The sequence below is a fragment of the Thiolinea disciformis DSM 14473 genome, assembly GCF_000371925.1.
Lineage (GTDB): Bacteria > Pseudomonadota > Gammaproteobacteria > Thiotrichales > Thiotrichaceae > Thiolinea > Thiolinea disciformis.
Map to the genome: position 1 here is coordinate 1 of NZ_AQVE01000024.1, position 57,671 is coordinate 57,671.

Consider the following 57,671-nt stretch of genomic DNA (forward strand, 5'->3'; position numbering starts at 1 on the left):
ACCATTGATCGCCATCTCAACAATTTTTTCGGGAATACCGTCGCGGTTGCCCACATTATGATAGTAAAGTTGAAAACTACGTTGGCAATCACGGCAGCGGTAACGCGGTTCACCACTACGCGCATAGCCGTGTTTGTAAATCGATGCACTTTGACAGTAGCGGCAGTCGACTGGTACGGTGGCCATACACACCTCTTCCTCAGATCAAATGCCTTTAACGATAAAGCTCCATCAAAGCGTTTTCAACTCCCTTAAATCACGACCTTTCATTGTTATTACTAATATCGGCTGAATATCCCGCAGGACACTGCACGCCATCCTGTTCACTAGCAAATATTAAGTTGCTCGCCAATAAAACAGGCAAGGATAATAAAAGCACAGGAAAATAGTTTTTCATAACCAAGCTCCAAATAGCCCATTAAATATCAGGATTGATCAAAGGCTTATAAGAAACTTTAGTACAAGTAGAGAGCATTGTTAATCGTACTTAAGTATGATGGCATTACTGATAGATTATTTTATTATTTAAACACTGAAACACCTAAGCCACTTAAAAATACAATTTCCATTTTTAAGCATGAAACTATATTTTTAGCATAAGTACCTTAGATTAAACCGAGCCGTCGCCCCTCAATAACGCAACTGGTACGATTATTAACTGCTAGAGATTCCATGAGCTTGGAGGCATGTGATTTAACCGTAGACTCTGTAATGCCTAGTTTATTAGCAATTTCTTTATTCGATAGGCCATCTTCTATTAAACGCAACACCTCAATTTGACGATCACTTAGGCCAAACTTTAAACAATAATTATCTTTAACAGGAGTAGAACTATCTATCTCTAATGGGAAATAAACACCCCCCCAAAACAAGGCGCACAATAGATATAATTTCCTTGGCTTGCAAAGATTTGTGAATATAACCCATAACTCCTTGTTTATTAACTTGCTGTGCTATTTTAATATTATGATCAGCAGAAATAATAATAATCGGGGTAGTATTGAAGTTTTTACTAAGCTTTCTAATCAAACCAAAACCATCTAATCCAGGTAGATTAACATCTACTAGAATTAAATCATACAATTTATGCTGTTCGATTAGTTGAAATGCCTTATCTGCATTTTCAGCAATATGTACAATTGTATGATTACCTAATCTCAATAAGACTTGGCGCAATGCTTCAGCAAATAGAGGATGATCATCGACCACTAAAATATACATATATGCTTGACCTCGCTGAAGGCTAGTTCCCATTTAGTACTTGCAGCAAACGTAAGTTTCAACCATTTGCCTCTCTCTATCATGCTTTCAATAATCAAGGAGCTTTGCACAGGCATCACTGATTACTGATTTTATTGCATTTTTTTATTTTAGCAGTGCATTGACCTTTGTGTATAACCAAAAACAAACCAATATAAGGCGATAGGCTCTCACTGACTATGGGGTAATAAAACACTCATCGCGACCCGCAAACGTGCTGGCGCTACAGGTTTGTGCAATAAATACAAACCACTAGCATTAGCCTCACGCAAACGCTCTTCGCTGGTATCGCCAGTGATAAGTAATGCAGGTAAATCCATCTGGTAGTAGGCACGTACCTGCTGAATAGCAGCCGCACCAGTGGCATTTTCCCTTAGCCGATAATCAGCAACCATCAAATCTGGTATAACTTGTGCTTGGTTGAGTAATTCAATACCTTGCTCAGCAGATTCAGCTCCCCAACTTTGACAACCCCAAGTACTCAGCAATGCCTGCATACTGTTTAGAATTTCCTGATTATCATCAATTACTAAGACACTTATGTTTTGCAATGGTGATAAAGGTAATAACGTTTTACGTTGCTCAACCAATTGCCCATCACCTAATGGCAGTTGGACGGTAAAGCGGGAACCTTGCCCAACTTGGGAAATACAAGTCAGTGGTATATCCAACAATAAACATAGCTTTTTAACAATCGCCAACCCTAATCCTAAGCCCTTACTGCGATCCCGCTCAGGATTATCTAATTGATAATACTCATCAAAAATATGCTCTTGTTCTGACTGAGGAATACCGATACCTGTATCTTCAATCACTAACTCAACTTTTTGCCCGACTAATTGACATGAAACACTTACCTGTCCCTGCTGGGTATAGCGCAATGCATTTGAGATTAAGTTGCTTATAATTCTTTGCAACAATAAAGGGTCACTAAACACAATATAGGGCTGACAATAGGTACTCAGGACCAAATTTTTTTCCTTGGCCTGTGACTCATACTCTTCAAAAATAATAGAGACAATACTAGCTAAGTTAAAGTGGCTAAGCTGTACTTCAACAATGCCTGCATTTAAGCGAGACACATCCAATAGACTATTAAATAGCTCAGTTAATGAATGATTAGTACGATATAAAGCCTGTAAATACCTTACGCCATCTGTTTGCACATGAGGCTCTAAAGCATCTAGATATAAGCCTTGGGCATGTAAAGGTTGGCGCAAATCATGACTGGCTGCTGCTAGAAAACGATCTTTAGTAATCACCGCTTGTTCAGCAACTAACTGGTTCTGTTCAGCACGCGCTTTTTCCGTTGTTAAACTTGAGATCAGCGCATTATTTTCAAAACGCAAACGAATAGAATCACGAATAATACGGCTATAGGTATTAGCCACCACAAGGCTTGCAATCACAAAGACCATGAAGGCAAAACCCATGGCAATATACAGCCTACCACCTGCATAAAAAACTTGATAAATCAATGGTATCGAAGTAGGCAATACAAAGGCGAGAAAGGAGGAGATACGTGGAGCATGTGCCGCACTGCCTGCGGAAATCAAACCTGCATAAAAACAAATTACAAATAATACTAAATCATGGCGTTCTGGCGTAAATACAATAGGAAAAGTAATGCCCCAAAAAATACCAACCAATAAAGCACCTGAAACAGCCCGCTTTTCCCAAAAATCAGGATCAGCTCGCCCTTGTGCAAGAGCTTTTTGAAAAACATGCCGATCTGCTAAACGTAATGCAGACAAAACTAGCATCGCAGCTAATAGCCACAATAACTTGACCCCGTAGAGTTCCCAACTTGCCCACAAAACTGCACTCAAAACAAACAGACTACCTGGCAAGTTAACATTTAAATTGCGATAAAGGATTTTTAATTGTTCCAAATGTACAACTTTATCAAGTGTGTCAGGCATATTTAGCTACTATAGAAGCACTCAATAACTCTACCTTATACCATAGCCACTAATCAGCAATCATACTTAAGTATGATCACTAAACCCTGAACATCTAGCCTATACTCCTAAGCAATAACAATACCAAAACAAACCACATTTTCTACTAATAAGGTTAAGGGCAATTCTTATGCCAAACGCATTCTTACAATCTGTAAATACCCGCCCCCCTGTTTCACTTTATCCAAATTATCAACCTAAAAGAGCTTATGTCATCGTATTAACAACTGGTTCCGAAGATCAAGGCAAACGTGCCACTTTGGCACTATCCACAGCCTGTTCCGCATTAGCCATTGATATGCAGACCCATCTCTTTTTAGTGGGAGATGGCAGCCATTGGGCTTATCAAGGCCACGCGGAACAAGTTCATCAAACCGGCTTTCCAAGTTTAATCGAGCTACTGGAAACTTATTTAGAACTGGGTGGGAAAATTTATTTATGCTCAGCCTGTGATCAGGTATGCAGTGCACCGTTAAGCAATGGAAGTAAAAATATTCGTCGTTCTGAAATCGAATTACGTGGTTTGGTGAGCATTCTCGATTTTGCCACAGAAGGCACAACTATTACTTTTTAAGGAGCATGATAATGAGCTGTTTACTCCCACCCGTTTGCGCTTTTTGCAAACATATTCTTAATGCACCTGAGCAAGAGTGTCGTGCTTTTCAGGAAATTCCTGATGCTATTATGCTTGGGCAAAATGATCACTTAGAACCCCTTGAAGGCGATGGTGGTTATCAGTTCTGCCTTGCAGAAGAACACCGAGAAGCCTTTAGCGAAGTGAATGACATTCGTCAATCCCTAGGCCTAGCGGCATTCCGTTTGATGCCCATAGACTCTGGTAAATACGCCTAAAGCATTTAAAGCCTGTTTTAAGAACATAACTAACACGGCAAGGCTCAAAGAATAAAACAATCACCCCATCTACGTGACTAACGCCACATACTCAGTGCTTGGCAGCCACAAAAAAGATAATACTGAGCATCTTTCTTCCGTTCCATCATTCAAGCTTAAGCCAAATCAAACCCATCTAAATTCATCACAACAGTAAAGCCACTACTATTGATTTGCCTGAGCAGCAACGCCATGAACCCGCACCGCTTTGCTAAGCGTATATTTTTCTATCGCCTCAAAGATCGGGCTAATTTATAGTAGTCATCGGATTCAATAACGCAATAGCGCTTAGTCACAGGGTAGTTTACACGATGCATAGACGTAATTTTTTCCAATGGCTGGGTCTGGTGATGCTTGGCGCGACCACAGCCGCTTGCACTGACAGTGACAGTAGTACCAGCAATACCAGCCCGAATAATAAGCGTGTGCTAGTAATTGGGGCTGGACTTGCAGGTTTAGCAACTGCACGAGAATTAATACGTAATGGTTACGATGTGCTGGTATTAGAGGCCCGTGATCGGCTTGGTGGACGTATCTGGACAAGCCACCAATGGGCAAATGTACCACTGGATTTAGGCGCGACGTGGATACATGGCACTCAGGGTAACCCGATTACTGACTTAGCCAATGAATTAAGTGCACAACGCCTTGTCACCTCTTATGACAATACCATTACTTATCATACCAACGGCAAACCTTTATCCACTACTGACATAGCGCTACTCACCGAGTTGGACGACAGTGTGTTTAAGGCACTGAGTACTGCTCAAGATCAATCTTCAGATCGCTCTGTTCGACAGGCGGTGGAGGCTCTTTTTCAGAAATTTGGGGGCAATCCCGAAGCCATACGCCTGCTCAATTTCGTATTGAGTGGCAAGATCGAACAGGAATATTCGGGTAGTGCTACTCAGCTGTCGGCTCATTGGTATGATAATGCCAAGGAGTTTGACGGCGATGACGTTTTGTTCAGTCAGGGCTTTGAAACCATTACCAACTACCTTGCGAGTGGTATGCGGGTTGAACTGTCTCAAGTCGTCAAAGAAATTCACTGGGGTTCAGCGACGATCAAAGTCGTAACCCAGCAGTCTGAATTCACAGCCGATAAAGTAGTGGTAACCCTGCCGCTGGGTGTATTACAAAATAATGCCGTCAGTTTCATCCCTGCCCTACCCGCTAATAAGAATAATGCCATTCAGAAGTTAGGGATGGGTGTTTTGAATAAATGTTATCTACGCTTCCCCTACGCATTTTGGCCTAGTAGTGCGGATTGGTTGGAATATATTCCAGAGCAACACGGTGAATGGACAGAATGGGTAAGCTTCCAACGAGCCGCTCAACTACCCATATTACTAGGCTTTAATGCCGCTGATCGTGGGCTTGAGATCGAAGCTTGGTCAGATACGCAAATCGTAGCCAGCGCCATGAAAACCTTACAGACCATTTTTGGGACTACCATACCGCAGCCTACCGCTTATCAAATTACACGCTGGGCATCGGATCCTTTCGCTCGTGGCTCGTATTCCTACCAAGCGTTGGGATCAACGCCTGATATGCGCAACACCTTAGCACAACCGTTGAATAATCAATTATTTTTCGCTGGCGAAGCGACTAATAGAGACTACTTTGGGACAGCGCATGGCGCATACTTAAGTGGTTTAAGAGCTGCTCAGGATGTCGTGAAGACATAAGGCGTTTGTGCATCCGTACCAGCACTCAGCTAAAAAAACTAGTCCTTCTTATCCAAATAAAGCATAAACATTCCGTTTTTTCTTGGTTAGTTTGCATAAGAGACTTTCGTATGATGCGTCCATACCTAACAACCAAAACTCCCAAGGACGCGCTATGAATTTTAAAATCAATGACTTCCATTCAGGTAAAAAGACTTTAGCCCTTGCTTTCTTGTTGGGCGTAACTAGCCTAACGGGTTTCGCTCATGCCGCTGATATTCAATTACGCAATGTGTCTTATGATCCAACGCGTGAACTTTATGCTGAATATAACCCATTGTTTAACAAATACTGGCAAGGTAAAACCGGTGATAATGTTACTGTCGAGCAGTCACATGGAGGCTCGGGTAAACAAGCGCGTGCTTTGTTAGATGGTTTGGATGGTGATGTCGCCACATTAGCGTTAGGTTATGACATTGACTCATTAGCCAGTAAAGGGGATTTATTACCGAAAAATTGGCAAAGCCTCTTACCGCATAATTCAACACCCTATACCTCCACCATCGTCTTTCTAGTGCGCAAAGGCAACCCTAAAGGCATTAAAGATTGGCCTGATTTAGCCAAAGCTGATGTAGAAGTAGTAACACCTAATCCCAAAACCTCAGGTGGCGCACGATGGAACTACTTAGCCGCTTGGGGTTATGCGCTCAAACAACCCGGAGGCAATGAAGCAAAAGCCAAAGCATTTGTAAAAAACATCTTTGCTAATGTCAAAGTACTGGATACGGGGGCGCGCGGTTCGACCACCACCTTCACCCAACGCGAAGTAGGCGATGTTTTAATTACTTGGGAAAATGAAGCTTTCTTAGCCCTCAAAGAATTTGGCGCAGACCATTACGAAATCATTACCCCCTCACTATCGATTTTGGCGGAACCGCCTGTTGCGGTCGTGGAAAAATATGCCAAACAACACGGTACAGAAGCTGTTGCCAAAGCGTATTTGGAATACCTCTATACCCCTGAAGCACAGGATATTATTGGCAAACACTTCTTCCGTCCACGGGATGAAAAAGCCTTAGCTAAATACAAAGATCAATTCCCAAATTTACAACTGTTCACCTTACAAGAAGTGTTTGGGAGTTGGGAAAAAGCACAAAACACGCATTTTGCTGATAAGGGTACTTTCGACCAAATTAAACAACTACCCTAAAGCAGGATTAGAGTGCTTATGGCAACTGCTAAGACCTTCCGTGTATTGCCCGGCTTCGGTTTAACGCTGGGCTATACCTTGGTTTATCTGTCACTGATCGTATTGATTCCTTTAGCTGCGGTATTCATTAAGGCCACATCGCTCAGCTTTGCGGATTTCTGGCAAACCGTCACGGATCCACAAGTGGTTTCATCGTATCGTGTGACCTTCCTCACATCCTTGGCCGCAGCCGCCATTAATGTGATATTCGGCCTGCTGCTCGCTTGGTCGCTAGTACGCTATGAGTTTTGGGGTAAACGCGTAGTCGATGCCTTAATCGATCTACCTTTTGCCCTGCCCACGGCAGTAGCAGGCATTACACTATCTGCCTTATACGCCAAAAATGGTTGGATTGGCAGCCTATTAGCTCCCTTAGGTATTAAAGTCGCCTTCACACCCCTCGGTATTTTGGTGGCCTTAACCTTCATTGGTCTACCCTTTGTGGTGCGCACCATTCAGCCGGTTTTACAAGAATTAAGCCTTGAGTTTGAGGAAGCTGCTACTACGCTCGGAGCCAACCGCTGGCAAGCTTCCCGCTATGTCGTATTACCAGCCCTCTTACCTGCCATCATTACCGGCTTTACGCTGGCTTTTGCACGGGCAGTAGGCGAATACGGCTCTGTGGTTTTCATTGCAGGCAATATTCCAATGGTGTCAGAAATTACACCCCTTTTGATTATTACACGCTTAGAGCAATTTGATGTCGCGGGTGCAACGGCAATTGCCGTGGTTATGCTAGTCGTCTCGTTCATACTGCTCCTAGTGATTAACGTATTACAACACTGGGCGAGTAGCCAAGGTAGTCGCTTGAAAGAAGGAAAAGCCGCATGAGTGCTGCCGACACTATTAAGGTTTATCACAGCGCTGAACGCTATGAGAAAAATCCTGCCACCCGCGAACCACGCTGGGTTAAATATACGATTCTAAGCATGGCGCTAGGCTTTTTTGGCTTATTTCTCTTGCTGCCTTTATTCGCGGTTTTCACTGAAGCCTTGCGTAAAGGTTTTAGCGTTTATGTAGCGGCGATTACCCACCCTGATACATTATCAGCCATTCGTTTAACCTTACTCGCCAGTTTTATTGCCCTACCCTTGAACATAGTATTTGGTGTGGCTGCCGCGTGGTGTATCAGTAAATTTAACTTTCGTGGTAAGCAATTACTAATCACGTTAATCGATCTCCCTTTTTCAGTATCCCCCGTAGTCGCTGGCTTAATGTATGTCTTAGTGTTTGGGATTCACGGTTGGTTCGGTAGCTGGTTAGCGGATCACGGCATAAAAGTCATTTTCGCAGTGCCCAGTATCATTTTAGCGACGACCTTTGTGACCTTTCCATTTGTAGCACGCGAACTGATTCCACTGATGGAAGCACAAGGGACAGATGCCGAAGAAGCCGCCATTTCGCTCGGTGCAACAGGCTGGCAAACATTCTGGCATGTCACGTTACCCAATATTAAATGGGGTCTGTTATATGGCGCTATTCTTTGTAATGCACGTGCCATGGGTGAGTTCGGCGCAGTATCGGTAGTGTCTGGACATCTACGCGGCCAAACCACCACCCTGCCCTTGCATGTCGAGATTTTATATAACGAGTATCAATTTGCGGCTGCTTTTGCAGTAGCTTCTTTATTAGCGCTATTAGCACTGGTTACCTTAGCTTTAAAACTTTATGCGGAGCGTCATTTGTCATGAGCATTACAGTAAAAAACATCTACAAGCGTTTTTCTAATTTCAACGCGCTGAATGATGTTAGTTTAGAGTTCCCGACGGGTAAATTAGTGGCACTACTGGGCCCGTCTGGCTGTGGTAAAACCACCTTGTTACGCATTATTGCAGGCTTAGAACAAGCAGATCGTGGAGAAATTTGGCTAGAGGGTGTGAATGCTTCCAAGCTGCATGTGCGTGAGCGCCAAATCGGCTTCATGTTCCAGCATTACGCACTCTTCCAGCACATGAATGTCTTTGACAATATTGCTTTTGGTTTACGCATGAAACCCCGCCATCAGCGTTCCAGCGAAAGTGTCATTGTTAAGCGCGTGAATGAACTATTGGAATTAGTACAATTAGCCAACCTAGCACAACGTTACCCCGCACAGCTTTCTGGCGGTCAGCGTCAACGTATTGCGTTAGCGCGCGCGCTGGCTATTAATCCACGTGTCTTATTACTCGATGAGCCGTTTGGCGCTTTGGATGCGCAAGTGCGTAAAGATTTGCGCCGCTGGTTACGCCAATTACATGATGAACTCCATATTACCTCGATTTTTGTAACGCATGATCAAGAAGAAGCCTTGGAAGTCGCCGATCAAATCGTACTCATGCATAAGGGGCAGGTGGAACAAATGGGTAGCCCACTGGAAGTCTTTACTCAGCCTGCTACGCCTTTCGCTTATAATTTCCTTGGTACCGTAAATCGTTTTGAAGGTACTTGGCAACAAGGTCATTTACACAGTGCCGGTGATGGTGTGCATTTGCCCCATCAAACCCTACCCGCCGGTATTGCTGAAGGTGATTCAGTGATTGCCTTTGCGCGCCCACATGAAGTGCGGGTTGTACCCAGCTGCGAACAACTCGCCCCTCATGGCATTAAAGCCAAGATCGCGCGCATTCTGGCTTTTGGCCCGACCGCTCGGATTGAATTAGTGCGCACCCATGAACACAGCAGCCAGCCGGAATATTATGAAGCCAATATACCCACACACGAAATTCAACAGTTACAATTGTATGAAGGGCAAGCGGTAAAAGTACAACCTACACGCTTGCAGGTATTTGCCGCTTAAAGGAGCGATTATGAATTTCCAGCAACTGCGTATTCTTCAAGAGGCAGTGCGCCAAAACTACAATTTAACGGAAGTTGCCAATGCGCTTTTTACCTCACAATCAGGGGTGAGTAAGCACATTAAAGACTTGGAGGATGAGTTAGGCATTGAAATCTTTATTCGTAGAGGCAAGCGCTTTCTGGGTCTAACCGAGCCGGGGCAACAACTGCTGGAAATCGTAAAGCGCATGTTAATCGATGCGAATAATATTAAACAATTAGCGGATCAATTCAGTAACGCCGAAGCTGGTTCATTGGATATTGCCACCACGCACACGCAAGCTTGCTATAAATTGCCCCCGATTATTACGGCATTTAAAAAACTTTATCCGCGAGTACATTTGGCGATTCATCAAGCCAAACCCAATGAAATTGCGGCCATGCTTCAAGAAGGTAAAGTGGATATTGGTATTGCGACAGAATCACTGATGCAACAACAACATTTGGCAACTTTTCCATTTTATGTGTGGAGTCATGCCCTGATTGTACCGAAAGGCCATCCTTTAGAAAAAATACCTGACCTAAGCTTGGAAGCTATCGCCGAATATCCTCTGATTACTTATTTCCATGGGATGACGGGGCGTCTGAAAATTGATGAGGCGTTTTCGCGGGTGGGCGTAACACCGGATATTATCATGTCCGCGCTCGACTCAGATGTGATTAAAACCTATGTTAGCTTAGGACTAGGGATTGGCATTATTGCATCCGTGGCCATTAATCCAGAGCGCGATACTGCCATATCATTGCTAGACTGTAGTCATTTGTTTGAGCCAAACACCACTTATATTGCGGTGCGGCGCGGACATTATTTACGCGGCTATGCTTATCGCTTTATGGAATTATGTTCTGCCCGTTTAAACGAGCAAACTATACGCGAAGCATTAACGCATATTACCGAAGAATAACAAAGAAATTAGGAGATCATAAGTTATGACACAGATTTTTAACGACAACTCACAGTCGATTGGCAAGACACCTTTAGTCCGCTTAAATCGCATTACTGATGGGGCAAAAGCCACTGTACTCGCCAAAATCGAAGGCCGTAACCCTGCTTACTCAGTGAAGTGCCGGATCGGTGCGGCGATGATCTGGGATGCGGAAGAACGCGGCTTATTAACGGCGGGCAAAGAATTAGTCGAACCCACTAGTGGTAATACTGGCATTGCGCTGGCTTATGTAGCGGCAGCCAAAGGCATTCCTTTAACCCTTACCATGCCGGAAACCATGAGTATTGAGCGCCGTAAATTGTTAGCGGCTTATGGTGCAAAATTAGTACTCACCGAAGGCGCAAAAGGTATGAATGGTGCGGTAGCAAAAGCGGAGGAAATTGCGGCCTCGGATCCGAATAAATACGTGTTGTTACAGCAATTCAAAAATCCAGCCAATCCACGCATTCACGAAAAAACGACTGGCCCCGAAATTTGGGCCGATACGGAGGGCAATATTGATATTTTTGTCGCTGGTGTAGGCACAGGTGGCACCATTACCGGTGTGACACGCTATCTTAAGCACACCCAAGGCAAAACGATTCAATCAGTAGCCGTAGAGCCTTCAGCAAGTCCTGTACTCACGCAAAAACGCCAAGGCGAAGCGATTAAGCCAGCGCCTCATAAAATTCAAGGGATCGGCGCAGGCTTTGTGCCAGAAGTGGTGGATTTAACCCTTATTGATCGTATTGAACAAGTCAGCAATGAAGAAGCCATTAACTACGCGCGGCGCTTAGCACGTGAAGAAGGCATTCTAGCGGGTATTTCCTGTGGTGCAGCCGTAGCAGCAGCAATACGTGTGGCACACGAGCCAAACAATGTTGGAAAAACTATTGTTGTTATACTGCCAGACTCCGGCGAACGCTATCTCAGCACTGCTTTGTTTGATGGGCTTTTTGATGAATCGGGCTTAGCAATTGAGCCATAAATATTCAGTCAACAGCATCATCGCTAATTGGCTTCGTGTTACCACTAAATAGTGGCTGCAAGTTCTAATGAGTAGAACTTGCACCTTCAATTTACACAGAACTCTTCTGGCATTAGGGACTTAAATAGTTCCAGCCTTGGTTTTGGCGCTCCATAATGCGTGCAATACCAGCCTGAGCCACACCAACACCCTCAATTAAAGTCGGACGCTTTCCCTCCTTGGCTTCAACAGTATCGAGTGTATTACCACAGGCTGTAAACACAACATTTTGCAGCATTAAACTCTCGATGCGTGGTTTATACGCACTGTCAGCACTTAAAAACCAAATACCTGGGCCATAAGCTACGACTTCGATTTCGATATTATCGACACCAAAATGCTTTTGTAAATTCACAATATTAGAAAGCACATGATCCTGCAAATCAGTATCTTTTTTATTCACCTGAATCACTAGACGTTGCTGTTCAGCACTAGGCGCTTCAGCATTAGCAGACCACACGGTGGGAATCGAAATCAAGCTTGCAGCAATAACGATACTTAATAATGCACTGCGAAAATTCATCTTTAACATGCGCGACTCCTACTATAGTGCAGCAAATATTCATTCTATCAAGCTTAACAATTTGCCAGCATGGATAAAACTACTGAAAAGGAGTAGAAGCCCCCCAACTAGCTCAAAAAACTCAAGGTATGACGTGCAATCGCTAATTCTTCATTGGTGGGCACGACTAGAATTTTCACGCGGCTGGTCACGGTTTGGCATTCAATAATACCTTGAGTGGATACAGGATTTTTGCTGCGATCTAATTCAATACCCAAGCCTTTTAGATTATCACAGCTCAAAGCACGAATACGGGCTGAGTTTTCACCGATACCACCGGTGAATATCAACGCATCGACTTCGCCTAGTACGGCATAATATGCGCCAATATATTTTTTGACGTGATAAGTAAACATCGCTTCGGCTAATTGCGCATCGACATTGTCCTGATCTGCCAAGCGTTGCACTTCGCGCATATCACCTACACCGCAAATACCTTTCAAACCACTTTGCTTATTCAGCATAGTTTCCAAATCAGTGAGCGACATTTTCAATTGGCGTGCCAAGAAAAAATGCAGCGCTGGATCAATATCACCACAACGCGTACCCATTATTAAGCCTTCTAAAGGGGTTAAACCCATGGAAGTGTCCACGCTTTTGCCTTGTCGAATCGCGGTTGCACTACAACCATTACCTAAATGTAAGGTGATGAGATTCAAATCGCGTAGGGGTTTACCGAGGTATTCAGCAGCTTGTTGCGCGACATATTGATGCGATGTGCCATGAAAACCATAACGCCGGACTTTCTGTTGCTCGTATAACGAAGCAGGGAGGGCATAGCGATACGCGACTGGTGGCATGGTTTGATGAAACGCAGTATCAAACACCGCAACTTGCGGTACATTCGGAAATAACCGTTGTGCGACTTCAATGCCTTCCAAATTAGCCGGATTGTGCAGTGGTGCCAGCGGAATCATCTCTCGCATTACTGCAATCATGTCGGGCGTAATCAATGCCGCATCGTGAAACGCCTCGCCTCCATGCACGGCACGATGTCCAATCGCACGAATCGGTAATTGGGCGCGTTCCAAATGCGCGACAATTTGTTCTAAGGCAGCTTGATGATGCACCGTAGCACTACCTGCTTCACCAATTCGATCAATCAAACCTTTCATTAATACCTGTTGGGTATTCATATCAAACACTTGATATTTGAGCGAAGAACTACCCGCGTTTAGCACTAAGATATTCAAATTCATGCCTTCACTTCCTGTGCCTGAATCGCGGTAATCACCACGGTATTGACGATGTCGGCGACGGTACAACCGCGACTTAAATCATTGACCGGCTTATTCAAACCTTGCAATACCGGCCCTACAGCAACCGCATTCGCCGAACGTTGCACTGCCTTATAAGTATTATTGCCGGTGTTCAAATCAGGGAATACTAATACTGTGGCTTGTCCTGCAACCGCACTATTAGGCATTTTGGAACGACCCACCTCAGGATCAACCGCTGCATCGTATTGAATAGGTCCATCGATTTTTAGTTCAGGACGACGGCTTTGTGACAGTTTGGTGGCTTCGCGCACTTTTTCCACATCTGTACCTTTGCCGGAACTACCGCTGGAATAAGATAGCAGTGCGGTACGGGGTTCAACGCCAAACATGCGTGCCGTGTCAGAAGAAGTTACTGCAATATCTGCTAATTGCTCAGCGTTCGGATTCGGATTCACCGCACAATCACCATACACCAATACTTTATCTTCCAAGCACATGAAGAATACGCTGGACACCAAATTGCAATTTGGTTTGGTTTTGATGATTTCAAACGCGGGGCGGATGGTGTGTTGGGTGGTGTTGATCGCCCCCGACACCATGCCATCCGCATAACCTAAATGTACCATCATCGTGCCGAAGTAACTCACGTCGGTCATAATGTCGCAGGCTGCTTTTAAGGTCATACACTTGTGGCTGCGCAATTCGGTATACACTTCGGCAAATTCCTTGCGTAACTCTGAGGTGCGCGGATTGATAATTTGAATATCGCGTAGTTTTAAACCGAGATGCGAGGCTTTGGAGCGTACTTTCTCTTCCTCACCCAAGATGCTGAGCTTGACCACTTGGCGCAACGATAAAATTTCTGCCGCGCGCAAAATACGTTCATCTTCACCTTCGGGCAGTACAATATGCTTGATTTGTTTCTTGGCGCGTTGAATCAATTCATATTCAAACATTAAGGGTGTGACGCGTTTGGCATGATCACTGGCAATCAAACCACGCAATTGCTGCATGTCGACATAGGATTCCATCATGCCGAGCGCAACCGCGATCTTGCGTTCATCCGAAGGTAAAATACGACCTTCCACATTATTAACTTTCAATGCGGTGGTAAAGGTGTCATGCGGTGAATGCAGAATCGGCAGGCGCATGGGTTTTACGCCTTTCAATAATTTTTGAATTTGTGGCGCGGGTTCTTGATCACCACTCAAAATAATCCCTGCAATACGCGGATAAGTGTCTGAACTTTCTGCTGCAATACAACCTAAAATAATGTCAGAACGATCCCCAGGGGTAATCACTAAACTGCAATTTTCTAAATGCTCAAGAAAATCTTGCACTTGCATCGCTGCCACTTTATAGCTGGCAACTTCATGGGTTAAGGATTGGCGTGTACCATAGATAGTTTTGAGATCAAGTTCGCGCGCAATTTCGCCAATCGTTGTACGTCCCAGAGCCTGACGTTCTGGCAAAATATAGAACGGAAAGGGCGAACCCTCTAATAAGGCTTTGAGATTGTCGGTTTGATTATTAGGCACGCGATTAATAAAAGCAGCAAGGATTTCACAATGCTGATGCGTGGCTAAATGATCTTCTAACATTCGTACTGAGTCAGCTATATCGCTGGCGCTACGATCATGTCCTTTAATCACAGGCATATATAAACAGCCAAAATGATTGGCTAGACGTGCATTCAGATCGACTTCTAAACCCGTATTGGCACCCGCAAAATCCGTTCCGGCACACACCACAATATCGCATTGCTCCTGAATGTGACGATATTTGGCAAGAATCAATTTGACCCATTCATCAATCTTACCTTCACCAATCATTTTGCGCGTGGTTTCCAAGGTGCAACCATAAAGTTCGTCAGCTTGGAATGGCAGTTGATAGCGATTACTGATGAGATGAATCAAGGGATCTGAACCGTCTTCTTGCTTCACCACGGGGCGAAAAAAGCCCACTTTGGGCGTCATCGCTTTGAGCATTTCCATCATGCCCAATACAATAATTGATTTGCCGCTATGTGCTTCGGCACCTGCAATATAAATACTGTGAAACACAGCCTTATCCTTCTTCTAAATCAACAAGTAGGGTTGTTCGTTAGTATGGTTATAAAATAAGCCTACCTAGCGTGTTTTTGTGCGTTGCACTATTTTGGGTTCATGGTACTCAATTCCGCCTGAACCGCCAAGGAATAAACTTGATTAAAATTAGAGAAGGACTGGAAAGACAGTGCAAGCTTATAAGCGGTAGGAGTTAGGTTTACAGCAATAGCGACTATTTAGATTTTAAAACCCTCATGTTCTTGCTTTGCCCCAAACCCAATCCACGTTAAAGTACTCCTAGTCTATTTTGGAAGAGAGTCTGCCTAGAAATGTCTAGTTTCAACACCAATCGCGCTCTTTTACTGGCTGCTTTGCAAGATATTCAGCCCCAGCCGCTCATTCTGAATCAGCCTGAACAATTAAAGCCCTATGAATGTGATGGCTTGAGTGCTTATCGTAGCGTGCCTTTGTTGGTGGTGTTGCCAGAAACCGTAGAGCAAGTACAGGCGATTTTAAAAATTTGCCAAGCTCAGCGCGTACCAGTCGTAGCACGTGGTGCAGGCACAGGCTTATCTGGCGGCGCCTTGCCACATGAACAAGGCGTACTGTTGAGCTTAGCCAAATTCAATAAAATTCTGGACATAAACCCCGAACGTCGCACCGCGACGGTACAACCTGGAGTGCGCAATTTGTCCATTACCCAAGCGGTTGATCATTTAGGCCTATATTATGCGCCCGATCCTTCTTCGCAAATTGCCTGCACTATTGGCGGCAATGTGGCCGAAAACTCTGGCGGTGTGCATTGCTTAAAATATGGTTTAACCGTACACAATATTCTGCAAATTAAAATTGTCACTATTGACGGCGAGCTACTGACGATTGGTGGACACAGCTTGGACTCGGCTGGCTATGATCTCCTCGCCTTATTGACCGGCTCAGAAGGCTTACTCGGTGTCATCGTCGAAGTTACGGTGAAATTACTGCCCAAACCTGAGCGTGTGCAGGTGTTATTAGCCGCCTTCGACGATGTGATTAAAGCCGGTGCGGCAGTAGGCGCGATTATTTCCGACGGTATTATTCCGGCTGGTTTAGAAATGATGGATGGTTTTGCGATAAAGGCCGCTGAAGAATTTGCCCATGCGGGCTATCCAACGGATGCAGCCGCTATTTTACTGTGCGAGCTAGATGGAACGAATGCGGAAGTCGCAGAACAATTATCACGAGTCCATGATATTTTGCTGCACAGTGAGGCCACTGAAGTTCGCACCGCCAAAGATGCGCAAGAGCGCGCTACCTTTTGGAAAGGACGCAAATCAGCCTTCCCTGCAGTGGGTCGTATTTCGCCTGACTATTATTGTATGGATGGCACGATTCCCCGCAAACATTTGCCGAAAGTCTTGCATGCTATTAATCAACTTTCCGAGCAATTTGGCCTAGCGGTTGCCAATGTGTTTCATGCGGGTGATGGTAATTTACACCCACTCATTTTATTTGATGCTAATAAAACCGGCGAATTGGAGCGTGCGGAAGCCTTTGGTGGCAAAATATTAGAATTATGCGTCGAGGTTGGCGGCACGATTACCGGTGAGCATGGGGTGGGCATGGAAAAGATCAATCAAATGTGTGTGCAATTTAATAGTCTGGAACTCACCCAGTTTCATGCTGTAAAAGCCGCCTTTGATCCCCAAGGTTTACTGAATCCTGAGAAAGCGGTACCTACTTTGCATCGCTGCGCAGAGTTTGGTGCCATGCACGTCCACCACGGGCAATTATCGCATCCTGAATTGGAGCGCTTCTAATGGAACACGATCACAGTCAGCGCTTACAAGAACAGGTGTTAGCCGCTTATAAACTGGGCAAACCCTTAGCGATTCAAGGGGGCAATAGCAAAGCGTGGTATGGAAATGAGCCACAGGGCGAAATACTCAGCATCGCTGAGCACCATGGCATTATTAATTATGAACCTACTGAATTAGTGATTACCGCACGCGCTGGAACACGCCTCAGTGTAATCGAAACTCTACTGGCCGAACACAATCAATGCTTAGCGTTTGAGCCACCACATTTTGGCGAAACCGCAACCCTAGGCGGCACGATTGCTTGCAATTTCTCTGGGCCAGCTCGCCCCTATTTAGGCTCAGCCCGCGATTTTGTCTTAGGTTGCCAAATCTTAAATGGCAAAGGCGAAATACTCAATTTCGGCGGCCAAGTCATGAAGAACGTGGCGGGCTATGATGTATCACGCTTAATGGCTGGCGCTTTAGGGACATTGGGAGCGCTTTTAACCATTTCCTTACATGTCCTCCCCAAACCCGAAGCGGAGCTGACACTGGTAAAAAACGTGGATGCTGCTGGTGCTATTCAACAAGCCAATGCTCATGCGCGTTTACCGCTACCGATTAGTGCCAGCGCTTATGTGGATGGTTTAACTTATATCCGCTTGAGTGGCACAGAAGGCTCGGTCAAACAAGCGGCCGCTTATTTAGGGGGCGAGCCTTTGGCAAATGGTGAATTGTTTTGGCATAAATTACGCGAACAACAACTACGCTTTTTCCAGACTGACCAAAATCTATGGCGTTTATCCCTGCCAGCAGATACTCCTGTACTCGATTTAGCCGGTACAACTTTATACGATTGGGGTGGCGCGCAACGCTGGCTGTTGAGCGATTCGGAGGCCACACCGATTCGCGATGCTGTGAGCCAAGCCGGAGGTCATACCACCTTGTTTCGTGCCCAGCCCTCCATACGCCGCCATAACGCTGCGTTTCAGCCTTTATCTGAGGCGATGTTGCGCTATCACAGACAATTAAAACAAGCTTTTGATCCTAAAGGTATCTTCAACCCCAATCGCTTGTACGCTGGACTTTAATAAGGGAATACGATGCAAACTAATTTAAGTGAAACGTATCGCGACAGCGTGCAAGGAAAAGAAGCTGAAGCTATTTTACGCGCTTGTGTGCATTGCGGATTTTGTACCGCGACTTGTCCTACTTATCAGCTTTTGGGTGATGAACTGGATGGGCCACGCGGACGTATTTATCAAATTAAACAGATACTTGAAGGCGCAACACCGACCGCCACAACACGTTTGCATTTAGATCGTTGCTTGACCTGTCGCTCTTGCGAAACCACTTGCCCTTCGGGCGTGCAATATGGACGTTTGGTGGATATTGGGCGTGAGCTAGTTGAAGCACAAACACAAAGACCTTTGAGTGAACAACTCACCCGCAAAGCGTTGAAAGCAGTGCTGCCCTATCCACAACGCTTTCGGCTGTTGTTATCGCTAGGTTATTTGGCCAAACCCTTATTGCCCGCGCACTTAGCCAAAAAACTCCCCACAAAAAGCCAAGTAGAATCCTTTGCCACCCAAACACACACCCGCAAAGTATTGGCTTTCGATGGCTGTGTGCAAAGTGTGGTAACACCAGCCACTAATCAAGCTACCGCGCGGATTTTACAAAAAATCGGCATTGAGTTAGTCAGTGTGAAAGAGGCTGGCTGCTGCGGGGCGGTGAATCAACATTTAGCCTCACCGCATGAAGCCCTAGATTTTATACGTCGTAATATTGATGCTTGGTGGCCTCATATTGAGGCGGGTGCAGAAGCGATTGTTAGCACCGCGAGCGGTTGTGGCGTCATGCTAAAAGATTATGGGCATTTACTCCAACACGATGCTACCTATGCAGCAAAAGCGCTCAAAGTATCCAGTTTAGTGAAGGACATTAGTGAAGTTTTGCGCGATGCGGATTTAGGCAAACCAGAAATTCCAAGCACTATTAAAAAAGTCGCATTTCACAGCCCTTGTACCTTGCAACATGGGCAGAAATTAGCGGGCGTGGTGGAGAGTATTTTGCAGAAAGTCGGCTTTGCATTAACACCGGTTGCTGATGCGCATTTGTGCTGTGGCTCAGCAGGCACTTATTCCATATTACAACCAGAACTTTCCCAGCAGTTACTCGGTAATAAACTAAAGGCTTTACAAACCCCACCAGCTCAAGTGATTGCGACTGCCAATATTGGCTGCCAAATGCATTTAGCAACCGCCGCTAATGTCCGTGTAGTACATTGGATCGAGTTATTGGATGAAGTAATGCTGCAATAAAGCCCAACTCTGTTGATAGTTAAGCGCAATGAAGCAGTTTATTGTTAAAGGCGCGTCTAGATAAATTTTCTGTTAGAATTTTGCCGCTTTAAAAAACCGCATAACGCTATTAAGAACCCATGCTACGCCTAATCTGCTTGATAATTACCATATGATTAACATCGTTATTCCCAATCATCTTTAGTCGTTAACTGTGTTATTCTAGCGCCTGTTTTTTCTCTGAGCCTGAGTTGAGATACATGCATCCGATGTTGAATATAGCCACCCGTACTGCACGTCAGGCCGGTGAAATGATCCGCCGCTACGCAGGTGAGGTCGACAAATTGCGCATCCACCACAAAGCGGATAATGACTTTGTCACGGAAGTTGATCGCCAAGTGGAACGCGAAATTGTCTTTGCACTTAAGCGCGCCTATCCCGACCATGCGATTTTAGGTGAGGAAGGTTCAACACATGGCTCAGATGATGCTGAATATCAATGGGTGATTGATCCTCTGGATGGCACTACCAATTTCTTATACGGTTTACAGCACTTTTCGGTATCGATTGGTCTAAAACAGAAAGGCCGCCCTTTTTTAGGCGTCGTGTTTGATCCAGTACGCGACGAAATGTTCGCAGCGGTACGTGGAGAAGGTGCAACCTTAAATAATCGTAAACTTCGTGTCAGCGCACGCCCTGGCTTACAAAATGCCTTATTGGCAACTGGTGTTCCGTTTCGCACTAACCAAAATCTCGATTTATACCTTGATACCATGCGCGCCCTCTTACCTTCTACGGCTGGTGTAAGACGTATGGGCTCTGCCGCCTTAGATTTAGCCTATGTAGCGTGCGGGCGTTTTGATGGCTTTTGGGAGTTTGGTTTAAAAGAATGGGATATGGCCGCTGGCATTGTCTTAGTGCAAGAAGCGGGGGGACTCACAACCGACTTACAAGGTGGCAATAACCATTGGAACACCGGTGACATACTTGCAGGCAGCCCAAAAGTCTATAAGGAAATGCTGCAACGCTTGCATCCGATCATGAATCGAACGTCATAGTCAAAAATTAGTTAAAGGTTGGGCACAGCGTTGCCCTGCCATGTAGGTCCGAACAAAATGATCCATAAAAAATTAGTCAATGGTTCAGCATGGCTGAAATCCTTAGTGGCAACTGGTCTAGTGCTAAGCACTTTGCCTAGTCACGCAGCAGTGATGAATCTAAACAATGTTGATATTCGTGAAGTCATCCAAGCGGTCTCTAAAACAACGGGTAAGAATTTCCTGATTGATCCTAGCGTGCAGGGGCGCGTTACTTTCTTATCGGGCAAGGATATGGATAAAGACGAAATGTACGAAGCATTTCTCTCTATCCTACAAGTACAAGGTTTGGAAGCCATTGAAACCGGTAGTGTGATCAAAATTGTACCGATTGGAAAAGCCCGTAGTTCGCAAGTCGCTCCGATTGTGCCTACCGATCCCGAGGCACGTGGCACCCAAGATTACAACCTAGACGAGACCATCACCCAAGTTTTCAAGCTGCAATATATCAGTGCCCAGACGGCTGCGGCTACCTTGACACCCTTAGCCGGTCAAGGTGAAACCCGCGTGCAATTCAATCCTACCAGTAATTCTGTGGTCATTACTGGTCGCAGCCAGAACGTTGCCCGTTTGGCACAAGTAGTACGCGATATTGATAAACCCAATAACCAAGATGTCGAAGCAGTTAGCTTAAAGTATTCGGTAGCTAGCCGCCTGGCTCAAACCTTGCGTGAATTAACCGGTGCAGGTGGCGGTGGTGCCGTACCTGGTGCTGAAGGGGTGGTCGTTGCACCGCAGCAGGTGCGTATTTCCGTGGATGACAATACCAATAGTATCTTGATTGCTGGCGATAAAGCTGATCGGGAACGGATGCGCGCCCTGATTTTAAAACTGGATATTCCACGTACTCAGCCAACCGACACCCAAGTCGTGCCTTTGAAATATGCCGTCGCATCCCAACTGATTCAGACCTTAAAGGCATTACAAATCAGTAATGTAGTTGAAGGTGTAGCACCCGCTGCTGCTGGAGCCACTGCAGGCAGCTCAGCACGCCAAGTGCGTATGGCAGCCGACGAGCGCACCAATAGCATTTTAATTTCTGGCGATAAAATCGAGCGCGAGCCCTTACTCGCTGCTATTGCCAAATTAGACGTGCCGCGCGCTCAATCGGGCGGTACCCGCGTTGTGCCATTACGTTATGCCAAGGCCGAGGAATTACTCAAAGTCTTAACGGATACGTCAAAAAATATCGCAGCACAAGCGGCAGGTACCGTGGCCGGTTTGCCATCGGGAGCAGCTAACCCTGCAGGCGGTGGCAGCTCAACCGCTACAGTGAGTGGGTCTATGGGTGCGGAGGTCAGTATTCAAGCTGATAAAACCTCCAACTCCTTAATTATTAGTGCACCTGCGCATATTCAGAACAATTTATTGCGCGTTATTTACCAACTGGATCGCCGTCGCCCACAAGTATTAATTGAAGCGATTATTGCGGAAGTCTCGACCAATATGACCAACCGTATTGGTACGGGTATTGCCGCTTATAATAATCAAGGTTCTTCCGGCAATTCTGGTTTAGTAGGAACCAGTAACTTTGGCGGACTAAATACCGTATTGAGCTTAGCCAATGGTGCAACCTCCATTCCGGCGGGCTTATTATTTGGTGTAGCCAGCAATAATTTCGGCATCGTGTTAGATGCCTTGCGTAGCGATGGTGCGACTAATATTTTATCCACACCAACCATTGTTACCATGGACAATGAAGAAGCCAGCATTATTGTGGGCCAGAATGTGCCCTTTATTACTGGCTCTAGTACCTCGGGCAGCAGCACGACTGCCAACCCCTTTACGACGATTGAACGTAAAGATGTGGGTTTGACGCTGAAAGTGACGCCGCAAATTAATCGTGGCAAAACTATTCAAATGAAGATTGAGCAAGAAACCTCAGGACTTGCTGCGTCTAGTACGGGTGCGGCTGATCTGATCACTAACAAACGCCAAATCAATACCAATGTCATGGTCGAAGATGGTCAAATTATTGTGTTGGGTGGTTTGATTCAGGACAATTTCACCGATAGTGAAAACAAAGTGCCGGTCTTATCCGATCTACCCATTGTAGGTAAGGCTTTTAAGCAAAACAGCACCAATAAATCCAAACAAAATCTGATGGCCTTTATTCATCCTGTGATTTTGCCCGATCGCGAATCGGCGGACGCATATACGCGGAGTAAATACCATACGTTGCAAAAACAACAAAAACAAAGCAATGTCCTACAGCGCGGTAATCCAGTCACCGGTAATCAAGCGGCTGTTTTCCCCAATATTGAATGTATAGATGGTTCTTGCGCAGAAGGTAGTGCGGACGATTTACATTTTATGCAGCAACAAAAGGCTCAGAACACTAATGTGCAGCGTATTCGCCAAAACCCGCAACCCCAAGCGCGCCAACCGCAGAAAGCAGCTCCTGCCACTTCGCAACGCGCTTGTGTGATTGGTTTTTGCCAACTGGAATCGGATCGATAAGGAGCTTCTTATGACTGCGCCTGCTCCTGAAACCGCCCAAGAACCTTTAATGCCGAGCGTTGCTATGCTGCCTTATGCCTTTGCTAAGCGGCATGGCGTGCTTTTGGCGCAAGACGATCCCCGCATTTTGCTGTATCGCGAACGCTTAAAGCCGTCGATTTTGATGGAAATTCAACGAAATCTGCCGTATTTATCTGAATTTCGCAAAATCGACTCCGCGACTTTCGATAAGTTACTCGCCACCGGCTATGACCGCAGTGAAGCGGGTGCGGCCATGATGCAAGATTTAGGTGAGGAAGCGGATTTAAACGATATTGCCGAATCGATGCCTGAACCCGAAGACTTGCTAGAGTCGGAAGATGATGCGCCCATTATTCGCTTAATCAATGCCTTGCTCACGCAGGCTGTGAAAGAAAACGCCTCGGATATTCATATCGAAGCGTTTGAAACACGGATGCAGGTAAGAATGCGCATTGATGGAGTATTGCGGGAAATTATTGAGCCACCGCGCAAACTGGCGCCTTTAATTATTTCGCGCATTAAGGTCATGGCACGTCTGGATATTGCCGAAAAACGCATTCCCCAAGATGGTCGTATTTCCTTGCGTCTAGCAGGACGAGCCGTGGATGTGCGCGTGTCTACCCTACCCTCGGGACATAGCGAACGCATTGTATTGCGTTTATTAGATAAACAAGCGGGACGTTTGAATCTTTCGCATTTGGGCATGGATCCGCATGCACACGAACGCTTGACGAATCTAATTAAAAAACCGCACGGCATTATCTTAGTAACAGGCCCAACAGGCTCTGGTAAAACCACGACACTTTATGCCGCCTTGAGTAATTTGAACGATGCACGCCGTAATATTCTGACCGTCGAAGACCCTATTGAGTATTACATTGATGGCATTGGACAAACGCAGGTGAATAATAAGGTCGATATGACCTTCGCGCGCGGCCTGCGTGCTATTTTACGTCAAGACCCTGATGTTGTGATGGTCGGTGAGATTCGTGACCTTGAAACCGCCGAAATTGCCGTACAAGCCAGTTTAACCGGACACTTAGTCTTTTCGACCTTACACACGAATACTGCCGTTGGTGCAGTAGCACGTTTACAAGATATGGGCGTTGAACCTTATCTGCTCGCTTCGAGTTTATTGGGGGTTATTTCGCAGCGCTTGGTGCGTACCTTGTGTCCCGAATGTAAACAGCCTAGCGAGGCTAGCGAAAAAGAAATTGAGTTAATGCAGCTCAATGCGAAATACGATCTTTCTCATCATCGACCCAGTATTGCACATCCGGTGGGCTGCGCTGCGTGTCGTCATAGTGGCTTTGTAGGGCGAACAGGTATTTACGAAGTAGTAGAACTCGATAATCAGGTACGCCAATTAATTCATGAACGCGCTAGTGAAGTGGAATTGGAAAAGTATGTACGGCGCTCTATGCCAAGCCTACGCGATGATGGGGTGCGCTTAGTTTTAGAAGGTAAAACCTCTTTAGATGAGGTATTGCGGGTGACGCGTGAGGACGAGCGTTAATGCCAGCGTTTGAATATCGCGCCCTAAACGCTGCTGGGAAAGAAGAAAAAGGTATTATCGAAGCCGATACCGCGCGTCAAGCACGGCAAATGCTGCGCAATAATGCCCTGACCCCGCTAGAAGTTAATGAGGCCATTCAAAAGCAAAAAAAATCCGAAAGTGGCGGGGGGCGTATTTTCGGCGGTAGTATGGGCGCCGCAGACTTAGCCCTCATGACGCGCCAACTCGCTACCTTAGTCGGCGCAGGCTCACCGTTGGAAGAATCGCTCAATATGATTGTGCGCCAAACCGAACGTGCTGGCCCACGCCGCATTGTGTCTGCGATTCGCTCCCGCGTCATGGAAGGCCATACCCTCGCCTCCTCTATGGGACAATTTCCCTCGTCGTTTCCGGCCTTATACCGCGCTACCGTTGGTGCTGGCGAGCAATCGGGACACCTAGCCGAAGTGTTAAGTCGACTGGCTGATTACACCGAAAACCGCCAACTCAATCAACAGCAAGTCTCCACCGCTTTTGTTTATCCTGCACTATTAAGCGTAGTGGCAGTTGGAATTGTAGTTGCCTTATTAAAATTCGTCGTCCCGAATGTCATCAGCGTTTTTTCAACCTTCAAAGGTGAATTACCGATGATGACGCGCGTTTTAATTAGCAGCAGTAAGTTTCTAGAAAATCATGGCATTGCCTTACTGATAGGCACTGTATTAAGCGTTTTTGGGATTCGTTATTTACTGAGTTTTCAAACCTGGAAAACGCGTTGGCACAAATTAACGCTCAAACTTCCATTAGTGGGTCGCTTAGTGCGCGGTATTAATACCGAACACTTTTCGCGCACTTTAAGTATTCTAGCCTCCAGTGGCGTGCCGATTCTGGATGCTTTACGAATTGCGGGTGGGGTGATTAATAATATTCCGATGCGCCAAGCGGTGGATGAAGCCGCCGTCAAAGTGCGTGAAGGTATGTCTATCAATAAAGCCTTGCAACAAACGAACTATTTCCCGCCCATGTTAACCTATCTGATTGCTAGTGGCGAAAGTAGCGGCCAATTAGATGCCATGCTAGAACGCGCTGCCATTCAGCAAGAACGTGAAAATCAGGCCAAAATCGCCAAAATGGTCACCTTGGTGGAGCCGGTCATGATGTTAGTGATGGGTGGCGTGGTGATGGGTATTGTCTTGGCAATCATGGTGCCGATCTTTAATATGTCGCAGTTGGTTAAATAGCGAGCCTTTCTATGCAAAACCCCATTCGTATGACCGAATACAGCCATGGTGCTGGTTGCGGCTGCAAAATTTCACCTGCAGTATTGGATGTCATTCTACACAGTAATTTACCAACCGAGGTGCATTCAGCACTTTTAGTCGGTAATAGTTCACGCGATGACGCAGCGGTTTATGATTTAGGCAATGGGACCGCCGTGATTAGTACCACTGATTTTTTCATGCCCATTGTAGATGATGCCTTTACCTTTGGCCGTATTGCCGCCACCAATGCGATCAGTGATATTTACGCCATGGGCGGCAAACCCTTAATGGCGATTGCTATTTTTGGCTGGCCTTTGGATAAATTACCGCCAGAGTTAGGTCAACAAGTAATCGAGGGTGGACGTAAAGCCTGTCAAGATGCACAGATTCCTTTAGCCGGTGGGCATAGTATTGATGCACCTGAGCCAATCTTCGGCCTCGCGGTCACGGGGATTGTACCCCTCAAAAATCTCAAGCAAAACAGCACCGCTAAGGCGGGTGATAAATTATATCTCACCAAACCCTTGGGTATTGGTGTGCTGACTACGGCGCAAAAAAAGAAAATTCTCAAACCTGAACATGCACAGCTTGCCATTGAGACGATGTGTCAACTTAATAAATTGGGGGAAACCTTAGGCGAACTACCTAGTGTGCACGCCTTAACTGACGTTACAGGCTTTGGGTTAGGCGGGCATTTGCGTGAAATGTGTGAAGGCAGTGGCGTACAAGCGATTTTGGACTTTGAACAAATCCCACTCTTACCACATATTCATGACTACCTTGATCAAGGCAGTTTCCCCGGTGGCACGCAACGAAATTTTGATAGTTATGGTCATGTGTTTTCGCCTTTAACCGAGCGCCAAAAACTAATTCTCTGTGATCCGCAAACCAGTGGTGGTTTATTAGTGGCACTGGATCCCAAAGCAGAACAAGATTTCTTAGCACTCGCGCAAAAAGCTGGATTTAACTTGGCCGCTATTGGTGTATTACGTGAAACCAAAGCCAATCAAGCCTTAATTACCGTGCGTTAATATGTCCTCCGCCTTATTACCCGATTTAGCCAAGCTACCGATTCTACAGGATCTAGAAGCTTTATTGATTTCAGGCATTCCTTTACTCGATGCACGTGCACCTGTTGAGTTCGCGGAAGGTGCCTTCCCCACGGCACATAACTTACCTCTATTAAACGATGCGGAGCGTGCTGCCATTGGGACACGCTACAAGCAAGCAGGGCAAGAGGCTGCGATTGAATTGGGCTTGCAACAGATTAGTGGCACCATCAAAACTGAGCGCGTCAACGCATGGCAAAGCTTTTTTGAACAGCACCCCAATGCCGCTTTATATTGTTTTCGCGGCGGTTTACGTTCCAAAATTACCCAGCAATGGCTATATCAGCAAACGGGCCATTTATACCCACGCGTCGAAGGTGGCTATAAAGCCCTGCGCCGTTTTGTGTTGGAACAACTGGAACTAATGCCGACTTGGTTAAGCCCCCTAGTATTAAGCGGGCGCACTGGCTCTGGCAAAACGCGATTACTGGCTGAATTACCAGCGGTAATCGACTTAGAAGCATTAGCCAATCATCGTGGCTCGGCATTTGGTCATCAAGTAACGCCCCAACCTAGCTTGGCTAGCTTTGAAAATGCTTTGCTGACGCATTTATTACAACAACGCGCACGTGGCTTCCATACCTTAATTTTCGAAGATGAAAGCCGCACGATTGGCTCGATTCATTTACCCGAAACCCTATTCCATCTGTTGCGCGAAGCGCCCCTTATTATTCTACAAACGCCTGATAACGAGCGCATCGCCATTAGCTTTCAGGCTTATGTAGTCGATATGTTGCAAGCTTTTATTCAGCACTATCAAGATCAAATACAAGGTCTAGCCGCCTTTGAACACTATGTGTGGCAGAGTGTCGGCAAAATTGCCAAGCGACTAGGCGGTGTGCGCTATGCCAAAGTGGTGGAGCTTATTAAAACCGCGTTTGCCGAGCAACAAGAGCATGGTAATTTGGAGAAACATCGCGCTTGGGTGGCTTTTTTACTATTAGAATACTATGACCCAATGTACGATTATCAACTCGCTAAAAAACAACAGCGCGTCCTGTTTCAAGGCAGCGCTGCGCAGATAAAACAATTTCTACAACAGTTGTTGGCTTAAGTAATCACGTCCGGTGCCTCACGACCGGATAATTCCTTCACTTTACCTAATGCTTCAGCAATTTCTATCAAGTCTGATAAGACTTCCTGTGTGTCTTGATCGTGATTTGCCACGTCAGCCTCATACTGCTCTAGGTAAACCCGCAAGGTTGCCCCTTGTGTACCCGTGCCAGAAAGACGGAAGATTAAACGCGAACCATCTTCAAATAAAATACGGATGCCTTGATGCTCGCTCACCGAACCATCCACAGGATCCGTGTAGCTAAAGTCATCCGCCGCCCTAATCATTTTGCCACGAATCATCGTACCTGCTAGTGTTGCCAGCTGCTGGCGTAAATGCTCCATAATGATATTGCCAGAGGCACTGGAAATAGCTTCATAATCATGACGCGAATAATAATTACGCCCATATTCTGCCCAATGCTGACGCACAATATTTTCCACAGAGTCTTGTTTTTCAGCGAGTAAATTGAGCCAAAATAATACTGCCCACACACCATCTTTCTCACGAATATGATTGGAGCTAGTCCCAAAACTCTCTTCACCGCATAAGGTTATTTGCCCCGCATCCAGTAAATTGCCAAAGAACTTCCAGCCGGTCGGCGTTTCAAAGTAAGGCACCCCTAATTTTTGCGCGACTAAATCAGGGGCTTGGCTGGTTGGCATCGAACGCGCAATCCCGGCTATACCCTGTTTATACCCCGGAACCAAAGTCGCATTGGCCGCTAAGACCGCAAGACTATCGCTGGGGGTTACAAAAAAATGATTGCCCAGAATCATATTTCGATCACCGTCACCATCCGAAGCCGCGCCAAACGCAATCCCTTGATTCGTATAAAGTTGATTCATTAACTCTTTAGCGTGCGCTTGGTTGGGATCAGGATGCCCACCACCAAAATTCGCTAAGGGCTGCGCATGAAATACGGTTCCTTCTGGTGCGCCTAAGCGTTGTTCGAAAATACGTTTCGCATAAGGGCCAGTTACGGCGTGCATTGCATCAAAACGCATTTTGAAGGAGTCAGACTGCAGCAATTGGCCAATTTTATCGAAGTCGAAAATACTCTCCATCAGCTCCATATAATCTTGCACAGAATCAATGACTTCGATTTTCATCCCAAATAAGTCATACACACCTTCTTTATCCAAGGGGATGGGCTTAATCGGGCGAATACGATACTGCTCAACCACACACGCATTCTGATACACAGTATCGGTAAAGGTCTCTGATGCAGGGCCGCCATTACTGACATTAAACTTGACACCAAAATCGCCATCCGGACCACCCGGATTGTGACTAGCAGATAAAATAATACCGCCTAAGGCTTGTTTCTTGCGGATCAGATGGGAAGCGGCTGGCGTTGAAAGAATACCCGCTTTACCCACAAACACATGACCTATACCATTCGCTGAAGCCATGCGCAAAATAATTTGTATGGCTTCACGGTTGAAATAACGCCCGTCACCGCCCAAAATCAGGGTACTACCCTCTCTATCTTCTAAGGTATTAAAGATCGCTTGAATATAAGTTTGTAAGTAGTCGGGGCGCTGGAACTGCTTAACACTTTTACGAAGACCAGATGTCCCTGGTTTTTGATCGGTATAGGGTGTGCAGTTAACAATTTCAAGATTCATGTTCTGCTAGCCTGTGTTGGTGGTTAGTATTATGGGTGTGCGAACAGCACTATTAAGGTATTTTGGTAAAAAACCAACACTACCATTGATTAAAACTAAAGTTATTATGGAACTATGCTAATTAAAGAACAAGTCCCACCAGTAATCTCTCCAAGCCCCAATAGCTTTGCTGGTCTAATGGAAATGTATGAAATCAACTACATACAATTGCGCCTGTTATTGGGTGATCGGGGTCGTACCCTAGGTGATCATATTGTGCAACTGGAGGGTCACTTACCTATTTTGTTGCAAATTCGCGACTGTACAACTCACACCACCACCTTGATGCTCACCTATCTCTTTGGCAGCAAAGAAGCGCCGCAAGGAGAAACTCGCCCCGATATGTTGATTCGGATCAGCCATGATGCCTTGCAGGCTGAGGTTTTAAGCCATCGCTGCCGTTTAAATGATGATCTTATCTCCGCGCGCTTACGGGGTACCGATAGTTTGTTGCGCTGCCGTTGGCGTATGAACCGTTTCCTTTTTAAATGGTTGCACTACCTACGCCGCAGAGGCTACAGCTTTGACTCGTCTAAGTTTAATTAATTTAATGTACAATTATTGTATAAAAAATTATTAAATAATCGTAAGCTTTCAAAAAATCGATAATAATCATACAAGTTTTGTCAAATAATTTAGCCTAAAATTCTTGATAGCATTGCTGGGTTAAATTAAAATACTTCAATGGGTTAAAGGATATTAGCCCACTCAAATTAGGAGAAGTAAGATGAAACTTTCAACCAAAGGACGCTACGCTGTTACAGCCATGATGGACCTAGCGATCCATGACCATGAGGGACCTGTTACCTTAGCCGATATCTCTAATTGCCAAGGCATTTCTTTATCTTACCTTGAACAACTGTTTGCTAAATTGCGTAAAAGCGGCTTAGTGGAAGGCGTACGTGGCCCTGGTGGTGGTTATCGCTTGGGCAAACCTGCAAGTCAAATTAGTATCGCACAAATCATTAGTGCAGTTGATGAAAATATCGATGCGACCCGCTGCAAAGGTAACGAAGATTGTCATAGTGGCGATAAATGCTTAACACATAAATTATGGGCTGATTTAAGTGTGCGCTTATTCGACTTCTTAGACGATTTAACGCTAGCTAGCTTTATTAATCGCCCTGAAATTCGCGCGGTTGCACGCCGTCAAGATACCATGGCAAGTCGTATTGCAACGATGTTCCCACCGCGTGTTGCTGTCGCATAAAATATGTGGGGCGATTATTAGGCAGGAGCTTGTTCAGCTCGCTCCTTCCTACCAGTAAGTGTTTTTACCATTTTGCCGTTTTTAATCGAAAACTGATGAAACCCAAACGTTGGATGAATTTCAGCTAAGGTCAAATGCCCCAGAGACTTCTCATTAGGATAAGCCGCACCGGTGTCGATATAACAAATATTGCTATTTTGGATCGGCTTGGAAACAGGGGTATGACCAAAAATCACCAAGTCAATGCCTAGAATGGGTTGTAATCGACCGGTTAACTGCATATTACGGAAGCGATGTCTAGACCATAACGCTTGTTCGAATACTTCTTTCTCTGAACTGAGTAGAGTGACAAAGCGGCTCCAAGACAGGGTTGGTGGAATATCGGCGTGAACAACTCCGACACGCCCCAATGCGGTCATAATTTCAAAAGCAAGCGGTAAATCGCTAACAACCGTTCGAATACGCTCATGTAGCGCCGGTGGAATATCCTTCCACCATTCACCGCCATTATTCACGATCCAATTGTCTTTGACATCGAAAGAATCAGCAGAATCTAACAGCATCTGCTCATGATTCCCACGAATAGCATGAAACCACGGGTGGTTTAAAAATTCGATTAGACGCCATGATTCGGGACCACGATCGACTAGATCCCCAACCGAGAAGAGGCGATCTTTGCGACCATCAAAGTGAACCTGCCCTAATAAGGATTCTAGGGCTGAGAAATGGCCATGAATATCCCCGACAACAAAATCGCGTCCACGCAGATTACGACTAAAAAACTTGAACGGCATCGCTGGCATAGTTATTGATGATGGTTTATGTTCAGGGTTCGGCTGACATTAAAGGATTAGCTCAGCATCCATTGTCGCTTGAAAACTGCTCTCCTACGATGGGAATCAGACTAACGTGGTAGAACTATGTATAAACCGTCTGACACTCGGTTTACTAAAACATTCCATAAAATTTAAAGCAGTTTAATTGGCTTAGCTAGATTTGCTTTCATACCATAGGGCTAGTGCAAGCCATAACCAACCGCTTATAAAGGCCAGCCCGCCAATTGGGGTAATCATAGCAATCCCAATCACTCCTGTTAGCGTGTAGACATATAAGCTACCTGAAAATAATACTACCCCGAGCAAAAAACTCCAACATGCCAACTGCCAACGATGGTTGAAAGATAATGGGGCTAGACTGGCTGTCAGTATAAGGGCTAGCGCATGGTAGAATTGATACTCAACGCCGGTATGAAAACGCGCCAGCATTTTGGCATCCATCATTTTTTCCAAACCATGTGCGCCAAATGCACCTAAAATCACCGCTAACATTCCCATCACTGCCCCAATTAGGAGAAAATGTCGCTTTTGCATAAAGTGAATACCTCATGGATGCCCAACAAAAACGTCAATTATACCGCGTTATCCTAAAACTGATGATCCTGTGTGGCCTATTAGTACTATTGGGTGTCATGCTGCGTGGCTGCTTTAGACTTTAAGCACTGGGCAAATACACATCATAACGCACCGCTGCACCGCTAATGACAAACGCAGGTTTCTTGCCTGCTAACTCCGGTGCTAAGCGCGGGCGTTTAACCACAATACGCTTATGCGCTTTTGTACAAGCTAGTTCTAACAAACTTTCATTATCAGCATCCTCTCCCACCACGGCCTGCAAAAACCGCATTTCTTTCTGCACCAAGGCCGATTTCTGGCGCTCGGGAAACATAGGGTCAAGGTAAATCACATCCGGCTTAGCAGTTGTATCCAAATGCTGTAGCCATACCAGTGCATCAGTTTGAATTAAGTGCATACGCTGAGTAATGTCCGCTACTGAAGGTTCAAACGCGGCACGCTTTAAACCATCCGCTAAGAGTGCATAAACGGTTGCTGAGCGCTCTAACAAGGTCACCTGACAACCTAAACTGGCTAAAACAAAGGCTTCGCGCCCTAAACCAGCCGTCGCATCCACTACGCTTAGATGTTTATATTTATTCAGACCCACTGCTTTGGCGATGTCTTGCCCTTTACCGCCGCCAAATTTAAGACGGTGTTGCGCCTTGCCTTCGACAAAATCAACATAAACAGCCCCTATTTGGCTATCCAAGTTATCGCGTAACTCAAGGCGCACCTCTGTTTGGATGAGTTGGTAACGCTCAGACATGCTTAATAATGGGGTGGTGGTGTTTCTTCAGCGTGAGAAGCGAGCGGTGAAACCGCCATGGCTTTGAGACGGTCATTTAATTGACTCACAGTTTGCTCTAAACGATAAATCTCGCGCTGTTGCAAATAAACTTGTTGGCTAAGCGCTTCCAAGCTTTGCTCTTGTTCCATGAACTTCATTTCTAATTCGGTTAAGCGCTGTTCCATGAGCTTTATAGCTTACTAAAATCAAGGAGTATAAGCGTTTCAACCCCTAGCGACTAGCCATTCCTCTTATCTATAAGACATCTGTCCTGCCCACACTTAAGTTTTCTTATCCTACATTTGTCGGCTAGCACGAAGCGCTGCCAGTCCTGCAAACTGATGAGCGTCTTCACTTTCTTTTACTTAGGAGTTTTTATTATGAAACGTATTGCTTTAGTTCTTAGCTTTTTAGGTTTATTGGCTAGCCAAGCTGCTTTCGCTGGTCCTGAGTGCACTAAAGAGCCAAAAGAAAAATGGATGTCTGAATTAGACATGCAAAAGAAGTTAGTCGGTGAACTGAATTATATTATCTACAAATTTAAAACCACTGATGGTAATTGCTATGAAATTTATGGCAAAGGCTTAAAGAAAGATTCCACTACTGAAATGCAGGAAGTGGAAATTTATTTCAACCCTGTCGATGCCAGCATTGTTGAGCAAAAAGTAGAAGGTTAAGTTATGTCATCCCCTACCCAAATCATTCAAATCTGGGATCCTTTTGTCAGGGTATTCCATTGGACAGTAGCGATACTATTTTTATTGAATTATTGGGTATTGGAAGAAGGTGACCCGCCCCATAAATGGGCGGGTTACATTATACTAGGCTTGCTTAGCTTGCGTATTATCTGGGGCTTTATCGGCCCAGAGCGCGCACGCTTTACTAATTTTTTTCCCACACCAGCCCGTGTTAAACATCATATCCACCAATTACGTTGCCAACAAGTCGACCCTTGTGAAGGACATAATCCTTTAGGCGGTGCGATGGTGATCGCTTTAATGCTCATGCTGTTATTCACAGGCGCTAGCGGTTGGCTACAAACATTTCGCGAATACCGTGGCGAAGAATGGCTAGAAGATTTACATGAATTCGCTGCCAACTTCACCCTCATGCTGGTGATTATTCACATCAGCGCCGTGTTTATTATGACCAAACTTACCGCTATTCCACTCTTAAAAACCATGATTACCGGTAAGCGTAACGTCCCCACTGAAACGACTTTGGTCAGAAAGCACTAATACTCACGGCTTTTGATCAGGCTGTTTGCCATGCTCAGCCTGATAATGTTCTGCATACCAATCGGGTTGCGCTAAATCAGTGTCATATAAAAACTCGGCTACCGCTTGTAATTCCTCAGCGCTCACTTGCGTTTGTGCAGGCATTAAACCAAATTTAGTCAAAGCACCGGGCATGAGTGCTGTATCTGCTTTCGGGTCTTTGACCCAATTTTTGACTCGTTCCACAAAAGCAGCACGCTCTGGGAATGCTTTAATCACATGATCTTTCACCGCGAAAATCGGTGGCCCTTGCTCGGTTGGCTTATCCACCTGATGGCAAGTCATACAGACCGATTGATAAACTTTAGCCCCTACTGAATGATTAGAGGCCTCTGCTGCTGTGCCCATTGAATTCGCTTCTGTACCCGCTTCGACACTCGCACTCAGCACTAATGCACTGAGCATTAAACCTACACTTTTCTTTAACATCATTAAGTTTCTTTAGGAAAAAACTTAACTATAACCACAGCGCTAAAGGCTCGACCTATCTCTGAATGGCTAGTAGCGAAGGTCTTATGACATTTGTCCTATGGATGAAGTTTACAAAATAACTTATTGATAATTGCTTCATGGTCAGGCTATCCCCATAATCGTGCTACAAAAAAATTTGGGGATTACATCAATTTTATGAATCAAAACCAAAACTTGTTGCCAGCACGCTATAAAACCTTAGGGTGGATCTTAGTCATTTTTTTAGCGATTAACTTTGCCACACGCATTGGACTCATGCTTTTCGAACAGGATGCGAGCTTAGCCACCCCTACGCTCATCCTAGAAATCTTTAGCATTGGTTTGCTGCACGATTTAGCGGCTGCTACTTATGTCTTAGTACCTTTTGCACTTTTAGCACTCTTGTTTGGTAATCGTCCTTGGCAGCGACGCCTGTATGCAATCATTGTGTCAGCCTTGGTCGCTGGCTCAGTATTTGGCTTTTTATTCACGGCCTTAGCGGAAGGAACTTTTTGGAATGAATTTTCTTCTCGCTTTAATTTCATTGCGGTCGATTATTTGGTCTATACACGCGAAGTCTTAGGCAATATCTGGCAATCCTACCCAGTCACTTGGCTATTATTAGGCATTGGTTTATTAGCACTGGGGATTTTTTGGTTAATTCGCAAACCGTTTTGGCAGGCAGCACAAGGCGAAGCGGGTAGTTTTGGCAAACGCCTCGCCTTAAGCCTCATCATTTTTGCCCTACCTGTGTTCAGCTTTTGGGTGGTTAATGATCATTTTCGTGAGCCATTTGAAAAACCCGCTGCCCGTGAACTAGCGCTCAATGGCTATTACGAATTTATGCGCGCCTTTCGCGCCAATGACTTGGATTATTTTCGCTTCTATCCAAGCTTACCCAGCCAAGAAGCGGCTGCTCAGTTACAAGCACAACTCAAACAAGGCCAAGCTGAGATTCAATTCATCGCGGGTGGCATTCCTACTAAACATGTCGTAACACCCGCCAATCCGCCCATTAAGAAAAACATTATCTTGGTGTCGATTGAAAGCCTTGGTGCTGATTACGTGGAATCGTTTGGCGGCAAAAGAGGTTTAACGCCACGCTTAGATCAACTCGCTAAAGAAAGCATGGTATTTAACCAACTCTATGCAACCGGTTTGCGCACCGTGCGTGGATTAGAGGCGATTACCCTCTCCATTCCCCCTACCCCAGGCCATGCCGTTCCCGTGCGCAAAGTCAATACCGGCTTACAAAGCCTTGGCAGTGTCTTGAAAGCTAGCGGTTATAAGACCTTTTATGTTTATGGCGGCTATAGCTATTTTGACAACATGGAGAATTTTTTCTCAGGCAATGGTTACACTGTCATTGATCGGACGAATGTCAAACCAGAAGACATCCACCACGAAACGATTTGGGGCATTGCGGACGAAGATATTCTGCACCATGCCATTAAGGTGATGAGCGAGCAGAGTGCCAACGGGCAACCTGTCTTTATGCACATTATGACCACTTCCAATCATCGCCCCTATACTTATCCCGAGGGTCGCATTGACATTCCCTCCGGCACAGGGCGTGATGGTGCAGTAAAGTATACCGATTGGGCCTTAGGCAATTTTGTGGATGAGGCTCGCAAACAAGCTTGGTTTAACGAAACTATTTTTGTATTTGTTGCAGATCATACCTCCAACGGGCGCGGGCGCACCGATTTACCGCCTGAAAATTATCGGATACCCCTGTTAATTTGGTCGCCCAATTTTATTCAACCGCAAGCATTTAATGATTTAGCCTCGCAAATTGATGTAGCCCCCACTATCTTGGGTTTATTGAATATCCCCTATACTTCTGAATTCTTCGGCCAAGATATTCGCCAAGCTGCTCATCAATATCCACGGGCATTTATGGCGAATTACCTCACTGTAGGCTATATGCAAAATGGCAAAATCGTTGAGTTAAGACCCAAACAACCACCCGAGCTAGTGGATGCCCAAAGCGGTAAGGCGGTAGATTCGGACGATAAACAAAGCCTAATTAATGCTGCACTGGCTTATTACCAAGGGGCGGCGGAAGCACTCCGTCAATTAGCAGGGAAATAATATGCCACCGACTAGTATCCTAGTGTCGCAGATCGTAAAATCTTGGATGCTAGTTGGACTTATTAGCCTTAGTTCAAACACTATAGCGAGCCAGTGTCAGCCTTGGCAAACTAACACGCAAACAAGCACACCGTTAATAGTGGGCTTGATTGTCATTCAAACGGATAATGTTTTCGATCCCAAGCAAGCTAAAGAAAATCGCTGGCATAATCGACTAGCCAATAAACTACATCGGGTAACCAAACCGAGTGTTATTCAGCAACAACTTTTATTTAAAACAGGTGATCGTTTTAATCCTGCCAAATTGGCTGAATCGGAACGCTTATTACGTAGTAATAGTTTTTTACGTGATGTACAAATTCGCCCTAGTGAAATTTGTCATGGAAAAATGGTCACTATCCTAGTACGCACCAGCGATAACTGGACTTTAACGCCAGGGGTTAGTATCGGGCGATCAGGTGGCTCCAATAGCAATGGTCTAGAATTTCAAGAACATAATGTGCTGGGGTATGGAAAATCACTGAGTTTGAGTTACAAAACCAATACTGAACGTAACCAAACGCAATTGATGTATAGCGATCCTCATTTATTTGGTACTCGTCATCAACTCGAAATAAGTGCACAAAATAATAGTGATGGCGATGCTTATGGCATCCATGTTGGCTTGCCATTTTATCAATTAGATAGTCGCACAGCATGGGGATTTAGTGCCAATACCGTAAGCCAAGAAAATTCATTTTATGATCAAGGCGAAGTTTTATATAAAATTGGAGAAGACACTGAAAAGGCTGAGTTATTTTATGGTTGGTCGGTTGGGCAGAAACAAAACCAAACCAGCCGTTATACTTTCGGTTGGAATTATCAGCATACCCACTATTTTCCTACCGGCTCACAAACCAATACTCCCTCCAGCGACACACAGTCTTATCCTTGGGTCGCTTATGAATTTTTACAAGATCGCTATATAAACCGTCAAAACTTCCGCACCATGGGCAAAGTGGAAGATATTGCGCTAGGCCATCAATTAGCGATTAAGCTAGGCCCTGTGAGCAAGCTATTAGGTGCAGATGCGCATTATTTAAAACTTGACTTGAATTACCAGAAAGGCTTCCAAGCTAGTGAAAAACAATTAAGCTTAATCAATTTAACAAATACAAGCTATGTGGGAAAAGGCAAACATCAAGGCAGTCACAGTACAGCTCAAGCTGATTGGTTCTGGTTTAATAATGATAAACATAGCTGGCATGTTTTAGCACAAACCAATGCAGCAGATAATTTACAAGTAGGCGAGCAAATCAGCCTGGGTGGCGACACTAGCTTACGGGGTTATCCGGTTGGATATCAGAATGGTAGTAAATCCGCTCTACTGCGTGTTGAAAAGCGCTATTACTCTCAAGTTTATCCGTTAAGACTTGCGCGTTTGGGTGCAACAGCGTTTGCCGAAATGGGTAGTGCTTGGGGTAATGGTAAAAAAGTCGATTGGGTTGGCGATATTGGTATCGGCTTGCGCTTCGTTTCAACACGTTCTAGTTCGGGAAAAGTATTACACCTAAACCTAGCCATGCCGATCAATACAAACGGCAAGGCCGACGATTATCAAATTCTATTTGGCACACAAGCGAATTTTTAAGAAAAAATATACTTAGGTCAGACTCGCTTTAACCTCAGGCTTATTGAGATAATACCATGGAATCCCATATAAAATTGCTAGAAGAATCAACATCACAACAAAAAGCGAGCCTGTTGAAAACGGATTATTGACACCCTGCATAAAAAACTTCTGATAAATCAAGCTTCCACTCCCCATGATAATACTAATTATCAGGTAATAGTTATAATGAATTCTACCAATGTCGCGATAGGTTAATATTTTGTAGGATATAAAAAAGAACCATAGATTAAAAATAAAGCCATAAATAGTTGTGAAGGTCAAATAAGCTTTACTGTAGCCCATGCTAGCTAATATGTCTGCTTGTGCCGAGTTTCCAAAACCAAACAATGAACTTAGGTTTAATAGTACTGAGATAGCCCCGAATACCGCAAAAATAAGAAAAATAATACCGATCACCTTGGGTGATTTTGGTAGAGCTGCATTAGCACTTGTATTCTTTATATCACTGACTTTTGCAGTAGGTGGAGAATAGGGATTATTGTCCATTGGCAGCATCCTTATTAAAAAATTGAATGATGAAAATTCCTTGTTGATCTCTTAAAGCAAAGTATAGCTGCTTTTAATAAGAAATGTATTTCCAAAGAAACTTCTAACAATCAATGCTTACTGCAAAAAGTCTTCAAAGAACCAAGCGGCAAACTCATGTCTTCCGGTGACATTAGCCTTACGATAAATGGAAGTGGCCTGTTGGCGCACGGTTTTTTCTTTGGTATTGCGTACCGTTGCCATTTCCTCAAAACTTAAGCCCTTAAGCAATAAAGCAGCTACCTCCTTTTCACTAGGAGTCAATTGCCAAGTATCAAATTGCTTTTGAATAACACTTTGATATTCCTGCCCTGCTACGCGTAATTGCTCACGCGATTCATCGAGTAATTCACGTGACTTACTTAAACTTTCATGCGTCTGTGAAAGTTGCTGTTTCACCAATTCCAACTCCTTCAAACGTTGCCAATAAGCGCGGACTAGAAAGCCAATTGCTCCCATGGAAACCAATACCAATAGCGCTTCTAACAACAGATGCCAAGCATCGGTTCCCTCTCGATAATCCGCTATCAAATCAAGGCTAGTCATGATGGTGATGATCATGAGCAACCCTATAAAAAACAGCTCTTCAGACTTCATTCCAAACATCCTTGACACTTCCATGCGTATATCAGGCAGATATCCTATTGTAGTCGATAAAATTTGGGAATACATTCCCAAAAATGAACAGCAAGTTACAAGCCATCGTTTTACAAATACTTCGCCCACTGGCTCGCCTCTTAGTGCGGCGTGGTATGGCGTTTGGCGAATTCAGTCAATTAGCACGTCAAGCCTATGTAGATGCTGCGGCTGAAACCTTACAAAACCAAGGTGAAAAAGCCACTCACTCACGCATTGCCATTGCCACCGGCCTCACCCGTAAAGAAGTTAGCCAATTGCGCCAAAGTGATGACTCTGCCATCAAGCCATTGCAACAACGCTACAATCGCGGTGTACGTGTTATTAGTGGCTGGCTCAATGACCCTGAGTTTTACACTGCCTCACCGCCTGAATTAAGCCTCGCGCAATTTGAACAATTAGTGGCTCGTTATAGTGGGGATATGCCGTATCGCGCCATGCTAAAAGAGCTGATTCATAGCGGTGTAGTAGCGATGACGACTAACGATAGCGTCGTTTTATTAACAGATGCTTATGTGCCGCAAACGAATATCGCCGAAAAGCTCGCGATTCTCGGACAAGATGTGAGTTTGTTAATCAAAACCATCGAATACAACCTACAAGATACACCAGACCTTGAGCCTCGCTTTCAACGTAAAGTTAGCTACGACAACCTTCCCCTAGAAGCCGTTCATGTGTTCCGCCAGTTGGCTAGCCAAGACAGCATGGCTTTATTGGTGCAGTTGAATGCATGGCTCGCACAACACGACCGCGACAGCAACCCAGAGGCTCAAGGAACGGGCCGTTTTAAAGCAGGTGTAGGCATTTATTATTTTGAAGAAGCCATGCCTCCTACACCATTGCCAGCTACTACTCCACAGGACGATGTCTCATGATATTTAAAAAATACTTAGCTACGCTTGGAATTTGCTGCTGCTTGAGTGCTTGCGTGAGTGACACCGCAACATTGGCCGAAGGTGGCATTGGCGGTACCGGAATATCGGTAGGCCCGATCACAGGCTTTGGGAGTATTTGGCAAAATGGTGTCCGTTATGATGTCCGTGAAGCACAATTTTTCCGTGATGGTACACCGGTTAGCGGTCAACACCTGTATCGCATGGGCGAAATCGTCACCATTGACGGCAGTATTCAAAGCGATGGAGTCAGTGGCAAAGCTAAGCGTGTGGAATTTAATACTAAGCTGCAAGGCCCTATTAGTGCTGTTACTAGCGATAGCTTAAGTGTATTGGGTCAAACCGTCCGCTTGACTGGCTTAAGTGTTAGACACGGTTTTGCCCTCAATAGTGAGCTAACGCCAATGACCATGGTGTCCATTTCCGGCGAGCGTAATGCGAATGGCATTTGGCAAGCGAATAGTGTGACGCGCCAAACCTCTAGTTTCATTCCAGGACAATCACGCTTACTGTTTGAAGGCTCTATCAGCCACTTGGATAATGCCGCGCAAACTTTCCAAATTTCAGGTATCACCATCGCTTACCAAAGCGCAAGCCTCAATAACTTTGGCACAGCTAAGCTAGCGAATAATCACTATGTGCAAGTGCGTAGCGAACAAAATATAGTCAACAACCACGTTCAAGCTAGCCAAATTCGCTTAACAACCGAATCCATACGCTTTACCAAGGGCACTAAGCTTGAATTGGAGGGGCTAGTCACTGCTGTGGTCAGCAATAAACAGTTCGCGCTGAATCAACAATTAGTCCAAATCACTGATGCTACCGAATTTGAGCATGGCTCAGCCGCTGATATTCAGCTGAATACAACGCTCGAAGTCGAAGGAAGCATCAATGAACTTGGCGTCTTAAGCGCTAAAGAAATTTCTATTCGCCAAGCGAGCATTCAGAACGAACGTGAATTGGAAGGTTTCATTAGTCATATTGACTTACCAAACCAACGCATCACTTTACTTGGCAATACTTTGCAACTGGATAGGCGCACGGTGCTGCGCGAATCTGTGAATGAGGAAGAACACAGCATGACTTTAGCCCAATTAAGGCTAGGCGATTATGTTGAAGTGAAAGCCAGCCAGCTTGCTAATGGCAGTTTGCTGGCGCTACAAATTGAACGCGAACCAGAAGAGATGGGTGAAACTGAGCTACAAGTAAAAGGCATTGCTACCCAAATCAATGCTACAGCAGGCAGCTTCCAAGTACTCAGTGTATCCATCAGTACAGATCAAAAAACTGAATTCGAAGCGCAGGAAGACAACACTCTAACGCGAGAAACCTTTTTTGCCCAAGTGATCGCCGGAAACCGAATGGTGGAAGTCGAAGGCCGAGCCCAAGGTTCAGGCATTTTGGCTGAGCACATCAAGCTGGTTGACGCCGACGATTAGCGCAAAAAAGCCCAGCACTGGTACTGCTGGGCCGACTAACCCGCCCTCAATAAAAGGGGCAAGTTCGAAACAGGAGACTTTATGAAACGTTTGACACTTTTCATGTGTTTAGCGCTGAGCGCAACTTTATTGGCAGCCTGTGGTGAGGATGGTGGTAGCCAAAACTTAAACAGCCCTAATCCTACTAATAATACGAATACCAACACGAATAATACCAATAACACGGCGAATGTCGCCAATGGAGGACGTCTATTAGCGTCACAGTGTTTTCAATGTCATGGCACCAACGGCCATTCACGCACCGGCATTGATAGCCTTGTGGGCGAAACGGCGAATGAAATTATCAGTGAAATGCGCGAAATGAAAGCAAGCACTGAGAATGACATTATGCATTCGCAAGCCAAAGGCTATACCGATACCGAAATTCAACTTCTGGCTGCTTACCTTGCCAGCTTAAAATGAGGAGCCAAGCATGACTGTTTCTACCCAACGCTCACTTATTCACTCTGCCGAGGAAACGATGATGCCGACATTATCACGCCGCCAATTTTTGCAAACACTGGGGCTAGGTGCTGGATTATGCGTAGCGCCCAACTTAGTTCGTGCTGCAACCACTCGCCAGCACGTGATTGTGGTAGGAGGTGGTTTCGCTGGCGCTACTGCCGCTAAATATCTACGCCTATGGTCGAATAATAGCATTGATGTCACGTTGATCGAAGCGAATGCCAACTACTACTCGCCGATTTTGAGTAATTTAGTCTTGAATGGTCAGCGCTCACTGAGTCAATTAGCGTTTAGTTATACCGCCTTATCGCAGCAATACGGCGTTCGCGTTATCTATAGCAGCGTTACACAAGTCGATGGCAATAATCACACCGTCAGCCTCTCCAATCAGCAAGCCCTTAGTTATGACCGTCTCATTCTTGCGCCCGGCATTGAATTTCTGCCTATCACTGGCCTAGACAGTAATATCATTCCTCATGCGTGGAAATCGGGTGCACAAATCCAACAATTACAACAACAACTGGCTGCCTTAGTGGCCGGTGGTACGGTGGTAATGAGCATCCCCCCCAAACCTTATCGTTGCCCACCGGGACCTTATGAGCGTGCTTGTGTCATTGCCGATTTTCTTAAGCGCAATAAACCAGGGGCAAAATTGATTGTGTTGGATGCTAACGCAAGCATTTTGGTCGAGCCTGAAATTTTTGGTAATGCATTTAACAACACTTATGCAGGTATTGTGCAATACATCCCCAATGCACCAGTGCAAGAAGTGAACTCAAACACTAAAGTTGCCATGACGCCCATGGGCGAATTCAAAGGCGATGTAATGAATATTATTCCGCCCCAACGCGCCAATTCGATTATCCATAGCGCAGGTTTGGCCAATGATGCAACAAAACAGTGGGCAATGGTCAATCCTTTAAGTTATGAATCGACGGCGATGGCGGGTATTCATGTGATTGGCGATGCACAAGCGACGGGGCAACCCAAGGCTGGGCATATCGCCAATTCAGAAGCCAAGGTGTGTGCAGATGCGATTTTGCGCTTACTGACTGGTGCTCAACCTTACAGCGCTCCTGTGACTAACTCAGCTTGTTATAGCCCAATTAGCTCAAATACAGCGTCTTGGCTCACCGCTGTGTATGCTTATGATCCGAACACGAAAACCATGCAATCTATTCCCGCTGCTTTTGGTGCATCTAGTGCAGCCAGCACCAAGAACTACAGCAAAATGTTTGATTGGTCGACCAACTTATTTGCTGATACTTTCGCCTAAATTCCCGACTCAATGCAGTGCAGTACGCGAGCAGTGACTTAAGGTCACTGCTTTTTGAAACGGTGGAACGTCAGCACTAAAACATCGCGCCACGCCACTTGATTAGGATTCGTGGGCGTCACGGGGGTGACCCCATGATAAATTTTCTGATCATTGATGAGCATTAAATCGCCACGCTGCTCGAGCGTATATGCTTCTAGCGCTTGGCGCTGATTGTCATAGATTAAGCTTTGACCGCCACTAATATTTTGCCGATTAATCATCATTATCAAAATATAGTCCGCGCCATCCTTATGAACCCCTTCAGGCGTGGGCTTGCCTTGCTCCTTTGCAGAAGTACGAATCCGAAATTGGTGGGCTTGAATACGCCATAGCTGGGTGCTACTACGGCTAAATTGTTTGACACACCAACGAATCATTTCTAATAACGCGGGATTCTGAATCGTCGTGGGTAACCACGGGCGAAAATGGCGATTAAAACCACCATGCAGTTTATTGTGATAGCCCGATTGATAATGTGGCTCATGGGGCAATAGGGTTAAGCGCCCACTCTGCCAGTTAAATACCGAATAGCGCCGTAAACGATAATGCCCACCATCGCGCAAATATGGATCTGGTAGTAATTTATCCCAACTCGCACAAAATTGCTGATAAGCATGTCCCATGCGCTTAACCAGATAAGTATCCAGACTGTGAGCTTGTTGAGATGTTTGAATTAAATAACCCGGATGATTGAGCAGAGGATTCACGATGTATTTTTTTCTTAGCGATAGTTATAGGGGCACATTAGCCAGAATCACCGCACGTAGCGGCGCTGGATAACCTTCTATAGTACGCGAGCTATCGTGCGGATCAAGAAAATCACGCAAGGATTCAAAGCGCATCCACTCCGTAGCACGCTGCTCCTCAGTCGTGGTCGCCGTTATATCTACCGTGCGAATATTTACAAAACCCAAACGCCGCAGCCACAATTCCAACATGGCGACTGAGGGAATAAACCACACATTGCGCATTTTGCCATAACGATCCTCGGGCATTAGTGCAGTGCACGCATCACCCTCCACGACCAAGGTTTCCAATACTAATTCGCCACCCACACGCAAAACGTTCTTTAATTCCTGCAAATGATCCAAAGGTGAACGACGATGATATAACACACCCATGGAGAACACCGTATCAAAACCTTTTCCGCCAAAGTCTGGCAAATCTTCGCTTCTGAGCGGCAAAAAATGTACGGCTTGCTGGGCGGCATAGCGTTTAATTATCTGAAACTGCATTAGGAAAAACAAACTAGGATCAATCCCAATCACGTGTTTCGCACCCGCACCCAACATACGCCACAAGTGGTAACCACTGCCACAGCCGACATCCAACACCAAGCGATTTTTTAAAGCAGCAAGATGTGGCACAACGCGTTGCCATTTCCAATCAGAATGCCACTCCGTATCAATAGGGATGCCAAATAACTCAAAAGGCCCTTTGCGCCATGGAATAAAAGTTTCTAAGCAAGCCCGTAATTGAGCGCGCTCAGACTCGGACATATCCGCTAACTCACCAATCCGCACAACGTTTTGATCCAAAGCGATACTGCTAGGAATAGCTGGCGGCAAATTGGCTAAGGTCGCTAACCACGCGTCACGCTTACCATGAGCCTGCCCATAGATTGCCTGCTCAAGCTGTTGCGGAAGCTGCTCTAGCCAACTGCATAGTGAGGTTTGGGCAAGGCGTTGATAAAGATCTTGATAATCAGCATCCAACACTGCTTTGAACGAAAGTGACTCTCTCATGGCCTAATACACAAACGTCGCTTTGGCACGTTTTGATAACAGCACATAAGGCACAGGAATGAGTAAAGTCAACGCGGCTCGCCCTAATTCTAGCCATTGCTGGTTAGCGTGCAGATACGTATTCGGCATTAGCTTTATATTCACATAGGTCTCGATGAGGATGAATACCAAGGTAAGCACAGCAATGCCTGCGTACCACACGGGGAAATGGCGCCGCTGCTTAAAGAAAAGCCAGAGCAAATATAACGAGGCTAGCAACAATAAACCTGTGCCCACTAGCTCTAGGGATAACCATGTTTTGTGTGCACCCACCGCCTTTGTCCATGCTGGAAGATGGCTTTCCCCCAGCGTAGTCATCAAACGTAAGGGCGCAAACGCTAAACCTATACCGACTAAATACAGCCAACCACCAATACGCGGCACTGTATTGGTGGGTGAAAGAACAACAGGATCAGGAAAGGTCATGGATGAATGAGCTTATTGAGTGGCAATAAACCTTGATCATAGCGCGTAATGATAAATTACCCTAGCCTCTACTAGGAACATTCATTGGGTCAAACGCCGCCTCATCCGGGTTTTTTACTATAAACCCTAGCCAAATTATCAAAGAGCTTACGACTCATGCCGGTAATATTGAGAAACTTGTCCAACTCTTCTGCCAAGGCTGAGGTCTGATAGGACTCTTGCATCACCAGCGAACAAAAGCTCAGCGCTGAGTTTAGTGCCTCCAGTATTTTTAATTGCTTATCGGTTTGCCCTGTATATTTTTGCACTATTAAAATAGTCAATTCGCCTTGAATAATACTCATCGCGCCACTGACAAACTCTACTGGCAAGTTAACTTTGACATGTACATCACCGATTTTATAAAGCTTGGCTGTATAATCTTCATCGAAATTACTTACGAATAATTCATTCAGCCAAGCAATATGGGTTAATTTTAGCTGATCAATTCGCCCTTCGATAAACGCTTTTGTCTTAGGAATTAAGGACAATTGCTCATAAAAAGTATCAGTCACCTGCTGTAGATCGGGTTGAAGCGTCTCATACACCTCATGCAGAGTCTGAATTTTTTCTTCCGTCAGCCCTGAGAACTGTCGTGTATAAAGGTGTAGCGTTTGAAGATTAACATCAGTCATAATTAACCTTTTCAGTCAACAACTTACGGATATTTACATTATACACCGCTGAGTCATGTTTATTTTGACTAAGCGCTACATTATAAAGCAGTCAACTAGTTCAAAATTTCACCTCGCCAAGAACTAAGCTGCTCTTTATAGTTTAGACATAAATTTTTAACTTGCCTTATAAAATACCCTTTTTTGACAAGCCATTATCACCCTCACTCAGCCAACTCAGCGTGGCGGATGGATGCTAAGGAATAAATATTAATGAGTAAAATAAGAAATGAATGTCTATTTTTATAATTTAAATGCCACGATGGAGGCAAACATGAAATCTTTGAACCACTCAAGACTACGCGCAAAACCTGCTTGTTGTAAGCGCTGATGATGAGCCTCTACAGTATCAGGGATGAGCACATTTTCTAACGCAGAACGTTTTTGACTAATTTCTAATTCCGAATAACCATTGGCTCGTTTAAATTCCAAATACCAATCGGTTAACAAGCTTTGATCTACTGGATCAGCGTGCTGGCACTTTTCAGACAGAATCAAAATTCCCTGAGGATTAAGTGCCTCGTAACAGCGCTGTAATAATGCTAAGCGTTGGTTTGGCGGTACAAATTGCAAGGTGAAATTCAGTACAATGACTGAAGCATTGTGCATGGGTACATCACCAATATCGGCGCAAATCAACTGAAAAACACCCTCGGGGAGATGACGTTGCAAAGTTTTCTCGCAGCGCTGCACCATAGCTTCAGAATTATCAACCGCAATATAAGTCACCCCACTTTGCCGCACTTGGCTAGCCATTGCTAAAGTGGCAGCACCTAAAGAGCAACCTAAATCATAAATCGCTGAATTCGGTTGGGCATAAAGCCTAGCTAGTACGCCTAATTGGCTGATCACGGTTTCATAGCCCGGAATCGAACGACGTACCATGTCAGGAAATACGTCCGCCACCGCCGCAGTAAATGCAAAATCCACGATTGCTTGTGGCTCGGCAAAGACTCGATCGCGTTTGCTTAACTCACTCATACGTCAACAGATTCACCACGCCATGCTAAATCAGCTGGCAAGCGCTCAAAGCGAATAATCTCACCACTTCGCCTACCGGCATCAGCGCCCATGAAATACAAATAAGGACCGACGATAGCTTGGGGTAGCGCTAAGTTTTCGGCAGGATCGCCCGGATAATTCAATACCCGTAAACGTGTACGTACTGGCCCTGTATCAATGCTATTCACGCGCACAAAATGCTCTGTTGTATCACACTCTTTAGCAAGGATACTGGCAAAAGCATCTAGCGCTGCTTTACTGACACCATAAGCACCATAATAGGGTTTATCTGAGCTATCACTGGAAAAGATAATCGCAGGGTCGGGGGAAATTTCTAACAAAGGCAAGCACGCACGAACTAAACGGAAATTGGCCGTGAGATTAGCGGTCAACATCTGATCCCACATGGCAAAATCATGATGACGAATCGGCATAAAGGCACTTAACCAAGCTGCATTTAAGACCAAACCGTCGAGACGACCTAATTCCTCAGCGATCATGTGTACCAATTGTTCGTAGGCGCTCGGTTCCGCTTTGGTTAAATCCAATTCACAAATAACTGGCTCTGGGTAAGCTGCACTGACAATTTCATCGTAAACTTCATTCAATAAATTGGTTTGCTTATCCACCAACACGAGCGTTGCACCAAAACGTGCATATTGAATAGCCACGGCACGACCAATGCCCATGGCCGCACCGGTTACCAGAATGACACGATCTTTAAACATCGCTGCGGCGGGAACATAATCCAGTAAGTCCTTGTGCATAGAGCCTATATCCTGACACCGAAAAGCCGCGATGATAGCGCGAAACCAAAATTAGCTATAGGGGAAAACGCAAAAGTAGCGTTTTTATTGATGTACACCAGCCAAATAAACCCAGCGCCCGTTTTCGCGCACGAAACGACTTATCTCATGGAGCGCTTGCTCCTGATGGTTTTCACTAAATCTTGCAGTGAATTCGACGATGCCCTCTTGATCGTCAGATCCACCCTGTTCAGTACATTCAATCGTCAAGCCAAGCCATTGAATAGAATGGCTTTGCATTAAACTTTTTAGTGTGGGGCGGGTGTGCTTGCTCCACGTGCGATGCAAATAAGCGGCGTCACCTAATACATAAGCGCTATAACGGGAGCGCATTAATAATTCAGCAGTAGGGGCGGCTTTGCCCTGATGAAAGGGGCGGCAACATTCGTTATACCATTGACCTGATTGGCAAGGACACAGCATAAAAACTCCTCATCCAAAAAATGCTTTCTAAACTAATCAACCCACCAAATTCAATAATTTCTGCACACCAACAGGATTTGCTACAGCTTCATAAAACTTTACATTCACCCAGTATTCTAGCAACACGACAAGGGCATGATAGCTTCCATACCAGCTAAGCACTGGTGAACGAAAATGCAAACTTATTCTTGTTAAAGGAAATATCATGAACGACAATACAGCCAATACTACTACTGATAACACTGAGAAAACCCAGCAAAACCACTCAGCACAAGACAGTCAGCAACACGAAACGTCAACAAACACCAATCCTGAGCCAGAAAAGCGTTGTGGTCACAAACATCCTTATGGCCCGCAACATTGTAGCCATGCCGATTGGCAACACTGGAAACAGTATCGTTGGAAAAAAATTGCTGCGGTGATCGGTTTAGTCTTCCTTGGCTTTTTTATCGGCAAGGTCACTAGCCATCATCACGGTCATCCAGGTTATGGGCATCACGGTTATTATCAACAAGCACCGATGATGCATATGCCTTATCAAGCTGCGCCGATGCCTTATTATCAACAGCCCGCACCGGTAGCACCAATGCAGCCTAATGTGCAACGCTAATCAAAAATGACATACACTACTGTGTAGCAAAGCAAGGTCACTTCGGTGGCCTTGTTGGTTTAGGAGAAGGCGATGGAAGTGCTCTTGATTGATGATGATGTGCGTTTAAGTGCCATGGTGGCGCAATATTTAGCTAATGCAGGCTATCAAATTACTAGCGCACACACGGGGCAAGCTGGCCTAGCAGCCGCTAAACGTGGTGGGTGGGATTTAATTATTCTTGATTTAATGTTGCCCGATGCGGACGGTTTGGAGTTATGTCGCCAGTTACGCTATCACTCAAGCACTAGCGCGATTCCGATTCTTATGCTTACTGCGCGCGGTGATGCCACTGATCGCGTGATTGGCTTAGAAATGGGCGCAGATGATTATCTACCCAAGCCCTTTGAACCAGCGGAATTACGGGCGCGTTTAAAAGCCATTCTACGCCGTGGTCAACATTCCGCCCAGCAACAAGCTTTATTACGCTTTGGTCGCTTAGAAATCGATCGCGATGCGCGTGAGCTACGGGTTGATGGTCAAATGCGCGAAGTAACCGCCTATCAATTTGATCTTCTCGTTGCCATGGCGGAACGTGCCGGTCGTGTACTCAGTCGCGAGCAATTATTAGATATGGTGAAAGGCGAACCCTTGGAAGCTTTTGATCGTTCGATTGATGTACATATTTCACGCTTACGGGCGGCCATTGAAGACGATCCGAAACATCCGCGCCGTATTATTACTTTGCGCGGCTCTGGCTATATGTTTGCTCGCAGTCAAGATGGAGAGGATGCATGAGTGCTGGGCAAGAAGATTATAAAAAATGCGGGCCACCGCTTAAAATTAAGAAACGCCGCCTGCGTAAACGCCTTGAGCAACATTGGCAAGCTAAAGATAGTAAGTTTTACGAATCGAGATTTCATAACAGTCGCCTGCGCAAACATTTGTTTTTGCAAATTTATTTTGTAGTTCTCGCCAGTATTATTACACTGGCTCTAGTCTTCGGCACTTTAGCTTTTCTACATGATCACCACCCCGCCCCCCATCAGCGCGCTGATCGCCCGCCTATTTTCTTTATGATTTTTATCTCGGTTGCTGTCGTTGGTCTTGCGGCCTACCCGATTTCACGCCGACTCACGCATCGTTTAGATCGCTTAAAACAAGGCGTGGAGGCTTTGGGCGCAGGCCACTTATCGACGCGTGTCGAAGTACAAGGTCAAGATGAAATCGCCTTGTTAGCGCGCAGTTTCAATCAATCCGCCGAGCGGATTCAAATCCTAGTGAATAATCATCGCCAATTATTAGCAAATGCCTCGCACGAATTACGCTCCCCATTGGCGCGTTTGCGTATGGGCTTGGAATTAATTGCGGAACAGGAGTCAGCGCAAACAGCAAACCTTGCACCGTTGCGTCAAGATATTCGCGAGCTGGATCAATTAGTAGAAGAAATTTTGCTGGCCAGCCGCTTAGATACCCCTGAAATTCCTTTGGAAAACAAACCTGTGGATTTAGATGGCTTAGTGGCTGAAGAATGCGCACGTTTGCAGCTTGAATGCGAGACCCAAGCAGTGACGTTACTAGGTGATGCGCGTTTATTGCGCCGCTTATTGCGTAACTTATTGGAAAATGCGACCCGCCATGGGGGTGGTGAAATCGAAGCTAGTTTAACCCTACTACAACCCACCCTAGCACAAATTAAGATTGCTGATCGCGGTAAAGGCATTCCTGACGAGGAGCGAAGTCGTATTTTTGAACCGTTTTATCGCCCTGCTGGGCACGGCGAAGGACAAGGTGGATGGGGTTTAGGCTTAAGTTTAGTCAAGCAAATCGCAGAGCGACATGGTGGACAAGTACGTTGTTTAGCACGTGAAGGCGGCGGTACTCGCTTTGAAGTGGATTTGCCAATCACACGCTCCCCTGTTTAAAGGATTTACAAGACTGCCTAATTCACCGATGATTCTGCCCCATCCAGAATATCATTGCAGAGCAAGCGCATGAGCGAGACAACAAAATCAGTAGCTAGCTGGGAAGAAACCCTTAATTCCGTTCTCGAGCCGCGTATACGTACCATGTTTTTTTTAGGCTTTGCTGCGGGCATTCCCATTCTACTGATTTTCTCATCGTTATCATTGTGGCTGGGTGAAGCAGGCGTTGAGAAAAAGACAGTTACTTTTTTTAGTTGGGCCGCCTTAGGCTATTCCTTCAAATTTGTTTGGGCACCTTTGGTTGATACCCTACCCCTTCCTTGGCTTACCCAGCGTTTTGGGCGACGCCGTAGCTGGATGCTGGTGGCACAAGCTTTTATCATGCTCGCGATTATCTTAATGGCCAGTGTTGATCCTGCCGCGAATTTAAACAACCTAAAACTCATGGCAATCGCAGCGGTTTTGCTAGGCTTTTCATCAGCCACCCAAGATATTGTGATTGATGCCTATCGGATTGAATCCGCTGATACCACACTCCAAGCGATGATGTCCTCCAGCTATATTGCAGGTTATCGACTCGGCATGGTTGTAGCCGGTGCTGGCGCTTTGTACCTTGCTTCATTATTTGGCTCGGAAAAAACGCATTATGTGTACGAAGCATGGCGTTGGACTTATTACATTATGGCCGCCATGATGTTAGTTGGCGTAGTAACCACTCTCATTATTACTGAACCCAGCCCCACGACCCTACGTACACGTCAGTATGCGACCCATGAATATTTGCGCTTAGTGGCACTTTTTGCTGTGGGAATAGCAAGCTTTATCTTGGTATTTTATGCGCTGAGTGTACGTGAGCAAAACCCCTTGGGCGTTTTCTTAAGTTTCCTACGTGAAACCAGCCATTTTGGACTTGCGCTCGCGGCTGCCATAACCGCCGGATGGCTAACCGTCAAAATAGGATTAATCGACCAGCAGATCGCCTATGAAACGTGGATAGAGCCCATTCTCGATTTTTTCAAACGCTATGGCCTCGCTACTGCCCTGCTCTTATTAACTTTAATTGGTTTATATCGCATTAGTGACATTGTGCTCGGTGTGATCTCCAATGTGTTTTATCAAGATATGGGCTTCACCAAACCTGAAATTGCTACCGCAGTAAAAACCTTTGGCGTCTTGGTCAGTATTGGCGGGGGCTTTTTAGGAGGCTTATTCGCAGCACGCTTTGGTGTGTTTAAAGCTTTATTGTGGGGTGCAATACTCGCCGCACTTAGCAATCTCACGTTCGTGGCACTCGCACAAGCCGGTCATAACCTAGTACTGATGTATAGCGCTATTACTGCCGACAATTTAGCGGCGGGCTTTGCGGGCGCTGCCTTTATAGCTTTTTTATCCTCACTGACCAATGTCTCCTTTACCGCCGTTCAATACGCGATTTTCAGCTCCCTAATGACCTTAATTCCTAAAGTATTAGGGGGTTATTCAGGAACCATTGTCGAAAATATCGGGTACTCGCAGTTTTTTATTGGCACCACCCTGATCGGCCTGCCGATTATTATTTTAGTTATATGGGCAGGCAAACGCTTGGAAATTAATAGTTAATCAACGAATCCGGCGCAATAAGAACAAGCCCGCACCAGTAAATGCAATTAAGGGCAAAACCGCAGACCAAAAAGGTGATATCCCATACACAAGCCCTGTATTGCTGACAATACGATCCAGCAACAAATAAGCAATGCCGATCAGAATGCCGATAAAGATGCGCTGCCCTGCCCCAGCATTGCGTTGAAAACCAAATACCAAAGGAGCCGCAAGAATAAGCATCACTAAGGTTGATAAGGGTGTGGTGAAATGTTTCCAATATTCCAGTTCAAAGCGCTCACTGCTCAACGCATTTTCTTTCTGATGCGCGATGTATTGCGCTAACTCGTTGGCCGCTAATTGATCCGGCTGCACAGTAGCAATACTCAACATATTGTCCGGCAATAACTTCTCAACGTCCAAAATTGCATGTTTCTCGATGCTTACTCCCGAGCGTTTAAGGTACTTATCCAACACTTGCTGTAATTGCCAAGTATTCGCTTGGCGAGTGGCAGTTTCAGCGCTCAGAATGCGGCTGATGCCACCTTCGTCGAGATTAATTTCATAAACCGTTAAACCATCTACTTTGGCTTCTGACCATATTTTGTCAATATGAATCAGACTATTGCCATTTTTTAGCCAAACACCTGCATCCGAAACCGCGACCTCTTGCTGTAAATGACTAATTTTAAAATTCTCGGCATAGCTTTCACTACGGGGCGCTACCCACTCACCTAACGCAAAAGCAGCGACACTTAGCACGACACCTAACTGTAAGGTGATGCTTACAATCCGCGCTAATGACATTCCTGCGGCACGCATCGCAACAATTTCGCTATTCGAGGCCATCGTCCCCAAACCCATCAAACTTCCAATCAAAACGGCGTAGGGAAAGTTGGTGTATAAAGTACGTGGAAAGCGATATAGCACATATAATAAAGCCTGCGCTGTGCCATAACGTGTGTCTGCATCGACATCACCTAATTCAGCAAGAAAATCAAATAAGCCAAATAATAAGCTGAGGGCAATCCAAGCCACTACAATACTGGCTAGTAAATTACGCCATAAATAGCGTGAAATAAGGCTCATGCGGGCTTTCCGTAATATTGGCGCAAAAACCATAAGCCGATAGCGATCACGATGATATGCACCCACCATAAGCCCAACCACATCGGCAATTTGCCATCATCCAGAAAACCGCGTGCGGTGATAAGTGCATTAGCATATAAGCCATATAATAAAATTGCCCAAGCTACCTTACTGTAGCGTCCTTGACGCGGCTTCGTATAACTCAAGGGAAAAGCAATAAAGGCTAAGACAGGGGTGGTTAAAATCACGGATAAACGCCATTGCAATTCAATCCAAGCAGCGTTGTCATTCATGCTTAATAAAGTGCTGGTGGGCAAGGAGGCTAATTCAGGCGCTTTATCAAAATTACGCAAAGGAATACGAATACCATGTTCGGCAAAACGTACCACGGTCATCCCACCACGCTCAGGATCATTCTCATAGCGATAGCCATCACGGATTTGCAAGAAACGCTCCCCCGTCACCGAATCAATAAATAGCATAGCCGAGCGCGCCCATACTAAAACCTCACTCTTATCTTGCTGGAGGCGTACAAAAAACTTTTCCATCACCGTGCGAGATTCGTCGATGGACTCCGCCAAGATTGTATAATTTTTAGTTTTATTGCCAGTGGTTACGAACTGTCCAGCGGGAATGCCAGCCGCTTCAGGGCGTTGTTGAACTTCACGCAATAAACTTTCGTGGTTTTGCTCCAAACGAGGCGCCAACCACAATACCGCCAGTGCCATTAATAAGCTGAGTGGCAAGACAAAACTAAAAATGGCACGGTAAAATTGCTTGGGTCCCACGCCAGCCGCTTGTAAAGCAACCATTTCAGAGTCGCGATATAAACGGCTAAAAGCCAACATCATGCCAATTAATAAAGCAACAGGCGTTAGTCTTATCAGCGTTTTTAAAGAACCATAGCTGAGTAGACCACCCAAAAGATCCACTGGTAAGTTGCCATTGCTCGCATTTGCTAATAATCTAACAAAGGTATTACCAATAATAATGAGTGATAAAACCAGCAAGGTAGCAAAAAAACTCAGCGCAATCTCTTTAAACAAGTAGCGATTGAGTATCATTTCGACAATTTTTATCGGTTAAATTTGAAATATTAGCGCATACATTAATTTTTAGCCGTGTTTAGACGGGTGTATAGTATTATTATCCAGTGTTTGAGCAAAAAAGGTACTTTCCTTAACGGGCTTGATTGCATATAGTCCAGCCGTATTGCTACTGCGCTCAAATATGATCATTATTCGATCATTTTACTGACAGATCACCTAGACAAACAAGCGCTCCACTAGACAAGTCTGGTTTAAGCGAGTTGCTGTGTAGGAGTAGGGGCGTGAAAAACAACTTAACCCGGCCAGCCGGTTCTTTATTATTTGCAGAAATATTCATAAGACGTATGACACGACTATCTATTTTGTTAATTGGCTTGGCAAGCTTGTTACCAAGCTTAAGCCATGCAGCTAATGAAGATGCCAAGCTACAAGCACAAGAGTGGCGCCGTATCGCCGCAGAAGCTACGCAAGCAGGCGATACCCAGCAGGCATCCCAAGCGCTAGCCGCCGCAAAACAGTGGGAGCAACTTGCGCAAGACGCCAAGGGCGGCGCTGCCAATCCAGCGGCTGGCAATACAGACGGCAATGGAGCCAACAAAAGTGCTACACCAAGTCCTCCTGTGGATGACAAAGCTGCACGCCTACGCGATGGCCTGCAACAAGCTATTTCCGATGGTGATTATAATCGTGCTAAAGGTTTTATTAATCAAGGCGCACAACCCACACCGGAAATGGTTCAACTCGCGGTTGATGGGGGTTATACAGGAATTGCGTATCTGTTATCAAAAAGTGGTGCAGCCTTAGATGGTGGTGTGTTAGGGCGTGCTTTATTAAAGGCCGCGAATGCACAAGATCAAGAACGCATAAAAAATCTGCTTAAGTTGGGTGCAAATGTCAATTACAGCGAGAATGGTGTGACGGCCATGTCGATTGCAGCACGCCAAAACAATATGGGAATGATTAGTTTATTACTTTCCCAAGGCGCACAGCGTGATCCTACTGAACTAGGCCGTATGTTGTTTCAAGCGGTTGAACAAGGTGAACGAGACAGAGCACAGAACCTGATCAAAATGGGTGCTAATGCAAATTATGCGCAAGACGGTATGACTTGCTTGTCACGCGCACTCGACCGTAATGACTTTGGTATGGTCAGTGCCTTAATCGCTGGCGGCGCTGCAGCCGACCCTGCTGTCTTAGGTAAAGCCTTATTCCAAGCGGTAGAGCAAGATGAACGGGAAAAAGTTAGTAGCTTGATTAAATTAAAAGCTGATGTAAATTTCTCTGCAAATGGCGTCACACCGTTAACAGTCGCTATTAATAACTCCAATCTAGCACTGGCCAATTTATTAGTGCAAGCGGGTGCCACAGATCCTTCCGGGCGCTTTGGTAAAAAAACATTTGATGCAGCCTTAGAAGGTGATACCGCTTGGCTTTCGATTTTGGCAAAAGTGCCCAGTTATGCGAATTATCGCAATGCAGAAGGGGAAACGCCTTTACACGCTGCTGCCTCTACCGGTCAAACAGAAGCCGTCGCTATTTTGTTACGTGCCGGTGTTGATCCCAATATTTTAACTGTCAAGAACTGGACGCCACTGCACCATGCCGCGCGTTTTGGTCATCAATTGCCAGTGATGCATTTATTGAAAGCCGGTTCAGATATTTATGCCGTGAATTCCGACGGATATGATGCTTATAAACTCGCGACCCTGGCACCGCGTGATACCAAAAATGATATTGATTCCTCTGGCGTACTCAATTACCTAAAGCTTTGGATGAGCCACCACCCTCGTCCGCAGTAAGCAAGGGTTTAAAGCGATCTAACCAATCTGTCCAAGTGCCATGCACTGCACTTGGATGGAGTGCGGTGCCACTCCGGTTTTCCACCAAGACTTTTTTCTCTTTATTATAAGAAACTAAAATCTGCCGCGCACGCCCAAAAATATCCTCCATCGGTACTGACCCAAAGACGCGCGAATCACTACTATTCGTGCGATTATCTCCCATTACAAAGACTTGACCCGGAGGAACTTTGACATCAATTTTAGTATTCTTTTCCTTGTTACGATCCTTCCAAACGACCACCCAAGTATTATCCGCATCGCTTTCTTGCACTACATCCATATCAGCTTGTGCGGTAATGGACTGCGTTAATAGCTTATCATTCACGCGCAATTCACTACCTGTTAACTGAACGTGATCGCCGGGTAGACCAAT

Annotated in this window: 59 protein-coding genes (1 of these 59 running past the window's edge); 33 read left to right on the forward strand and 26 right to left on the reverse strand. The window is 45.4% G+C overall.

What is annotated here, in order from left to right:
* The 5 genes from A3IE_RS0115465 to A3IE_RS20950 form a co-directional block, all read right to left on the reverse strand.
* Positions 1–186 (reverse strand): IS1/IS1595 family N-terminal zinc-binding domain-containing protein (locus tag A3IE_RS0115465; protein WP_020396532.1); only part of this gene is annotated, 186 nt, incomplete at its 3' end.
* A 70-nt stretch (positions 187–256) separates the two neighbouring features.
* Positions 257–397, reverse strand: coding sequence for a hypothetical protein (locus A3IE_RS22905; protein WP_020396533.1), 141 nt, complete (start codon positions 395–397; stop codon positions 257–259).
* Positions 398–605: 208 nt separating this feature from the next.
* Positions 606–770 carry a LuxR C-terminal-related transcriptional regulator gene (locus tag A3IE_RS23205; RefSeq protein WP_245539205.1) on the reverse strand — a complete coding sequence of 55 codons (165 nt, stop codon included), beginning with the start codon at positions 768–770 and terminating at the stop codon, positions 606–608.
* 61 nt (positions 771–831) lie between these two features.
* On the reverse strand, positions 832–1,221 hold the full coding sequence (locus A3IE_RS23210) for a response regulator (RefSeq protein ID WP_020396534.1): 390 nt from the start codon (positions 1,219–1,221) through the stop codon (positions 832–834).
* A gap of 209 nt (positions 1,222–1,430) precedes the next feature.
* The gene (locus tag A3IE_RS20950; protein ID WP_020396535.1) at positions 1,431–3,182 is read right to left on the reverse strand and encodes an ATP-binding response regulator; all 1,752 of its coding nucleotides are present in this window, start codon (positions 3,180–3,182) and stop codon (positions 1,431–1,433) included.
* 169 nt (positions 3,183–3,351) lie between these two features.
* Between A3IE_RS20950 and A3IE_RS22230 the strand changes: the two genes are divergently transcribed.
* From A3IE_RS22230 to cysK, 9 genes are all read left to right on the forward strand, one after another.
* A complete protein-coding gene (locus tag A3IE_RS22230; RefSeq protein ID WP_020396536.1) occupies positions 3,352–3,795 on the forward strand; it encodes a DsrE family protein in 444 nt (147 codons plus the stop codon).
* A gap of 11 nt (positions 3,796–3,806) precedes the next feature.
* A complete protein-coding gene (locus tag A3IE_RS0115490; RefSeq protein WP_020396537.1) occupies positions 3,807–4,073 on the forward strand; it encodes a hypothetical protein in 267 nt (88 codons plus the stop codon).
* Between the two features lie 350 nt (positions 4,074–4,423).
* Positions 4,424–5,800, forward strand: coding sequence for a flavin monoamine oxidase family protein (locus tag A3IE_RS0115495; RefSeq protein ID WP_020396538.1), 1,377 nt, complete (start codon positions 4,424–4,426; stop codon positions 5,798–5,800).
* Between the two features lie 154 nt (positions 5,801–5,954).
* Positions 5,955–6,989 carry a sulfate ABC transporter substrate-binding protein gene (locus tag A3IE_RS0115500; protein WP_020396539.1) on the forward strand — a complete coding sequence of 345 codons (1,035 nt, stop codon included), beginning with the start codon at positions 5,955–5,957 and terminating at the stop codon, positions 6,987–6,989.
* Between the two features lie 18 nt (positions 6,990–7,007).
* Positions 7,008–7,859 (forward strand): sulfate ABC transporter permease subunit CysT, encoded by an 852-nt coding sequence (cysT, locus tag A3IE_RS0115505; protein WP_020396540.1) that lies wholly within the window; start codon positions 7,008–7,010, stop codon positions 7,857–7,859.
* Positions 7,856–8,719 (forward strand): sulfate ABC transporter permease subunit CysW, encoded by an 864-nt coding sequence (cysW, locus tag A3IE_RS0115510; RefSeq protein WP_020396541.1) that lies wholly within the window; start codon positions 7,856–7,858, stop codon positions 8,717–8,719. The genes cysT and cysW overlap by 4 nt, the downstream gene beginning before the upstream one ends.
* Positions 8,716–9,804: a sulfate/molybdate ABC transporter ATP-binding protein gene (locus tag A3IE_RS0115515; RefSeq protein WP_020396542.1), complete on the forward strand. Its 1,089-nt coding sequence runs from the start codon at positions 8,716–8,718 to the stop codon at positions 9,802–9,804. Before cysW ends, A3IE_RS0115515 begins: the two co-directional genes overlap by 4 nt.
* 10 nt (positions 9,805–9,814) lie before the next feature.
* Complete coding sequence (locus tag A3IE_RS0115520; RefSeq protein ID WP_020396543.1) at positions 9,815–10,747, forward strand: CysB family HTH-type transcriptional regulator; 933 nt, start codon at positions 9,815–9,817, stop codon at positions 10,745–10,747.
* Between the two features lie 25 nt (positions 10,748–10,772).
* Positions 10,773–11,756 (forward strand): cysteine synthase A, encoded by a 984-nt coding sequence (gene cysK, locus A3IE_RS0115525; protein WP_020396544.1) that lies wholly within the window; start codon positions 10,773–10,775, stop codon positions 11,754–11,756.
* Positions 11,757–11,868: 112 nt separating this feature from the next.
* Here the strand turns inward: cysK and A3IE_RS0115530 are convergent, their stop codons facing one another.
* The 3 genes from A3IE_RS0115530 to pta all read right to left on the reverse strand — a co-directional run bounded on the left by A3IE_RS0115530 (position 11,869) and on the right by pta (position 15,640).
* On the reverse strand, positions 11,869–12,327 hold the full coding sequence (locus A3IE_RS0115530) for a DsrE family protein (RefSeq protein WP_020396545.1): 459 nt from the start codon (positions 12,325–12,327) through the stop codon (positions 11,869–11,871).
* Between the two features lie 98 nt (positions 12,328–12,425).
* Positions 12,426–13,556, reverse strand: coding sequence for an acetate/propionate family kinase (locus A3IE_RS0115535; RefSeq protein ID WP_020396546.1), 1,131 nt, complete (start codon positions 13,554–13,556; stop codon positions 12,426–12,428).
* A complete protein-coding gene (gene pta / locus A3IE_RS0115540) occupies positions 13,553–15,640 on the reverse strand; it encodes a phosphate acetyltransferase (RefSeq protein WP_020396547.1) in 2,088 nt (695 codons plus the stop codon). The genes A3IE_RS0115535 and pta overlap by 4 nt, the downstream gene beginning before the upstream one ends.
* A gap of 314 nt (positions 15,641–15,954) precedes the next feature.
* Between pta and glcD the strand changes: the two genes are divergently transcribed.
* The 9 genes from glcD to mnmH all read left to right on the forward strand — a co-directional run bounded on the left by glcD (position 15,955) and on the right by mnmH (position 28,204).
* Positions 15,955–17,424, forward strand: coding sequence for a glycolate oxidase subunit GlcD (glcD, locus tag A3IE_RS0115545; RefSeq protein ID WP_020396548.1), 1,470 nt, complete (start codon positions 15,955–15,957; stop codon positions 17,422–17,424).
* Positions 17,424–18,494, forward strand: coding sequence for a glycolate oxidase subunit GlcE (gene glcE, locus A3IE_RS0115550; RefSeq protein ID WP_020396549.1), 1,071 nt, complete (start codon positions 17,424–17,426; stop codon positions 18,492–18,494). The genes glcD and glcE overlap by 1 nt, the downstream gene beginning before the upstream one ends.
* Before the next feature lie 12 nt (positions 18,495–18,506).
* Complete coding sequence (gene glcF, locus A3IE_RS0115555) at positions 18,507–19,727, forward strand: glycolate oxidase subunit GlcF (protein WP_020396550.1); 1,221 nt, start codon at positions 18,507–18,509, stop codon at positions 19,725–19,727.
* 239 nt (positions 19,728–19,966) lie between these two features.
* A complete protein-coding gene (locus A3IE_RS0115560; protein ID WP_020396551.1) occupies positions 19,967–20,764 on the forward strand; it encodes an inositol monophosphatase family protein in 798 nt (265 codons plus the stop codon).
* Positions 20,765–20,821: 57 nt separating this feature from the next.
* Complete coding sequence (gene gspD, locus A3IE_RS22235) at positions 20,822–23,263, forward strand: type II secretion system secretin GspD (RefSeq protein WP_020396552.1); 2,442 nt, start codon at positions 20,822–20,824, stop codon at positions 23,261–23,263.
* A gap of 10 nt (positions 23,264–23,273) precedes the next feature.
* Entirely contained in the window at positions 23,274–24,800 is a 1,527-nt protein-coding gene (gene gspE / locus A3IE_RS0115570) for a type II secretion system ATPase GspE (RefSeq protein ID WP_020396553.1), read from the forward strand.
* Complete coding sequence (gene gspF, locus A3IE_RS0115575) at positions 24,800–26,020, forward strand: type II secretion system inner membrane protein GspF (protein WP_020396554.1); 1,221 nt, start codon at positions 24,800–24,802, stop codon at positions 26,018–26,020. Before gspE ends, gspF begins: the two co-directional genes overlap by 1 nt.
* 11 nt (positions 26,021–26,031) lie before the next feature.
* Complete coding sequence (gene selD / locus A3IE_RS0115580; RefSeq protein ID WP_020396555.1) at positions 26,032–27,072, forward strand: selenide, water dikinase SelD; 1,041 nt, start codon at positions 26,032–26,034, stop codon at positions 27,070–27,072.
* Between the two features lies 1 nt (position 27,073).
* On the forward strand, positions 27,074–28,204 hold the full coding sequence (mnmH, locus tag A3IE_RS0115585; protein ID WP_020396556.1) for a tRNA 2-selenouridine(34) synthase MnmH: 1,131 nt from the start codon (positions 27,074–27,076) through the stop codon (positions 28,202–28,204).
* Here the strand turns inward: mnmH and A3IE_RS0115590 are convergent.
* The gene (locus tag A3IE_RS0115590) at positions 28,201–29,835 is read right to left on the reverse strand and encodes an alpha-D-glucose phosphate-specific phosphoglucomutase (RefSeq protein ID WP_020396557.1); all 1,635 of its coding nucleotides are present in this window, start codon (positions 29,833–29,835) and stop codon (positions 28,201–28,203) included. The two genes, mnmH and A3IE_RS0115590, sit on opposite strands and share 4 nt — an antisense overlap.
* A gap of 114 nt (positions 29,836–29,949) precedes the next feature.
* On the opposite strand from A3IE_RS0115590, the gene A3IE_RS0115595 reads away from it, so the two are divergent.
* Together A3IE_RS0115595 and A3IE_RS0115600 are read left to right on the forward strand one after the other, a co-directional pair.
* Entirely contained in the window at positions 29,950–30,420 is a 471-nt protein-coding gene (locus tag A3IE_RS0115595; RefSeq protein WP_020396558.1) for a DUF1249 domain-containing protein, read from the forward strand.
* 181 nt (positions 30,421–30,601) lie between these two features.
* Positions 30,602–31,084: a Fe-S cluster assembly transcription factor gene (locus A3IE_RS0115600; protein ID WP_020396559.1), complete on the forward strand. Its 483-nt coding sequence runs from the start codon at positions 30,602–30,604 to the stop codon at positions 31,082–31,084.
* Between the two features lie 17 nt (positions 31,085–31,101).
* Here the strand turns inward: A3IE_RS0115600 and A3IE_RS0115605 are convergent, their stop codons facing one another.
* From A3IE_RS0115605 to A3IE_RS0115620, 4 genes are all read right to left on the reverse strand, one after another.
* The gene (locus A3IE_RS0115605) at positions 31,102–31,887 is read right to left on the reverse strand and encodes a metallophosphoesterase (protein WP_020396560.1); all 786 of its coding nucleotides are present in this window, start codon (positions 31,885–31,887) and stop codon (positions 31,102–31,104) included.
* 183 nt (positions 31,888–32,070) lie between these two features.
* Entirely contained in the window at positions 32,071–32,454 is a 384-nt protein-coding gene (locus A3IE_RS0115610) for a DUF423 domain-containing protein (RefSeq protein WP_020396561.1), read from the reverse strand.
* A gap of 121 nt (positions 32,455–32,575) precedes the next feature.
* Positions 32,576–33,244: a class I SAM-dependent methyltransferase gene (locus A3IE_RS0115615; protein ID WP_020396562.1), complete on the reverse strand. Its 669-nt coding sequence runs from the start codon at positions 33,242–33,244 to the stop codon at positions 32,576–32,578.
* A 2-nt stretch (positions 33,245–33,246) separates the two neighbouring features.
* Positions 33,247–33,450 carry a SlyX family protein gene (locus A3IE_RS0115620; RefSeq protein WP_020396563.1) on the reverse strand — a complete coding sequence of 68 codons (204 nt, stop codon included), beginning with the start codon at positions 33,448–33,450 and terminating at the stop codon, positions 33,247–33,249.
* Between the two features lie 195 nt (positions 33,451–33,645).
* Between A3IE_RS0115620 and A3IE_RS0115625 the strand changes: the two genes are divergently transcribed.
* Entirely contained in the window at positions 33,646–33,942 is a 297-nt protein-coding gene (locus tag A3IE_RS0115625) for a PepSY domain-containing protein (RefSeq protein WP_020396564.1), read from the forward strand.
* 3 nt (positions 33,943–33,945) lie between these two features.
* Complete coding sequence (locus A3IE_RS0115630; RefSeq protein WP_020396565.1) at positions 33,946–34,503, forward strand: cytochrome b/b6 domain-containing protein; 558 nt, start codon at positions 33,946–33,948, stop codon at positions 34,501–34,503.
* 3 nt (positions 34,504–34,506) lie between these two features.
* Here A3IE_RS0115630 and A3IE_RS0115635 read toward each other — a convergent pair whose 3' ends face one another.
* Positions 34,507–34,974 (reverse strand): c-type cytochrome, encoded by a 468-nt coding sequence (locus tag A3IE_RS0115635; protein WP_083900666.1) that lies wholly within the window; start codon positions 34,972–34,974, stop codon positions 34,507–34,509.
* Positions 34,975–35,169: 195 nt separating this feature from the next.
* Here A3IE_RS0115635 and A3IE_RS20965 point away from each other — a divergent pair, with 195 nt between their 5' ends.
* Complete coding sequence (locus tag A3IE_RS20965; protein ID WP_020396567.1) at positions 35,170–37,086, forward strand: LTA synthase family protein; 1,917 nt, start codon at positions 35,170–35,172, stop codon at positions 37,084–37,086.
* 1 nt (position 37,087) lies between these two features.
* Positions 37,088–38,716 (forward strand): BamA/TamA family outer membrane protein, encoded by a 1,629-nt coding sequence (locus A3IE_RS0115645; protein ID WP_033407350.1) that lies wholly within the window; start codon positions 37,088–37,090, stop codon positions 38,714–38,716.
* Positions 38,717–38,728: 12 nt separating this feature from the next.
* On the opposite strand, the gene A3IE_RS0115650 is transcribed toward A3IE_RS0115645, so the two are convergent.
* Together A3IE_RS0115650 and A3IE_RS0115655 are read right to left on the reverse strand one after the other, a co-directional pair.
* Complete coding sequence (locus A3IE_RS0115650) at positions 38,729–39,244, reverse strand: hypothetical protein (protein WP_020396569.1); 516 nt, start codon at positions 39,242–39,244, stop codon at positions 38,729–38,731.
* Positions 39,245–39,361: 117 nt separating this feature from the next.
* Positions 39,362–39,844, reverse strand: a complete 483-nt coding sequence (locus tag A3IE_RS0115655) for a helix-turn-helix transcriptional regulator (protein WP_245539206.1) — start codon at positions 39,842–39,844, stop codon at positions 39,362–39,364.
* A 119-nt stretch (positions 39,845–39,963) separates the two neighbouring features.
* Here A3IE_RS0115655 and A3IE_RS20970 point away from each other — a divergent pair, with 119 nt between their 5' ends.
* From A3IE_RS20970 to A3IE_RS0115675, 4 genes are all read left to right on the forward strand, one after another.
* A complete protein-coding gene (locus tag A3IE_RS20970) occupies positions 39,964–40,794 on the forward strand; it encodes a DUF6502 family protein (RefSeq protein ID WP_020396571.1) in 831 nt (276 codons plus the stop codon).
* 53 nt (positions 40,795–40,847) lie between these two features.
* Positions 40,848–42,251 carry a DUF5666 domain-containing protein gene (locus A3IE_RS0115665; RefSeq protein ID WP_157832890.1) on the forward strand — a complete coding sequence of 468 codons (1,404 nt, stop codon included), beginning with the start codon at positions 40,848–40,850 and terminating at the stop codon, positions 42,249–42,251.
* An 81-nt stretch (positions 42,252–42,332) separates the two neighbouring features.
* On the forward strand, positions 42,333–42,713 hold the full coding sequence (locus A3IE_RS22240; protein WP_020396573.1) for a c-type cytochrome: 381 nt from the start codon (positions 42,333–42,335) through the stop codon (positions 42,711–42,713).
* Between the two features lie 10 nt (positions 42,714–42,723).
* On the forward strand, positions 42,724–44,031 hold the full coding sequence (locus tag A3IE_RS0115675) for an FAD-dependent oxidoreductase (RefSeq protein ID WP_020396574.1): 1,308 nt from the start codon (positions 42,724–42,726) through the stop codon (positions 44,029–44,031).
* A gap of 44 nt (positions 44,032–44,075) precedes the next feature.
* On the opposite strand, the gene A3IE_RS0115680 is transcribed toward A3IE_RS0115675, so the two are convergent.
* The 7 genes from A3IE_RS0115680 to A3IE_RS0115710 all read right to left on the reverse strand — a co-directional run bounded on the left by A3IE_RS0115680 (position 44,076) and on the right by A3IE_RS0115710 (position 49,227).
* Positions 44,076–44,780 (reverse strand): 2OG-Fe dioxygenase family protein, encoded by a 705-nt coding sequence (locus A3IE_RS0115680; RefSeq protein WP_020396575.1) that lies wholly within the window; start codon positions 44,778–44,780, stop codon positions 44,076–44,078.
* A gap of 24 nt (positions 44,781–44,804) precedes the next feature.
* A complete protein-coding gene (gene cmoB / locus A3IE_RS0115685; protein WP_051062546.1) occupies positions 44,805–45,818 on the reverse strand; it encodes a tRNA 5-methoxyuridine(34)/uridine 5-oxyacetic acid(34) synthase CmoB in 1,014 nt (337 codons plus the stop codon).
* A 3-nt stretch (positions 45,819–45,821) separates the two neighbouring features.
* Complete coding sequence (locus A3IE_RS0115690) at positions 45,822–46,283, reverse strand: DUF2569 domain-containing protein (RefSeq protein WP_020396577.1); 462 nt, start codon at positions 46,281–46,283, stop codon at positions 45,822–45,824.
* Between the two features lie 101 nt (positions 46,284–46,384).
* Positions 46,385–46,957: a protoglobin domain-containing protein gene (locus tag A3IE_RS0115695; protein ID WP_020396578.1), complete on the reverse strand. Its 573-nt coding sequence runs from the start codon at positions 46,955–46,957 to the stop codon at positions 46,385–46,387.
* A gap of 282 nt (positions 46,958–47,239) precedes the next feature.
* On the reverse strand, positions 47,240–47,977 hold the full coding sequence (cmoA, locus tag A3IE_RS0115700; protein WP_020396579.1) for a carboxy-S-adenosyl-L-methionine synthase CmoA: 738 nt from the start codon (positions 47,975–47,977) through the stop codon (positions 47,240–47,242).
* On the reverse strand, positions 47,974–48,765 hold the full coding sequence (locus A3IE_RS0115705) for an SDR family NAD(P)-dependent oxidoreductase (protein ID WP_020396580.1): 792 nt from the start codon (positions 48,763–48,765) through the stop codon (positions 47,974–47,976). Before A3IE_RS0115705 ends, cmoA begins: the two co-directional genes overlap by 4 nt.
* 84 nt (positions 48,766–48,849) lie before the next feature.
* Entirely contained in the window at positions 48,850–49,227 is a 378-nt protein-coding gene (locus tag A3IE_RS0115710) for a YchJ family protein (RefSeq protein ID WP_020396581.1), read from the reverse strand.
* A gap of 205 nt (positions 49,228–49,432) precedes the next feature.
* Between A3IE_RS0115710 and A3IE_RS0115715 the strand changes: the two genes are divergently transcribed.
* The 4 genes from A3IE_RS0115715 to A3IE_RS0115730 all read left to right on the forward strand — a co-directional run bounded on the left by A3IE_RS0115715 (position 49,433) and on the right by A3IE_RS0115730 (position 53,340).
* The gene (locus A3IE_RS0115715; RefSeq protein ID WP_020396582.1) at positions 49,433–49,837 is read left to right on the forward strand and encodes a hypothetical protein; all 405 of its coding nucleotides are present in this window, start codon (positions 49,433–49,435) and stop codon (positions 49,835–49,837) included.
* Positions 49,838–49,909: 72 nt separating this feature from the next.
* Positions 49,910–50,614: a response regulator gene (locus A3IE_RS0115720; RefSeq protein ID WP_020396583.1), complete on the forward strand. Its 705-nt coding sequence runs from the start codon at positions 49,910–49,912 to the stop codon at positions 50,612–50,614.
* Positions 50,611–51,741: a sensor histidine kinase gene (locus tag A3IE_RS0115725; RefSeq protein ID WP_020396584.1), complete on the forward strand. Its 1,131-nt coding sequence runs from the start codon at positions 50,611–50,613 to the stop codon at positions 51,739–51,741. Before A3IE_RS0115720 ends, A3IE_RS0115725 begins: the two co-directional genes overlap by 4 nt.
* 69 nt (positions 51,742–51,810) lie before the next feature.
* The gene (locus A3IE_RS0115730; RefSeq protein ID WP_020396585.1) at positions 51,811–53,340 is read left to right on the forward strand and encodes an AmpG family muropeptide MFS transporter; all 1,530 of its coding nucleotides are present in this window, start codon (positions 51,811–51,813) and stop codon (positions 53,338–53,340) included.
* Here A3IE_RS0115730 and lptG read toward each other — a convergent pair whose 3' ends face one another.
* Together lptG and lptF are read right to left on the reverse strand one after the other, a co-directional pair.
* Entirely contained in the window at positions 53,341–54,408 is a 1,068-nt protein-coding gene (gene lptG, locus A3IE_RS0115735; protein WP_020396586.1) for an LPS export ABC transporter permease LptG, read from the reverse strand.
* On the reverse strand, positions 54,405–55,472 hold the full coding sequence (gene lptF / locus A3IE_RS0115740) for an LPS export ABC transporter permease LptF (RefSeq protein ID WP_020396587.1): 1,068 nt from the start codon (positions 55,470–55,472) through the stop codon (positions 54,405–54,407). Before lptF ends, lptG begins: the two co-directional genes overlap by 4 nt.
* A gap of 266 nt (positions 55,473–55,738) precedes the next feature.
* Here lptF and A3IE_RS0115745 point away from each other — a divergent pair, with 266 nt between their 5' ends.
* Complete coding sequence (locus A3IE_RS0115745; RefSeq protein WP_020396588.1) at positions 55,739–57,256, forward strand: ankyrin repeat domain-containing protein; 1,518 nt, start codon at positions 55,739–55,741, stop codon at positions 57,254–57,256.
* Here the strand turns inward: A3IE_RS0115745 and lepB are convergent.
* Positions 57,210–57,671, reverse strand: partial view of a signal peptidase I gene (gene lepB / locus A3IE_RS20980; RefSeq protein ID WP_020396589.1) — the 3' portion only. Its footprint extends 561 nt past the window's final position; 462 of the gene's 1,023 nt are visible here — the last part of the coding sequence; its start codon lies off the right edge, out of view — the gene reads right to left on this strand; the stop codon is at positions 57,210–57,212. The genes A3IE_RS0115745 and lepB overlap by 47 nt on opposite strands.

What these genes read in the sequence shown, in the direction of transcription:
- A3IE_RS22905 (WP_020396533.1), bottom strand. Translation starts at nt 397, where the DNA reads ATGAAAAACTATTTTCCTGTGCTTTTATTATCCTTGCCTGTTTTATTG.
- A3IE_RS23210 (WP_020396534.1), bottom strand. Translation starts at nt 1,221, where the DNA reads ATGTATATTTTAGTGGTCGATGATCATCCTCTATTTGCTGAAGCATTG.
- A3IE_RS20950 (WP_020396535.1), bottom strand. Translation starts at nt 3,182, where the DNA reads ATGCCTGACACACTTGATAAAGTTGTACATTTGGAACAATTAAAAATC.
- A3IE_RS22230 (WP_020396536.1), top strand. Translation starts at nt 3,352, where the DNA reads ATGCCAAACGCATTCTTACAATCTGTAAATACCCGCCCCCCTGTTTCA.
- A3IE_RS0115490 (WP_020396537.1), top strand. Translation starts at nt 3,807, where the DNA reads ATGAGCTGTTTACTCCCACCCGTTTGCGCTTTTTGCAAACATATTCTT.
- A3IE_RS0115495 (WP_020396538.1), top strand. Translation starts at nt 4,424, where the DNA reads ATGCATAGACGTAATTTTTTCCAATGGCTGGGTCTGGTGATGCTTGGC.
- A3IE_RS0115500 (WP_020396539.1), top strand. Translation starts at nt 5,955, where the DNA reads ATGAATTTTAAAATCAATGACTTCCATTCAGGTAAAAAGACTTTAGCC.
- cysT (WP_020396540.1), top strand. Translation starts at nt 7,008, where the DNA reads ATGGCAACTGCTAAGACCTTCCGTGTATTGCCCGGCTTCGGTTTAACG.
- cysW (WP_020396541.1), top strand. Translation starts at nt 7,856, where the DNA reads ATGAGTGCTGCCGACACTATTAAGGTTTATCACAGCGCTGAACGCTAT.
- A3IE_RS0115515 (WP_020396542.1), top strand. Translation starts at nt 8,716, where the DNA reads ATGAGCATTACAGTAAAAAACATCTACAAGCGTTTTTCTAATTTCAAC.
- A3IE_RS0115520 (WP_020396543.1), top strand. Translation starts at nt 9,815, where the DNA reads ATGAATTTCCAGCAACTGCGTATTCTTCAAGAGGCAGTGCGCCAAAAC.
- cysK (WP_020396544.1), top strand. Translation starts at nt 10,773, where the DNA reads ATGACACAGATTTTTAACGACAACTCACAGTCGATTGGCAAGACACCT.
- A3IE_RS0115530 (WP_020396545.1), bottom strand. Translation starts at nt 12,327, where the DNA reads ATGTTAAAGATGAATTTTCGCAGTGCATTATTAAGTATCGTTATTGCT.
- A3IE_RS0115535 (WP_020396546.1), bottom strand. Translation starts at nt 13,556, where the DNA reads ATGAATTTGAATATCTTAGTGCTAAACGCGGGTAGTTCTTCGCTCAAA.
- glcD (WP_020396548.1), top strand. Translation starts at nt 15,955, where the DNA reads ATGTCTAGTTTCAACACCAATCGCGCTCTTTTACTGGCTGCTTTGCAA.
- glcE (WP_020396549.1), top strand. Translation starts at nt 17,424, where the DNA reads ATGGAACACGATCACAGTCAGCGCTTACAAGAACAGGTGTTAGCCGCT.
- glcF (WP_020396550.1), top strand. Translation starts at nt 18,507, where the DNA reads ATGCAAACTAATTTAAGTGAAACGTATCGCGACAGCGTGCAAGGAAAA.
- A3IE_RS0115560 (WP_020396551.1), top strand. Translation starts at nt 19,967, where the DNA reads ATGCATCCGATGTTGAATATAGCCACCCGTACTGCACGTCAGGCCGGT.
- gspD (WP_020396552.1), top strand. Translation starts at nt 20,822, where the DNA reads ATGATCCATAAAAAATTAGTCAATGGTTCAGCATGGCTGAAATCCTTA.
- gspE (WP_020396553.1), top strand. Translation starts at nt 23,274, where the DNA reads ATGACTGCGCCTGCTCCTGAAACCGCCCAAGAACCTTTAATGCCGAGC.
- gspF (WP_020396554.1), top strand. Translation starts at nt 24,800, where the DNA reads ATGCCAGCGTTTGAATATCGCGCCCTAAACGCTGCTGGGAAAGAAGAA.
- selD (WP_020396555.1), top strand. Translation starts at nt 26,032, where the DNA reads ATGCAAAACCCCATTCGTATGACCGAATACAGCCATGGTGCTGGTTGC.
- mnmH (WP_020396556.1), top strand. Translation starts at nt 27,074, where the DNA reads ATGTCCTCCGCCTTATTACCCGATTTAGCCAAGCTACCGATTCTACAG.
- A3IE_RS0115590 (WP_020396557.1), bottom strand. Translation starts at nt 29,835, where the DNA reads ATGAATCTTGAAATTGTTAACTGCACACCCTATACCGATCAAAAACCA.
- A3IE_RS0115595 (WP_020396558.1), top strand. Translation starts at nt 29,950, where the DNA reads ATGCTAATTAAAGAACAAGTCCCACCAGTAATCTCTCCAAGCCCCAAT.
- A3IE_RS0115600 (WP_020396559.1), top strand. Translation starts at nt 30,602, where the DNA reads ATGAAACTTTCAACCAAAGGACGCTACGCTGTTACAGCCATGATGGAC.
- A3IE_RS0115605 (WP_020396560.1), bottom strand. Translation starts at nt 31,887, where the DNA reads ATGCCAGCGATGCCGTTCAAGTTTTTTAGTCGTAATCTGCGTGGACGC.
- A3IE_RS0115610 (WP_020396561.1), bottom strand. Translation starts at nt 32,454, where the DNA reads ATGCAAAAGCGACATTTTCTCCTAATTGGGGCAGTGATGGGAATGTTA.
- A3IE_RS0115615 (WP_020396562.1), bottom strand. Translation starts at nt 33,244, where the DNA reads ATGTCTGAGCGTTACCAACTCATCCAAACAGAGGTGCGCCTTGAGTTA.
- A3IE_RS0115620 (WP_020396563.1), bottom strand. Translation starts at nt 33,450, where the DNA reads ATGGAACAGCGCTTAACCGAATTAGAAATGAAGTTCATGGAACAAGAG.
- A3IE_RS0115625 (WP_020396564.1), top strand. Translation starts at nt 33,646, where the DNA reads ATGAAACGTATTGCTTTAGTTCTTAGCTTTTTAGGTTTATTGGCTAGC.
- A3IE_RS0115630 (WP_020396565.1), top strand. Translation starts at nt 33,946, where the DNA reads ATGTCATCCCCTACCCAAATCATTCAAATCTGGGATCCTTTTGTCAGG.
- A3IE_RS0115635 (WP_083900666.1), bottom strand. Translation starts at nt 34,974, where the DNA reads ATGATGTTAAAGAAAAGTGTAGGTTTAATGCTCAGTGCATTAGTGCTG.
- A3IE_RS20965 (WP_020396567.1), top strand. Translation starts at nt 35,170, where the DNA reads ATGAATCAAAACCAAAACTTGTTGCCAGCACGCTATAAAACCTTAGGG.
- A3IE_RS0115645 (WP_033407350.1), top strand. Translation starts at nt 37,088, where the DNA reads ATGCCACCGACTAGTATCCTAGTGTCGCAGATCGTAAAATCTTGGATG.
- A3IE_RS0115650 (WP_020396569.1), bottom strand. Translation starts at nt 39,244, where the DNA reads ATGGACAATAATCCCTATTCTCCACCTACTGCAAAAGTCAGTGATATA.
- A3IE_RS0115655 (WP_245539206.1), bottom strand. Translation starts at nt 39,844, where the DNA reads ATGATCATCACCATCATGACTAGCCTTGATTTGATAGCGGATTATCGA.
- A3IE_RS20970 (WP_020396571.1), top strand. Translation starts at nt 39,964, where the DNA reads ATGAACAGCAAGTTACAAGCCATCGTTTTACAAATACTTCGCCCACTG.
- A3IE_RS22240 (WP_020396573.1), top strand. Translation starts at nt 42,333, where the DNA reads ATGAAACGTTTGACACTTTTCATGTGTTTAGCGCTGAGCGCAACTTTA.
- A3IE_RS0115675 (WP_020396574.1), top strand. Translation starts at nt 42,724, where the DNA reads ATGACTGTTTCTACCCAACGCTCACTTATTCACTCTGCCGAGGAAACG.
- cmoB (WP_051062546.1), bottom strand. Translation starts at nt 45,818, where the DNA reads ATGAGAGAGTCACTTTCGTTCAAAGCAGTGTTGGATGCTGATTATCAA.
- A3IE_RS0115690 (WP_020396577.1), bottom strand. Translation starts at nt 46,283, where the DNA reads ATGACCTTTCCTGATCCTGTTGTTCTTTCACCCACCAATACAGTGCCG.
- A3IE_RS0115695 (WP_020396578.1), bottom strand. Translation starts at nt 46,957, where the DNA reads ATGACTGATGTTAATCTTCAAACGCTACACCTTTATACACGACAGTTC.
- cmoA (WP_020396579.1), bottom strand. Translation starts at nt 47,977, where the DNA reads ATGAGTGAGTTAAGCAAACGCGATCGAGTCTTTGCCGAGCCACAAGCA.
- A3IE_RS0115705 (WP_020396580.1), bottom strand. Translation starts at nt 48,765, where the DNA reads ATGCACAAGGACTTACTGGATTATGTTCCCGCCGCAGCGATGTTTAAA.
- A3IE_RS0115710 (WP_020396581.1), bottom strand. Translation starts at nt 49,227, where the DNA reads ATGCTGTGTCCTTGCCAATCAGGTCAATGGTATAACGAATGTTGCCGC.
- A3IE_RS0115715 (WP_020396582.1), top strand. Translation starts at nt 49,433, where the DNA reads ATGAACGACAATACAGCCAATACTACTACTGATAACACTGAGAAAACC.
- A3IE_RS0115720 (WP_020396583.1), top strand. Translation starts at nt 49,910, where the DNA reads ATGGAAGTGCTCTTGATTGATGATGATGTGCGTTTAAGTGCCATGGTG.
- A3IE_RS0115725 (WP_020396584.1), top strand. Translation starts at nt 50,611, where the DNA reads ATGAGTGCTGGGCAAGAAGATTATAAAAAATGCGGGCCACCGCTTAAA.
- A3IE_RS0115730 (WP_020396585.1), top strand. Translation starts at nt 51,811, where the DNA reads ATGAGCGAGACAACAAAATCAGTAGCTAGCTGGGAAGAAACCCTTAAT.
- lptG (WP_020396586.1), bottom strand. Translation starts at nt 54,408, where the DNA reads ATGAGCCTTATTTCACGCTATTTATGGCGTAATTTACTAGCCAGTATT.
- lptF (WP_020396587.1), bottom strand. Translation starts at nt 55,472, where the DNA reads ATGATACTCAATCGCTACTTGTTTAAAGAGATTGCGCTGAGTTTTTTT.